General features: G+C 70.2%; 45 protein-coding genes and 1 tRNA gene (1 of these 46 running past the window's edge). 27 read left to right on the top strand and 19 right to left on the bottom strand.

The features are described from left to right. The 7 genes in view from metG to G3576_RS00765 are tightly spaced (at most 55 nt apart) and all read right to left on the bottom strand, a layout consistent with a single transcriptional unit that may run on beyond the window. Positions 1-426: the beginning of a methionine--tRNA ligase gene (gene metG / locus G3576_RS00795; RefSeq protein WP_164692420.1), read on the bottom strand. The gene continues 1,200 nt to the left of window position 1, outside the view; only the first 426 of its 1,626 coding nucleotides appear in the window; its start codon is at positions 424-426; its stop codon lies off the left edge, out of view. Between the two features lie 23 nt (positions 427-449). Next, on the bottom strand, positions 450-1,517 hold the full coding sequence (locus tag G3576_RS00790; RefSeq protein WP_164692419.1) for a DNA polymerase III subunit delta': 1,068 nt from the start codon (positions 1,515-1,517) through the stop codon (positions 450-452). Then, positions 1,514-2,140, bottom strand: a complete 627-nt coding sequence (gene tmk, locus G3576_RS00785) for a dTMP kinase (protein ID WP_164692418.1) — start codon at positions 2,138-2,140, stop codon at positions 1,514-1,516. The genes G3576_RS00790 and tmk overlap by 4 nt, the downstream gene beginning before the upstream one ends. A 43-nt stretch (positions 2,141-2,183) precedes the next feature. Continuing rightward, a complete protein-coding gene (locus G3576_RS00780; RefSeq protein ID WP_164692417.1) occupies positions 2,184-3,398 on the bottom strand; it encodes a D-alanyl-D-alanine carboxypeptidase family protein in 1,215 nt (404 codons plus the stop codon). A 33-nt stretch (positions 3,399-3,431) separates the two neighbouring features. Then, entirely contained in the window at positions 3,432-4,337 is a 906-nt protein-coding gene (locus G3576_RS00775; protein ID WP_207622594.1) for a septal ring lytic transglycosylase RlpA family protein, read from the bottom strand. A gap of 2 nt (positions 4,338-4,339) precedes the next feature. Further along, complete coding sequence (locus tag G3576_RS00770; RefSeq protein WP_164692416.1) at positions 4,340-5,311, bottom strand: lytic murein transglycosylase; 972 nt, start codon at positions 5,309-5,311, stop codon at positions 4,340-4,342. A gap of 55 nt (positions 5,312-5,366) precedes the next feature. Next, a complete protein-coding gene (locus tag G3576_RS00765) occupies positions 5,367-6,836 on the bottom strand; it encodes an amidohydrolase family protein (RefSeq protein WP_164692415.1) in 1,470 nt (489 codons plus the stop codon). Positions 6,837-7,005: 169 nt separating this feature from the next. Between G3576_RS00765 and G3576_RS00760 the strand changes: the two genes are divergently transcribed. From G3576_RS00760 to G3576_RS00745, 4 genes are all read left to right on the top strand, one after another. Continuing rightward, on the top strand, positions 7,006-7,356 hold the full coding sequence (locus G3576_RS00760; protein ID WP_164692414.1) for a hypothetical protein: 351 nt from the start codon (positions 7,006-7,008) through the stop codon (positions 7,354-7,356). Between the two features lie 21 nt (positions 7,357-7,377). Continuing rightward, a complete protein-coding gene (locus G3576_RS00755) occupies positions 7,378-8,259 on the top strand; it encodes a LysR family transcriptional regulator (protein ID WP_164692413.1) in 882 nt (293 codons plus the stop codon). Positions 8,260-8,323: 64 nt separating this feature from the next. Continuing rightward, on the top strand, positions 8,324-9,814 hold the full coding sequence (locus G3576_RS00750) for a lyase family protein (RefSeq protein WP_235951337.1): 1,491 nt from the start codon (positions 8,324-8,326) through the stop codon (positions 9,812-9,814). A gap of 158 nt (positions 9,815-9,972) precedes the next feature. Then, complete coding sequence (locus G3576_RS00745) at positions 9,973-10,854, top strand: SRPBCC family protein (protein WP_164692411.1); 882 nt, start codon at positions 9,973-9,975, stop codon at positions 10,852-10,854. Positions 10,855-10,884: 30 nt separating this feature from the next. Here the strand turns inward: G3576_RS00745 and G3576_RS00740 are convergent, their stop codons facing one another. Beyond that, positions 10,885-11,898, bottom strand: coding sequence for a lipid A deacylase LpxR family protein (locus G3576_RS00740; RefSeq protein ID WP_164692410.1), 1,014 nt, complete (start codon positions 11,896-11,898; stop codon positions 10,885-10,887). Positions 11,899-12,979: 1,081 nt separating this feature from the next. Here G3576_RS00740 and G3576_RS00735 point away from each other — a divergent pair. From G3576_RS00735 to G3576_RS00720, 4 genes are read left to right on the top strand one after another with little or no spacing between them, the layout of a single operon-like run. Continuing rightward, complete coding sequence (locus G3576_RS00735; protein ID WP_164692409.1) at positions 12,980-13,597, top strand: hypothetical protein; 618 nt, start codon at positions 12,980-12,982, stop codon at positions 13,595-13,597. A gap of 18 nt (positions 13,598-13,615) precedes the next feature. Beyond that, the gene (locus G3576_RS00730; RefSeq protein WP_164692408.1) at positions 13,616-14,446 is read left to right on the top strand and encodes a cellulose synthase operon protein YhjQ/BcsQ; all 831 of its coding nucleotides are present in this window, start codon (positions 13,616-13,618) and stop codon (positions 14,444-14,446) included. Next, entirely contained in the window at positions 14,443-19,107 is a 4,665-nt protein-coding gene (gene bcsA, locus G3576_RS32150) for a UDP-forming cellulose synthase catalytic subunit (RefSeq protein ID WP_164692407.1), read from the top strand. Before G3576_RS00730 ends, bcsA begins: the two co-directional genes overlap by 4 nt. 4 nt (positions 19,108-19,111) lie before the next feature. Continuing rightward, the gene (locus G3576_RS00720; RefSeq protein ID WP_164692406.1) at positions 19,112-22,837 is read left to right on the top strand and encodes a cellulose biosynthesis protein BcsC; all 3,726 of its coding nucleotides are present in this window, start codon (positions 19,112-19,114) and stop codon (positions 22,835-22,837) included. Positions 22,838-22,844: 7 nt separating this feature from the next. Here G3576_RS00720 and G3576_RS00715 read toward each other — a convergent pair whose 3' ends face one another. Further along, positions 22,845-23,831, bottom strand: coding sequence for a UDP-glucuronic acid decarboxylase family protein (locus tag G3576_RS00715; RefSeq protein ID WP_164692405.1), 987 nt, complete (start codon positions 23,829-23,831; stop codon positions 22,845-22,847). Between the two features lie 89 nt (positions 23,832-23,920). Further along, entirely contained in the window at positions 23,921-25,750 is a 1,830-nt protein-coding gene (locus tag G3576_RS00710; protein WP_164692404.1) for a hypothetical protein, read from the bottom strand. A 145-nt stretch (positions 25,751-25,895) separates the two neighbouring features. Here G3576_RS00710 and G3576_RS00705 point away from each other — a divergent pair, with 145 nt between their 5' ends. The 3 genes from G3576_RS00705 (at position 25,896) to G3576_RS00695 (ending at position 31,375) form a co-directional block, all read left to right on the top strand. Continuing rightward, a complete protein-coding gene (locus G3576_RS00705; protein WP_164692403.1) occupies positions 25,896-27,428 on the top strand; it encodes a hypothetical protein in 1,533 nt (510 codons plus the stop codon). Positions 27,429-27,665: 237 nt separating this feature from the next. After that, entirely contained in the window at positions 27,666-28,922 is a 1,257-nt protein-coding gene (locus G3576_RS00700) for a phage head spike fiber domain-containing protein (RefSeq protein WP_164692402.1), read from the top strand. Positions 28,923-29,212: 290 nt separating this feature from the next. Next, positions 29,213-31,375, top strand: a complete 2,163-nt coding sequence (locus tag G3576_RS00695; protein ID WP_164692401.1) for a hypothetical protein — start codon at positions 29,213-29,215, stop codon at positions 31,373-31,375. Here G3576_RS00695 and G3576_RS00690 read toward each other — a convergent pair. Continuing rightward, positions 31,372-31,572 carry a hypothetical protein gene (locus tag G3576_RS00690; protein WP_164692400.1) on the bottom strand — a complete coding sequence of 67 codons (201 nt, stop codon included), beginning with the start codon at positions 31,570-31,572 and terminating at the stop codon, positions 31,372-31,374. The two genes, G3576_RS00695 and G3576_RS00690, sit on opposite strands and share 4 nt — an antisense overlap. A 6-nt stretch (positions 31,573-31,578) precedes the next feature. Between G3576_RS00690 and G3576_RS32470 the strand changes: the two genes are divergently transcribed. Then, the gene (locus G3576_RS32470; protein ID WP_164692399.1) at positions 31,579-32,664 is read left to right on the top strand and encodes a tetratricopeptide repeat protein; all 1,086 of its coding nucleotides are present in this window, start codon (positions 31,579-31,581) and stop codon (positions 32,662-32,664) included. A 99-nt stretch (positions 32,665-32,763) separates the two neighbouring features. Here the strand turns inward: G3576_RS32470 and G3576_RS00680 are convergent, their stop codons facing one another. Together G3576_RS00680 and G3576_RS00675 are read right to left on the bottom strand one after the other, a co-directional pair. Next, complete coding sequence (locus G3576_RS00680; protein WP_164692398.1) at positions 32,764-34,290, bottom strand: N-acetylneuraminate synthase family protein; 1,527 nt, start codon at positions 34,288-34,290, stop codon at positions 32,764-32,766. Then, positions 34,217-34,936: an inositol monophosphatase family protein gene (locus G3576_RS00675; protein WP_164692397.1), complete on the bottom strand. Its 720-nt coding sequence runs from the start codon at positions 34,934-34,936 to the stop codon at positions 34,217-34,219. The genes G3576_RS00680 and G3576_RS00675 overlap by 74 nt, the downstream gene beginning before the upstream one ends. 248 nt (positions 34,937-35,184) lie before the next feature. Here G3576_RS00675 and G3576_RS00670 point away from each other — a divergent pair, with 248 nt between their 5' ends. Then, entirely contained in the window at positions 35,185-36,342 is a 1,158-nt protein-coding gene (locus G3576_RS00670) for a hypothetical protein (RefSeq protein WP_164692396.1), read from the top strand. Positions 36,343-36,404: 62 nt separating this feature from the next. Here the strand turns inward: G3576_RS00670 and G3576_RS00665 are convergent, their stop codons facing one another. Continuing rightward, a complete protein-coding gene (locus G3576_RS00665) occupies positions 36,405-37,250 on the bottom strand; it encodes an FkbM family methyltransferase (RefSeq protein WP_164692395.1) in 846 nt (281 codons plus the stop codon). Between the two features lie 73 nt (positions 37,251-37,323). Then, complete coding sequence (gene kdsB, locus G3576_RS00660) at positions 37,324-38,067, bottom strand: 3-deoxy-manno-octulosonate cytidylyltransferase (RefSeq protein WP_164692394.1); 744 nt, start codon at positions 38,065-38,067, stop codon at positions 37,324-37,326. 326 nt (positions 38,068-38,393) lie between these two features. Between kdsB and G3576_RS00655 the strand changes: the two genes are divergently transcribed. The 6 genes from G3576_RS00655 (at position 38,394) to G3576_RS00630 (ending at position 42,324) form a co-directional block, all read left to right on the top strand. After that, entirely contained in the window at positions 38,394-39,899 is a 1,506-nt protein-coding gene (locus G3576_RS00655) for a hypothetical protein (RefSeq protein ID WP_164692393.1), read from the top strand. Between the two features lie 68 nt (positions 39,900-39,967). After that, positions 39,968-40,057 (top strand) — tRNA-Ser (locus G3576_RS00650). A gap of 128 nt (positions 40,058-40,185) precedes the next feature. Beyond that, positions 40,186-40,353 carry a hypothetical protein gene (locus G3576_RS00645; protein ID WP_164692392.1) on the top strand — a complete coding sequence of 56 codons (168 nt, stop codon included), beginning with the start codon at positions 40,186-40,188 and terminating at the stop codon, positions 40,351-40,353. Between the two features lie 123 nt (positions 40,354-40,476). Then, positions 40,477-40,902, top strand: a complete 426-nt coding sequence (locus tag G3576_RS00640) for a globin family protein (RefSeq protein WP_164692391.1) — start codon at positions 40,477-40,479, stop codon at positions 40,900-40,902. Positions 40,903-40,944: 42 nt separating this feature from the next. After that, complete coding sequence (locus tag G3576_RS00635) at positions 40,945-41,604, top strand: DsbA family oxidoreductase (protein ID WP_328728201.1); 660 nt, start codon at positions 40,945-40,947, stop codon at positions 41,602-41,604. 42 nt (positions 41,605-41,646) lie between these two features. Further along, complete coding sequence (locus G3576_RS00630; RefSeq protein ID WP_164692390.1) at positions 41,647-42,324, top strand: sulfotransferase family 2 domain-containing protein; 678 nt, start codon at positions 41,647-41,649, stop codon at positions 42,322-42,324. A 33-nt stretch (positions 42,325-42,357) separates the two neighbouring features. Here the strand turns inward: G3576_RS00630 and mfd are convergent, their stop codons facing one another. Beyond that, positions 42,358-45,972 carry a transcription-repair coupling factor gene (mfd, locus tag G3576_RS00625; protein ID WP_164692389.1) on the bottom strand — a complete coding sequence of 1,205 codons (3,615 nt, stop codon included), beginning with the start codon at positions 45,970-45,972 and terminating at the stop codon, positions 42,358-42,360. Beyond that, entirely contained in the window at positions 45,969-46,301 is a 333-nt protein-coding gene (locus G3576_RS00620; protein ID WP_407926097.1) for an FAD assembly factor SdhE, read from the bottom strand. The genes mfd and G3576_RS00620 overlap by 4 nt, the downstream gene beginning before the upstream one ends. Positions 46,302-46,370: 69 nt before the next feature. Between G3576_RS00620 and recG the strand changes: the two genes are divergently transcribed. The 8 genes from recG to G3576_RS00580 all read left to right on the top strand — a co-directional run bounded on the left by recG (position 46,371) and on the right by G3576_RS00580 (position 56,737). Next, positions 46,371-48,503, top strand: coding sequence for an ATP-dependent DNA helicase RecG (recG, locus tag G3576_RS00615; RefSeq protein WP_328728196.1), 2,133 nt, complete (start codon positions 46,371-46,373; stop codon positions 48,501-48,503). 112 nt (positions 48,504-48,615) lie between these two features. Further along, complete coding sequence (locus tag G3576_RS00610; protein ID WP_164692388.1) at positions 48,616-49,347, top strand: ABC transporter ATP-binding protein; 732 nt, start codon at positions 48,616-48,618, stop codon at positions 49,345-49,347. Beyond that, a complete protein-coding gene (locus G3576_RS00605) occupies positions 49,347-50,078 on the top strand; it encodes an ABC transporter permease subunit (RefSeq protein ID WP_164692387.1) in 732 nt (243 codons plus the stop codon). The genes G3576_RS00610 and G3576_RS00605 overlap by 1 nt, the downstream gene beginning before the upstream one ends. A gap of 4 nt (positions 50,079-50,082) precedes the next feature. Further along, entirely contained in the window at positions 50,083-52,020 is a 1,938-nt protein-coding gene (locus G3576_RS00600; protein ID WP_164692386.1) for a GldG family protein, read from the top strand. After that, complete coding sequence (locus G3576_RS00595) at positions 52,017-53,060, top strand: DUF4340 domain-containing protein (protein WP_164692385.1); 1,044 nt, start codon at positions 52,017-52,019, stop codon at positions 53,058-53,060. The genes G3576_RS00600 and G3576_RS00595 overlap by 4 nt, the downstream gene beginning before the upstream one ends. Further along, complete coding sequence (locus tag G3576_RS00590; protein ID WP_164692384.1) at positions 53,057-53,518, top strand: NUDIX hydrolase; 462 nt, start codon at positions 53,057-53,059, stop codon at positions 53,516-53,518. The genes G3576_RS00595 and G3576_RS00590 overlap by 4 nt, the downstream gene beginning before the upstream one ends. A gap of 71 nt (positions 53,519-53,589) precedes the next feature. Further along, entirely contained in the window at positions 53,590-54,732 is a 1,143-nt protein-coding gene (locus G3576_RS00585; protein ID WP_164692383.1) for a class I SAM-dependent methyltransferase, read from the top strand. A gap of 241 nt (positions 54,733-54,973) precedes the next feature. After that, complete coding sequence (locus G3576_RS00580) at positions 54,974-56,737, top strand: hybrid sensor histidine kinase/response regulator (protein ID WP_164692382.1); 1,764 nt, start codon at positions 54,974-54,976, stop codon at positions 56,735-56,737. A 66-nt stretch (positions 56,738-56,803) separates the two neighbouring features. Here the strand turns inward: G3576_RS00580 and G3576_RS00575 are convergent, their stop codons facing one another. Both G3576_RS00575 and G3576_RS00570 read right to left on the bottom strand, forming a co-directional pair. Then, positions 56,804-57,442, bottom strand: coding sequence for an AAA family ATPase (locus G3576_RS00575; RefSeq protein WP_164692381.1), 639 nt, complete (start codon positions 57,440-57,442; stop codon positions 56,804-56,806). Next, positions 57,432-57,641, bottom strand: a complete 210-nt coding sequence (locus G3576_RS00570) for a hypothetical protein (RefSeq protein WP_164692380.1) — start codon at positions 57,639-57,641, stop codon at positions 57,432-57,434. Before G3576_RS00570 ends, G3576_RS00575 begins: the two co-directional genes overlap by 11 nt. Positions 57,642-57,671 lie beyond the last annotated feature (30 nt).

Genomic DNA, 57,671 nt, shown 5'->3' with positions numbered 1-57,671 from the left:
GCGTTCCGTCAGCTCGTCCGGGCCGTAGAAGGCCTCGTCGCGCACGGCGTACCAGCCCTCGTAATGGCCGAGATAGATCTCGCCATTCGCGGCCAGCTTCTCCCACAGCGCCTGGCAGGCACGCTTGTGGCGGGGCTCGGTGGTACGGATGAAGTCGGTGATGGAATAGCCCATGTCCTGCGACAGGGCGCGGAAGGTGCCGCTGACCTGGTCGGTGAAGGCCTGCGGGTCCATCCCCGCATCGGCGGCCGCCTTCTGCACCTTCTGGCCATGCTCATCGGTGCCGGTCAGGAAGAAGACCTCCTTCCCCTCCAGCCGGCGCCACCGCGCCAGGACATCGGCGGCCAGGGTGGAGTAGGCATGCCCGATATGCGGCTTGTCGTTGACGTAGTAGATCGGTGTCGTGATGTAGCTGGTTGATGTCACGGTCTGTCTTCCGGATATCGGCGTCAGCGCTTCGGGGTCAGCCAGCCCAGCGCCGTCAGCACCGCCTGCTTGCGGTCGAGGCTCAAGCCATCCGTCTCGCTCGCGAGGCGCCCGAGGCTATCCCACAGGGTCGACCACTCGGCAAGCGGACGCAAAGCCAGCCAGGGCGGCGGCGCCTGGCCGCGCGCGGCGGACCGCACGGCCGAGGAGATGGCCTGCCGCAGCAGCGCCACGAAGGTCGCGAAGCTGCTGCCATCCCGCTTCGCCGCGACGCCGTCGGCCAGCGCATGCCAGCGCCGGCGATCGCCCTGGGCCAGGCCGTTCAGTACCTCGTCCACCATGGCCTGGATCGCCAGCCCCTCGCCTTCCGCCAGCATCAGCGCACGGCCGGGGGACCCCTGCGCGATGCGCGCCAGCGCGTCGCGCTCGGTCGGGTTGAGGTCAGGCTGGAGGCGGCGGAGCAGCGTCTCCATCGCCGCATCGGGCAGCGGCGAGAGGTCGAGGCGCCGTACCCGGCTCAGGATGGTCGGCAGCAGCCGGTCCGGCGCCGCCGTGGTCAGCATCAGGACGGAGCGCGGCGGAGGTTCCTCCAGCGTCTTCAGCAGGGCATTGGCGGCCTGGGGCTGCAGGAGTTCGGCGCCATCCACGAGCACGAAGCGCCAGCCGCCCTCGGCCGGCGTCATGGCCATGAAGCGGATGGCCGCGCGGGCATCATCCACGCGGATCACCTTCTTCACGCCGCCATCGCCGGTGTTCGGGCGCAGCGCGCGAAGGTCCGCATGGGCGCCGGCGGCGATGCGGCGGAAGGTCGGATGCTCCTCCGGCAGGTGCAGCGAGGCGGCGCCCGGCACGGGATCGCGCTCCGCCATCCCCGCCATCAGCCAGCGCGCGAAGCGGTAGCCGAGCGTCGCCTTGCCGATGCCGGGCGGGCCGGCCGCCATCCAGGCATGCGGCAGGCGGCCGGACCGCGCGGCTTTCTCCAGCGTCGCGGCGGCGTGGTCGTGGCCGAGCAGGTCGGGGTTGGAGCGGACGGGAAGGTCGGGATCCTCCTCCACCTCCACCGCCTTGGTCGCGCGGGGGGCGCGACTCATGGCAGCAGGCGTTCCGCGACCACCGCCGCGACCGCGGTCGTCACGGCATCCACCGGCGCCGTCGCATCCACCACCGCGCAGCGATCGGCCTCGGCGCGCGCCAGCGCCAGGAAGCCCGCCCGCACCCGCGCATGGAAGGCGGCGTCGAGGCGTTCATACCGGTCCGCCGCCACGCCGCGCGCCATGGCGCGCCGCATGCCGATGGCTTCCGGCGCATCGAGGATCAGCGTCAGATCCGGCCGCAGCCCCTCCAGCGCCAGGGCCGCCAGCGTGTCGAAGGTGGCGCGGGGCATGCCGAGGCCGTGCACCTGGTAGGCCAGGGTGCTGTCCGCGAAGCGGTCGCAGACCACCCAGATGCCGGCCTCCAGCGCCGGTCGGATCGTCTGCACCGCGTGTTCGCGGCGCCCGGCGAAGAGCAGCATCGCCTCCGCCACCGGGTCCAGCCCCTGCCCGCCCAGCAGCACCTGGCGGATCGCCTCCGCCCCCGGCGCGCCGCCGGGCTCCCGAGTCACCAGCACGGGCAGGCCACGGGCGCAGAGATTCGCGGCGAGGCGCCGGGCCTGGGTGGACTTCCCCCCGCCCTCGCCGCCCTCGAAGGTGATGAATCGGCCGCGCGTGATCATGCCGCGCGGTGTCGCGCCTTAACGCCCGCGGCTCAAGCCCTCATCAGCTGCCGAACCAGCGCCCGATCACCGCCGGGATGCGCGGGAAGAGCCCGAGCTTGTCCACATCGGCGCCGGCGATCAGCGGCACCGTCATCTCCGGCACCCCCTGCCCGCCAATCAGCAACGTGCCGATCCCCTGCCCCTTGGTCACCGGCGCCGGCACCGGCGCATCGAAGCGCACCCGCACCTGCAGGTTCCGGCGCCACTGCCGCGGCAGGGTCAGCACCAGGTCCCGCCCCGCCACCAGCGGCACGGTGGGGCGCTCACCCAGATAGACCGGCACTTCCTCCACCGTATCGGCGGCGCGGAAGACGACGACATTCTCGAACTCCCGGAAGGCCCATTCGAACAGCCGCTCGCTCTCCTCCGCCCGCTGCCGCATGGAGCCGAGGCCGTTCACCACCAGGATCAGGCGCCGGTTGCCGCGCATGGCAGAGGCCGTGAGGCCATAGCCCGCCTCCTCCGTATGCCCGGTCTTGAGGCCGTCGGCGCCGGCCACGCGGCCGAGCGCGGGATTGCGGTTCTCCTGGCTGATGTCGTTCCAGCGGAAGCTGCGTTCGTTGTAGAAGCGGTAGTATTCCGGGAAGTCGGTGATGATCCGCCGGGCCAGCGTGGCCAGGTCGCGGCTGGTCATGCGGTGTTCGGGGTCGGGCCAGCCGGTCGCGTTGCGGAAAGTGCTGGACCGCAGGCCGATGCGCCGCGCCGTCTCGTTCATCAGCTCCGCGAATTGCGTCTCCGACCCGCTGATGCCCTCCGCCAGCACGATGCAGGCATCGTTGCCGGACTGCACGATGACGCCGCGGGCCAGGTTCTCCACGCTGACGGTCGTGCCGATCTGCACGAACATCTTGGACCCGCCCATCCGCCATGCGCGCTCGCTGACCGGCAGCTGCTGGTCGAGCCGGAGGCGACCCTGCTTCAGCAGGTCGAAGACGACATACATCGTCATGAGCTTCGACATGGAGGACGGCGGCATGCGGTCATCCGCCGCCTTCTCCAGCAGCACCGCGCCGGTGTCGAAATCGACGATCAATGCGTGACGCGCCACGGTATCGACGGGGCCGAGCGGCGTGTTGGCGGGGGTGGAGGGCGGCGGCGCGGGCTGGCGGGGCGGGCGCGCGGGCTGGGCCGCGGGGCGCTGCTGCGCGGCCGCATCCAGCGCGTGAAGCCCGGTGGCGAGGCCGGCGGCGGCCCCCATGATGTCTCGGCGGCGCATGGTTGGCGCGTCTTTCCTGTCCGACTCGCGGTCCTAGTCCACGAGGATGCGAGCCTCCGATACCCCCGCGCGCAGGCTTCCCTCAAGCGCCCTGTCGGCCTCGGCCACGGAGTTGAAGGGGCCCATCCGCACGCGGAACGTCTGCCGTCCGCGCGGGCCCTGCGCCTCCACCACCGGCCGCAGCCCGAAGAGCCGCGCCGCCTGGCGGTCCGCCATGTCGCGGCGGGAGAAGGTGGCGCCCTCCACATACAGCCGCCCCGGCATGGCCGCGACGCGCGTGACGCGTTCCGGCAGCCGGTCCGGCGCCGTGCTGACCGCCGCCTGCTCCGCCACGCCCGCGCGGCCATCGCCCGGCAGGCGCCTTGCCTCCCGCACCCTCGCGGCCTGTGTCGCGCCGCTGGGCGGGGCGAGATCCTCCCGCTGCACGGAGGCGACGGGCGCGGCGGCGATCTGCAATTGCGCGCCCTCCGTGCTTGGCAGCGCGGCGGAAAGGCCGCGGCTCTGCTCCCCCACCACCTCCACTCTTACCTGCGCCGTGCCGCCGGGGCGGATGCCGAGCAGTTCCGCTGCGCGGCGCGAGAGGTCGATGACCCGCCCGGCATTGGCGGGCCCGCGATCGTTCACGCGGACCTGCGTCTGCAACCCGTTCTCCAGGTTGGTGACGGTCACCACCGCCGGCATCTGCAGCGTGCGATGCGCCGCGACCATCGCCGTCGGGTCATGGATCTCCCCATTGGCCGTCCGCCTTCCCACCCGCTGGTCGGCGATGACGGCCGCAAGGCCCGTCTGGACCAGTGAAAAATCCTCGCGCGGGTAGGACCAGACGCCGCCGATCTGGTAGGGCTCGCCCACGACATAGCGGGGCTGCGCGGCCGGCAGGGGCGGCGTGCGCGCGCAGCCGGCCAGCGCCAGCAACGCCAGGAAGGCCAGCCCGCGCATGGTCAGGCCACGCGATCCGACAGCATGCCCACGGCGAGGGCGTAGAAGTTGGAGGGGTTGTAGCGCCGGATGACATTGAAGTTGTGGTAGACGGCGAAGGCCTGCCCGCCCGCGCCCCCCGGCGTGATGATCGCCGCTTCCATGTCGAGCGCCGGCAGGGAGGAACCATCCGGCCGCCGCACGCCCATCCGCACCCATTCCCGCAGCGGCTTGGTGTTCTCCCGCCGCGCCTCCTCGGGGTTGAAGCCGGGCGGCAGGATCACCTCCCGCCCCCACAGCTCCTCCTCCCGCCAGCCGGAACGGGCCAGGTAGTTGCCGATGGAGCCCAGCGCATCCGCGCGGTTGTCCCAGATGTCCCGCCGGCCATCGCCATCCATGTCCACGGCCAGGCGATCGAAATTGCTCGGCATGAACTGGGGATGGCCCATCGCGCCCGCCCAGCTGCCGCGCATGCGGTCGGCCGCGACATGCCCGGCATCGAGGATCTTGAGCGCCGCCATCAGCTCATTGCGGAAATAGGTCGCGCGGCGGCCATCCCAGGCCAGCGTCGCCAGGCTCTCCACCACGTTAAAGTTGCCGGTGAAGCCGCCGTAGTTCGTCTCCAGCCCCCAGATCGCGACGACCACGCGGGGCGAGACCTTGAACCGCCCCTGCACCGCTTCCAGCGTCGCGCGGTTGTCGGCGAAGGCGCGGCGCCCCGCATCGATCCGGGTCTGGGAGAGGCGGGCGTCGCGATACTGTTCCCAGGTCTGGGTGAATTCGGGCTGCCGCCGGTCCAGTTCCAGCACCCGGTCATTGGCGCGGATGCCGGTCAGCGCGCGGTTCAGCGTGGCGGCGGAAACGCCCTGCCGCCGCGCCTCGCTGCGCACCCCATCGAGGAAGGCCTCGAAACTCTGTGACGCCGCGCGCGCAGCGCCCGGGACCAGAAGGGCGGCCGAGGCCGCGGAAAGGATGACTCGCCGTGTCGGGACCATGCGGCGCTGCTTGCCACAGCCAGCGCCGCCAGGGCAACGCACGGTTGCGATGGTGTCAGCCGCGAGAGGCGGCGGCGGCCATCTCCTCCGCCCGGTCCTGCAGCCGGCGGAAGATCGCGGGCGCCCCCTCATCCACCAGCCGCCCGCCCTGCTTGCGGATGCGGCCATCGACGATGACGGTATCGATGTCCCCGGCGCTGGCCTGCAGCAGCACCAGGCCCGCGGGATCACTGAGTGGCGCGGTCAGCGGCTGGTCGGCCCGGACCAGCAGCAGGTCCGCCCGCTTGCCCGGCGTGATGCTGCCCGTGACGCGATCCAGGCCAAGGCCCTTCGCGCCGCCGATGGTCGCGAATTCCAGCATCTGCCGCGCCGTCACCGGCGGCGTCTGCGCCACCGTCCGCGTCGCCGCGATGGCGATCAGGTTCAGCCGGTGCAGCTCCGCCGCCATGGCGACGCGGAGCTGCGGCAGCAGCCCGCCGCCGACCATGGAGGGGATGTCCGTGCCGACGGACACCCGCATCCCCGCCGCGGCCGCCTTGAACATCGAGGGATGGCCATGGCCCATCCGCAGCTCGACCTCCGGGGTCGAGGCCAGCATGACGCCCTTGTCGGCCGCCAGCTTGTACTCGTCATCCTCGTGGTTGTTGGCGTGGACGATCTGCAGGCGATCGTTCAGCAGCCCCGCCGCATCCAGCTGCGCCAGCAGGCGCGGCTTGCGGTTGGCATAGATGCTGGCGCCGGTGTGGATCGCGATGGGCACGCCGATCTCCGCCAGGCGGCGCATATCGACCAGCGCCGGCTCCAGCGGCGTGAAATCCGGGCCCTGCAGGCAGGTCCAGAGCTGGATCAGCCCGTCGGACGCCGCCAGCTTCCCCGCCTTCAGCGCCTTGGCATGGTCCACCATCCGGCCATGGATCGCGGCCGCATCGGTGCCTTGCGGGATCGGCGGCGCGGTATAGGCCAGCACGGCGCGGATGCCGGCGGCCTCCAGCCCCTCGATCGCCGCATCGGCGTGGTCGGGGCTCATGGTCTCCCGCGACCAGTCCATCACCGTGGTGACGCCGGCGGCCATCTGCTCCAGCGCGCCGGCCTGGTCGGCCAGCTTCACATCGGCGGGCGTCATCCGGTTGGAATGGCGCAGCACGATGGTCTGGAAATAGCCGACGAAGGAATGCTCGGTGGACAGCCCCCGCTGCATGGTCTGCGCCAGGTGGATGTGGCCGTTCACCATGCCCGGCATGGCGATGCGCCCGGCGCCATCGATCACCTGCGCGCCCGCGGCCTCGATGTTGGGCGCCACGGCGCGGATGGTGCCGCGCTCGATCAGGATGTCGCCCAGCGGCAAGTCGCCGACCTGGCTGTCCATGGACAGCACATGGGCGCCACGGATCAGGAGGGGCCTGGCGGGGTCGGGGGCGGTCTGCGCCCGCGGCGCCGCCGGAACGGCCGAAAGAGTTGCGGCCCCGGCTGCCGCGGCGAAGATCGCGCGGCGGCCGAGGCCGTTGGCATCGGATACGTCATTCATTGTTCGTTAGGGCCCGTCTCTTCCCGCCGTTCCGCGTCGCGGCTCCGGCGACCATCTGTTACCAAGCAACCGATTGCATCGTCAAGCGCGTAACGCGGCGTTTCGGCAATGGACGTCGCGCCCCCCTGCCCCGCCCTTCATCCTCGCGCCCGCAACGGAAGGGGACAGGATGATGCGACAGCCCGGGATGCTGGTGCTGCTTTCGGCGGCGGATGAGGCGCTGTGGCGGCGCGATGCGGCCGTGCTGCGCCGCGCCGGCCACCTGCCGCTGGACGCCGCGGCGCTGGAGGCGGCATTGGCGGAAGGCGGCCCCGCCGCGCCGGTCGCCCGCCGCCTGGCGGAAGCGGCGGATGCCGCGCTACTGCCCGGCGCGCCGACGCTGAACGCCGTCTTCCGTGCGCTGCGCCGGCCGGTCTACGCTTCCCCCTGGCAATTGCCGGATGCCGACCGCGCCCCGGCCCCAGCCCGCTGGCCGCATGGCTGGGTGCTGGACGCGGCCCTCCGCTCCCTCGACCGCTGACCGAAGGCGCCGACCACCGCCATGCGCGACTTCTCCTGGGACGATGCCAAGGTCTTCGCCGCGGTGGTGGAGGCCGGGTCCTGGCGCAAGGGCGCGGCGAAGCTCGGCCTTTCCACCGCCACGGCCAGCCGCCGGGTGGAGGCCTTCGAAGCCTGGGCCGGGGAGCCGCTGCTGGAACGCCGCCCCGAAGGCCTGCGCCTGACCCGGCGCGGCGAGCGCATCATGGCGGCGCTCGGCCAGATGGGCAGCGGGGCCGACGCCATCCGCCGCGCGGCGGCGGCGCGGGAGACAGAGGTGGTGCGCATCACCGCGACGGCCTCCATGGGCCTGGTGCTGGTGGACCACATGGCGGCGCTGGCGGCGGCCACGCCCGGCATCGTCATCTCCCTGCTGCCATCGCGCGCCATCCTGTCGCTGGCCCGCCGCGAAGCGGAAATCGCCATCCGCATGCGGGACCCGCCGGAGGGTGGGCGCCTGGTGATGCGTCGCCTGGCCCGCGTCCGCGTCGCCCTCTACGCCGCGCGATCGCTGCTGGCGGAGGGCGTGGCGCCGGATGTCACCACCCTGCCCTTCATCGGCCTCGCGCGCCCGGCCGCGCAGTCCCGCACCGTCGCCGCGCTGCACGCGGTGGTGGGGGACCGCCCGCCGGTCGCGGTGCTGGACGACACGCCGATCCGGCTCCGCGCCTGCCTGGCCGGGCTCGGCATGGCGGTGCTGCCCTGCGCGCCGGCGGATGCGACCGGCGCACTGGTGCGCGTGGCGTCCTTCCCGCCGGAGACGGATGAGGATGCCTACCTGCTCATCCATGAGGACCTGGCCGATGTCCCCGCCATCCGCGCCGTCGCCGATGCGGTGGCCGCGCTGTTCCACCGCCAGAGAAGCGCGCTGATGGGCGGTGCTTGACGGCGCCGGCGGCGGCGCGCCCGATGCCCGGGAACGGGGAGGACCAGCGGGGATGAGGCATTTCATGACGGCAGCGATCATCGCGGGCGCGATGGCGACGGAGGCCCTGGCGCAACCCGCGCCGCGGCGGGACGAGTTCTACTGGATCGGCCAGACCAACAAGGCCAGCGTGGTCATCAACAGCGAGGAAGGGCTGCTCGACCCCGCCCTCGCCCCGCGCATCGCCCGCGGCCTGCAGACCGTGATCGATGCCGGCGGCCGCCCCGGCGGGCGCCGCCCCAACCTCGTCATCACCTTCGAGCCGCTGTTGATCGAGGCCGCGGGGGTCGAGGCCACGCTGATCCATGCCGGCCGCTCCTCCCAGGACATGCTGACGACGGTGCGGGCCGCCATGCTGCGGGAGGAGCTGCTGCGCGTCGCCGGCGCGCTGCATCGCGCGACGCAGACCATGATCGACAATGCGGAGCGGCATCGCGACACCATCGTGCCGAACTACACCAACGGCGTCGCCGCCCAGCCCAACAGCTATGGCCACTATCTGCTCGGCCATGTCGCGGGGCTGGAGCGCGACATGCAGCGCCTGCGCCAGGCCTATGCGCGGCTCGACCTCTCCCCCATGGGCACCACGGTGCTGAACGGCACCAGCTGGCCGCTGAACCGGGATCGCATGGGCGCCTATCTCGGCTTCCCCGCCACCATCGAGAATGCCTATGACGCCGCGCAGATCCTGGCCGCCGAGATCCCGGTCGAGCTCGGCGCCGTCTCGACGAGCATCGCGATCCATGTCGGCGCCTATATCGCCGATGTCATGACGCAGTATGCGCAGCCCCGCCCCTGGCTGCTGCTGGCGGAGGGCGATGGCAACACCTACGTCTCCTCCGCCATGCCGCAGAAGCGGAACCCCGGCCTGCTGAACGATGTGCGCCGCCAGGCGAGCATGGTGGTCACGCTCGCCACCGGCCGCACCATCGCCGCCCACAACATCCCGCCCGGAATGAACGACCCGAAGAGCGTGGCCGACAACGTCGCGCTGACCGCCGGCACCACACGGCTGCTGGAACAGTGGGACCGCGTGATGCGCGCCCTCGTCCTCAGCCGGGAGCGCGCGCTGGAGGAGCTGGACCTCGACTGGACCGCGTCGCAGGAGATCGCGGATGTGCTGATGCGGGAGCACCGCCTGCCCTTCCGCGTCGGCCACCACGTCGCCAGCGTCATCGTCGATGTCGCCAAGTCCCGCGACTATCGCCCGAGCGACTTCCCCTATGCGGAGGCGCAGCGGATCTATGGGGAGGTGCTGCATGAGATGGGCCTCCCGGAGGGCGAGTTGCCGATGACGGAGCAGGCCTTCCGCGCCGCGCTCGACCCCGCCGCCATCATCCGCGCCCGTGCCACGCCGGGCGGCCCGCAGCCCGCGGAGATGACGCGCATGCTGGCCGGCGCGCGCGCCCGCCTGGCGGAGCACCAGGCCTGGGCCACCGGCCAGCGCGCCCGCATCGATGCCGCCATCGCGCGGCTCGACGCCGATTTCGCCCAGGTCCTGGCCCGCGCCAACTGACGACGGTCCAGGAGGCTCTGCCTCCCAAATGTCCACTTCGGGCGGATGGGGTGTGGGGAAGGCAGCGCCTTCCCCACGGATCGGTGAAGCCCGCCCCGTCTGGCGCCCTGATGGTTAGTCGTTTACCTAAGTGTCTCTTCCCGTAAGGCGCCCCTCGCATGACCCCGCCCGCCCGCTTCACCACCCTCACCTTCGCCCGCGACGTCGCCGCCCCTGTCGCCACGCTGTGGCAGGCCTGGACGGCGCCCGCTGCCCGCGCGGTCTGGGCCGCGCCCTCCCCCGAGGTCACGGTCGAGTTCCTGGAGGCGGAGACGCGGCCGGGCGGGCGGGAGGTCTCGCTCTGCAAGGTTCAGGGCCAGCCCGACATACGCTGCGAGGTCGGCTGGCTCGACCTGGTGCCGCAGGCCCGCAGCGTGAATTCCGAGGTGATCTCTGAAGGCGGCGTCACGCAGTCGGCTGCGCTGGTCACGGCCGCGCTCTCCGGCGGAGGGGAGAGCAGCCGGATCGAGGTGACGGTCCAGCTCGCCTCCCTCGCCGCCGACATGGCCGCGGGCTACCGCCAGGGCTTCGAGGCCGGGCTTTCCAACCTGGCCGGCGTCGCCGCCCGGACGATGGTGCTGGAACGCGTGATCCGCGCGCCGCGCCGCCTGGTCTGGTCCTGCTGGATGAACCCGGAGACGCTGCCGCTGTGGTGGGGGCCGGAGGGCTTCAGCTGCCGCACCACCCGCATCGACCTGCGGGACGGTGGCGAATGGGTCTTCGACATGATCGGGCCGGACGGCACCGTCTATCCGAACCACCACCTCTACCGCGATGTCCGTCCGGAGACGCGGATCGCCTATACCCTGCTCTGGGGCGAGAACGGCCCGAAGCATGCCGATGCCTGGGCGAGCTTCGAGGAGGAAGGCGAGGCCACCCGCGTGACGCTCGCCATGGTGTTCAGCACGGAAGCCGAGTTCCAGGCGGCCAAGGGCTTTGGCGCGCCGGAACTGGGCCAGCAGACGCTGGGCAAGCTGGAACGCTTCGCGCTCGCCCGCTGAGCTTCAGAAACGCGCTGTGAGCGCGCGGCCTCAGAAACGCGCTGTGAGCGCGATGGACCCGAAGGACTGGGCGCCGCCGCGCTGGCCGTAGAACTCCTCCGTCCGCAGCACCTGGCTGTAGGCGAAGCGAAAGCCCTGCCAATGCACGACGAAGCCGGCGGAGAGGTCGCCGACGAAGGGGCGCTTGTCCACCGAGGGGCCGTCATTCCGCCAGGTGTTCCCGTCCAGGAACACATCCCGCAGCACCGCGCGGCCCTGGCCGCCCACGAAGGCGTACCAGCCGAATTCCTGCCGCGGCTGGAAGAAGGCGGAGCCCACCAGCGCCGGGCGGATGCGCGGCGCGCCGTAATCGGCCTCCAGCCCATTGCCGATGCGCAGCGTCGCCCCCGCCCCGGCATAGGTGCTGACGGTGCCAAGCGCGAGCGTCGCGGAGGGCAGCAGATCCATCTCGATGCCGCCGATGCGCAGCGCCGGCGTGCGGAAGGTGCGCTCGAACACCATGTTCAGCGCCGGCTCGTCCTTCAGCTGGCGGGACCAGCCATTGGCAGAGTAGTCGCGGATCAGGTCGTGCACGTTGTTCTGCACGAATTCGCCGAGCGCCGAGGGGCCCACCACGCCCGCCTGGAGCTCCAGCGTGGACAGCGCGAAGCCCTCATCCCGCTGCAGCACCAGCGCGCCGTAGAGATGCCCGGCATAGGGCCGGTCGGTCGGGTCCGGGATGGGGGAGAGCGTGTCGCGCGGCGTGTAGATGGCGTGGCCCAGGCCGAAGCCCCAGCGCACCTCCCCCGGGCCGAGCAGCGCATCGAGCTGGCCATCCAGGAAGCGGAGAAGCCCCGGCAGCTCGGTGGAGGGCGATCGCCAGGCGAACTGCACGCCGCTGGTGTAGTAGCGGTCGGTGCCGGCCAGCGTGTCGTTCTCGTAGTTGAAGGTGAAGCTGCCGCGAGGGTCTGGCACGGGCGGCGCGGGCGGCACCACCGCCACCGGCGGCGTCTGCGCCAGGGCAGGTGCGGCGAGGAGCAGGAGGGGGAGCAGGAGGTGGCGCATGCGGCGGGCGATCCGATCGGGGAGGCGAGCGCCGGCATAACCCAACCAGGCCGCGAAGGCTTCCCCGGCCCGATCGCCCTGTCGGGATCGTGAGGGCCAGAGTGGCGACCCCCGATTTCGCTGGCGCCTGCGTTCTGTTGCCACTATGTTCTGGCCGTCACCGGCACGCCTGCGTCCATCGCCATCCACCGCCGGTTCGGGGACGGCACCCGCGAAATCGGTGCTAAACGCGCATAAACGGCATAATCCGTAGTATCCCTGGTATTTTTAGGATCTACGAGGCGCCAACGGCTCATCGTCGCGGGACCGGAGGTCGAGCGCCAGCAAATCCGCGACGTCGTCGATGGTGGCAGCGGCCGCGGTGAGGGGCATATCGAGGCCGTGCCCCTGGCGCCAGCGGCCCTCCGATTCCGGCGGCTCATCGCCCCAGAGCGGGACGACGCACCGCGGTGGCGGCGGAGGATCATCCAGCCTGGCGCCAATGGGCCGGTCCTCCAGCGTGCTCATCGCCGCGAAGATTGGTCGCGTTCGGCGACGCTTTGGCGAACGCCCCGTCCCGGATCGGCGGCATTGTCTCAATTTCTGATGTTCACAAATTCGAGAGGACACGCCTATGGTGGCGTCGTAACCAACGGTGTACCCGGCAGCGATCCCACGCTCGCACGGTGATCACTGGCAGAGATTGGCAACCTCCGGTGGTCTGTTTTCAGCGCCACATCGCCATAGACGCGAAGGATCGAGAAATGGCGCCATGGATACCAGGATTTTTCCCGTTTCCCGGAATAGTCGCGCTGAATGGAAATTGCCGGCAGTCCGGACCGCGAAAGGCTCCATGACCGCACCATGCCAGGTGATCGCCGACGTGACGCAAGCGCGAGTCGCGTTGTGCAATCAGCAGCACGGGCGCGCCCACGGCCGGCTTCGCATCGCGACCCGGCCACGCCGCCACCCCCGCCCGGCGGGTTTCGAAGGCGCCTTTGCACGCGGAGGATGCAACGGCATCAGATGTTTGACGCTCTGCGTGGATTCACGGCAAAGAGAGTAGACGAGTCCCAGCGGTGTGCACCGCGCGGAGGTTGGGATGGAAAGCCACATCGAGCGCCTGACCGCCGCCTGCGGCCTGCGCCACTTCAGCTATCGGGCTTTCGCCGCACCGGAGATCGTCATCCTCCCGAAGGCGGTCGTCGCGGAGGCGGAGGAGGATCCGGCCAGCGAGCCGGAGATGCCGGCGGCTGTCGCCATGGCGCCGGAAAGCCCTCCCGCACCGGCCAGCACGCCCCTTCCCGCGCCGCCGCTGGCCCCGCTGCCGCCACTGCCTGCCCCGGCCTCCCCGCCGATCCGCCTGGCCCAGCCGCCGGAGGATCAGGCGCCCGCCTTCACCCTGCCGGCGCGCCGCGCGCCCGTGACGCTGCCGCCACCGGACGCACCCGTGATGGCGGCCGCCGCCCGGCCCACACGGCCGAGCGGGCGGCCGCCCGTCGTGCTGCCAGCCCCCGACAGCCTCGACCCCCTCATCGCCTTCCGGGGCCGTGAGCATCGCATGCCCCCCGATCGCCGCGCCGCGCCGCCGCCGCCCCCGAAGCGGGATGCGCCGCCGCGGCGCTTCGCCTTGCTCGACGAGATTGCCCCGCCCGCCGCCCGGCAACCCGGGGGTCAAGACCGCCGCGCCCCCACAACGCCACCCCACGGCCGATCCTGAAGCGAGTCCGAATTTTCCATGCCGCTCATCGCCTTCGTTTCGCCCAAGGGGGGTGTCGGCAAGACGACCCTGGCCGCCAGCGTTTCCGCCGTCCTCGCCGCGCGGGGGGCGGAGGTCATCGCCCTCGACCTCGATCCGCAGAATGCGCTCCGCCTCCATCTCGGCGTGCCGATCCATGAGGAATCGGGCTTCCTGGCGGGGCTGCCCGACGGGCTCCGCTGGCAGGAGGCGCTCCGCCAGACGCGCGCCGGCGTCGGCCTGCTGCCGCATGGCCATACCGAGCCCAAGGCCTCGCTCGATCTGACGCGGCTGCTGCTGGAACGCCCGGACCTGCTCGGCCAGCAGGTGCGGGAGATGGTGTCGGCCCCCGGCCGCGTCGTCATCGTCGATGCCGCGCCCGGCCCCTCCCCGGCCCTTTCGGCCGTGCTGCCGCTGGCGGATGTCATCTGCGTGGTGCTGCTGGCCGATAGCGGCTCGGCCTCCCTCATCCCCTCCGTCGCCAGCGGCCGCTTCCTCGGCCGCGGGACTTTGGCGTCGCGCGCCGCGCTGAAGGCGATGCTGGTGTTGAACCAGGTGGATCTCGGCGCGCCGCTGTCGGATGCGGTGCTGGAATTCGCGCAGCAGGCCATGGGGGAACGCCCCGTCAGCGCCGTGGCGCGCGACCCCGCGGTGGCGGAGGCGCTGGCCGATCGCCGCCTGCCGGTGGAAGGCGTCGGCCCGGGGTCGGAGGATATCGCGCTGCTGGCGGAAACGCTGGCCAAGCGCCTCGACCTCGGCGCGCCGCCGGTGGAGAAGGATCGCGGCCGGCCCAGCTTCTCGGCCCTCACCTCCTGGGGGCTGCGCCGTTGATCCGCGCTGCCACGGAAGGAACGCTGCCGCTGCCGGGGCGGCTGCTGCGGGGCGTCCTCATCGCCCTCGGCGCCATCGCCCTGCTGATCGTCATCACCGTGCCGCTCGCCGGCGAACAGCAGGCGGTGCTGACGCTGCTCGGCGCCGGCGCCTTCATCATCCTCAACCGCTTCCGCTCCCGCCGCGTCACCGTCTTCCTGGTGATGCTCTCGGTTGCCATCACCTCGCGCTACCTCTTCTGGCGCGTCACGCAGACGATCGAGTTCGAGAGCGTGCTCGGCGGCATGATGTCGATCGGCCTGCTGCTGGCGGAGGTCTATGCCGCGGCGCTGCTCTTCCTCTCCTACGTCCAGCTCACCTGGCCGCTCGACCGCAAGCCGGTGCCGCTGCCGGCCGATGTGAATGAATGGCCGACGGTCGATGTCTACGTGCCCTCCTACAACGAAAGCCTCGATATCGTGCGGCCGACGGTGCTGGCCGCGATGAACATCGACTGGCCGCGGGACAAGCTGAACGTCTACATCCTGGATGACGGTCGCCGGCCGGAGTTCCGGGACTTCGCGGAGCAGGTGGGCTGCGGCTACGTCATCCGGCCCGACAACAAGGGCGCCAAGGCCGGCAACATCAACCACGCGCTGAAGCACACCGATGGCGAATACATCGCCATCTTCGACTGCGACCACGCGCCGACGCGCGCCTTCCTGCAGATGACGGCGGGCTGGCTGGTGCGGGACAAGCGCATCGCCTGCGTGCAGACGCCGCACTACTTCTACTCGGCCGATCCCTTCGAGCGGAACCTGGCGCGTCGCCGCCGCGTGCCCAATGAAGGCCTTCTGTTCTACGGCGCCATCCAGCCGGGGAACGACCTCTGGAACGCCGCCTTCTTCTGCGGCAGCTGCGCGCTGATCCGCCGTTCCGCCCTGATGGAGGTCGGCGGCGTGCCGCACCAGACGGTGACGGAGGATTGCCACTGCTCCCTGCTGATGGCGAAGAAGGGCTGGCACAGCGCCTATATCCGCCTGCCGCTGGCCGCCGGCCTCGCGACGGAACGCCTTTCGATCCATATCGGCCAGCGCATGCGCTGGGCGCGGGGCATGATCCAGATCCTTCGGCAGGAAAACACGCCGATGATCAAGGAGCTGAGCATCACCCAGCGGCTCTGCTACTTCACCGCGGGCTTCAGCTTCCTCTTCGCCCTGCCGCGCATCGTCTTCCTCACCTCGCCGCTCGGCTTCCTGTTCCTGGGCGAGAACATCATCGCCGCCTCGCCCCTCGCCATCATCGCCTATGCCGGCAGCCACATGATCCATGCCTTCGGCACGGCCGCGCGGCTGAACGGCAACAACCGGCATTCCTTCTGGTCGGAGATCTACGAGGCCTCGCTCGCTGGCCCGCTCGTGCGCGTCACCATCGCCACGCTCTGGGACCCGCTGAAGGGCAAGTTCAACGTCACCGACAAGGGCGGCATGGTGGAGCACGGCTATCTCGACGTGCCGGCCGTGCTGCCGAACCTGGTGCTGCTCGGCCTGCTGCTGATGGGCGTCTCCATCGGCGTCTACGGCCTCTTCACCGCGCCGGTGGGGTCGCTGGAGTTCCAGGCCTATGCGCTGAACACGCTCTGGGCCACGCTCTGCCTGGTGCCGGTCTCCGCCGCCGTGGCGGTGGGGGTGGAGCGGGAGCAGATGCGGGAACGCGCGCGCATCCGCTCCGACATCCCCTCCGAGATCGTGTTGGAGGATGGGCGGCGCATGCCGGCCATCACCTCCGACATCTCGCTTTCCGGTGCCAGGCTGGTGCTGGAGCGGCCGCTCGGTGTGGCGGATGAGGCGACGTGCCGCATCGCCTTCCACAGCGGCGGCGAGGTGCAGGAAGTGCCCGCGACGCTGCTGCGGTGGGAGGACAATGAGGCCGTCGTGCGGTTCGAGATCAGCGACATGCGGGACGAGATGGCGCTGGTGCGCGTCTTCTTCGGCCGGCCGGATGCCTGGGTGGCCTGGGACCATTGGCCGAAGGACAAGCCGCTGCGCGCGCTGAAGGATGTGGTGGGCGCGACCCGGGACGCGGTGTTCCATCGCTACCGCTTCCAGATGCGCAAGCCGCCGAAGCGCCTGGCGCCGGCCGCCGCGGCGGCCGCGGCGGTGGAGCGCAAGTCGGATGTCGTGCGGCCCCGCCGCGCGGCGGAGCGCGCCAAGGACATGGCGGCCGGCGTGCTGCTGGCGCTGGCCCTCACGGCTCCCGCCCTGGCGCAGAACGCCCCGGCGACGGGCCAGGGCCAGCCGCCGAGCCGCCCTGCTACGCGCGCCCAGCCGGCCCCCGCCGCGCCGCCGCCCGTGCGCCTCGTGCCGCCTGCGGCCGCACCGGCGCTGGTCGCGCCGGCGGTGGAGGCGCAGCCCCTGCCGGAGCCCACGCCCCCACCGGTCCAGGCCGCGCCGCCCCCTTCCCTGCCGCCCGCGCCGCCGCCCGTGGCGGCCTCGCCCTTCGCCAGCGCCGCCATCGCCTCCGCGACGCGGGAAGCGCGGTTCACGCTGCGCGAACTCGGCCTGACGGGCCCGATGCAGTTCCGCGGCACGGCCGACCTGCAAGGCGTGCTTTTCGGCTTCTCCCGCGACGAGGTCGTGACGCAGGCGCGGCTCGTCGTGCAGGGCGGCTCCTCCGCCCAGCTCATCCCCTCCCTCTCCCAGATCGCGGTGACGCTGAACGAGCAGTTCGTTGGCAACATTCCGCTGGACCCCGCGCGGGGCGCCTTCGGGCCCGTGGGCTTCGACCTTGATCCGCTGGCCTTCGCGGAGCTGAACCGGCTGAACTTCCGCTTCACCGCGCGCTACACGCCGGAATGCAACGACCCGCTCTCGGGCCTGCTCAGCGCCAATGTCTCCGACCTCTCGACCCTGACGCTGACGATCGAGCGCCTGGTGCCGCAGCGGGACCTGGCGCGGCTGCCGGAGCCGCTGTTCGATCGGCGGAATCTGCGCCAGGCGCTGACGCTGCCCGTCGTCTTGGCGTCCGAATCCGGGCCCTCCGCGCTGCGGGCGGCGGCGATCGCCGCCAGCTACTTCGCGGTGGAGGCCGATTACCGCGGGGCGCGCTTCCCCGTCTCCCGCTCCGTGCCGCCCAGCGGCAATGCGGTGGTGCTGGCGGCGCAGCCTGATGCCATCCCGAACCTGACCCTGCCGCGCTTCGAGGGCCCGACCCTGGCGCTGATCGCCAACCCGACGGACCCCTATGGCACGCTGCTGGTGATCGGCGGGCGGTCGGAGACGGAACTCGCCCAGGCTGCCATCGCGCTGGCCGCCGGCGGCGATACTTTTGGCGGGGAGGCCGTGCGCCTCTCCGGCCCGCCCATCGTCGCACCGCGCCGGCCCTATGACGCGCCGCGCTGGGTGGCGCCCGACCGGCCGGAGGATTTCGGCAGCCGGATCGATCGCAACGACCTGCAGGCCTATGGCTATTCGCCCGGCACCATCCGCATGCCGCTCCGCACCGCGCCGGACCTGCTGACCTGGGCGGGGCGGGGCATTCCGGTCGATATCGAGTATCGCGCGCCAGGCGGGCCGATCCTGGATGTCGCGACCTCGCGCCTCGATGTCTCGATCTCCGGCGTCTTCCTGAAGTCGCTGCCGCTCGGCCCCGGCGATCGCTGGTGGCTGCCCGATTTCCTGGCGCCCTATGTCACGGGCACGGTGCTGCCGGATGCCGCGGTGCGGCGCGGGCGGGTGATGGTCCCGACCTACCTGCTGGCGGGGCAGGATGAGCTGCAGATGCGCTTCGACATGCGCCCCTTCGCGCGTGGCGATTGCGTCGGCGTGCCGGGCGATATCCGCGCCGCCATCGAGCCCACCTCCACCGTCGATGTCTCCCGCGCCTGGCGCTATGCGCGGATGCCCTCGCTCGGCTTCTTCGCCTCCTCCGGCTTTCCCTTCACGCGCATGGCGGACCTTTCCGCCACCACGGTGATCCTGCCGGAAGCGCCGAACACGGTGGAGACGGGCGCCTTCCTCGACCTGATCGGCTCCATGGCGGTGAAGGTCGGGCTGCCGGCGACGGGGGTGCAGGTGGCCTTCCCGACCGGCGCGGGCAGCCAGGGCAATCGCGACCTGATCCTGATGGGCACCTTCGGGCGCCAGCCGGCCGCGGCGACGCTGCTGCGCAACAGCCCGGTGCAGGTCTCCCAGGACCGGGTCAGCATCGCCGCCCCCGATGCGCTGGCCGATATCCGTGCGCTCTTCCTGGACCAGCCTGGGGGCGCGGAGCGTCGGCGCGCGGCGGCGGCGCTGACGGAAGTTGGTGAGTCGCTCGCGGTGATCGTCGGCACGGAGGCCCCGGAAGGCGGCGGCCGTTCCGTCGTGGCGCTGCTGGGCGCGACGCCGGCGGCGCTGGCCAATGCCGTCTCCACGCTGCGGGACCCCGCCACGGCGGGCCAGGTGCAGGGTGACCTCGCGGTGCTGAACGGCGTGCGCGTTACCACCTTCCGCACCAATGCCAGCTACACCACCGGCGATCCGCCCTTCTGGATGATGCCCTACCTGATGCTGGATGAATCGCCCTGGCGCGTCGGCCTGCTGATGCTGGCGGCGGCCCTGCTGCTGGCGCTACCCTCCGCCTGGATGCTGCGTCGACGCTCCGCCATGCGGCTGCGTGCGCGAACGCCGAAGGACCACTGAGACCATGCGGCCCAGCCTGCGCCTCGCCCTGCTGGCGACGACCCTGGCCCTCCCCGCCGCGGCGCAGGAGGCGGGGTCTCCCGCCATCGCCATCCTGGTCCGCCAGGCGGAACGCTGGCTGGCGCAGGACCGGGTGGACCTGGCGATGGCGCCTATCGAGCGCGCCCTGGCCGCCGAGCCCAACAACCCGCAGGCGCTCGCCGTCGCCGCGCGGATCGAGGTCGCGCGCGGCAACCGGGAGGCCGCGAATGCCTATCTCGCGCGCCTCGGCCAGTCCGGCGCCCGGACCCAGGTGCAGGAGGTGCAGGACGCCATCCGCGCCAGCAGCCTGGACCGCCAGGGGCTGGAGGAAGCGCGGCGCCTGGCCAGCGAAGGCCGCGCCGCCTCCGCCGTTCAGCGCTACCGCGCCGTCTTCGGCAATCAGCCGCCACCGGAGCCCTATGCGCTGGAATACGCGCAGGCGCTGTCCGGCGCCCCCGCCACGCGGCAGGAGGGGATCGAGGCGCTGTCCCGCCTGGCGTCGCGCCCCAACGCGACGGCGCGGGCACGGCTCGCCTATGCGCAGGCCCTGACCTTCGACCCGCCGACGCGCCTGCAGGGTATCCAGCAGCTGCAATCGCTCGCCAGCCTGCCGGATGTGGGCGGGGAGGCGCGTCGGGCCTGGGCCGCGGCCATCGGCTTCTCCGGCAACGATCCCGCCATGCTGCCCGCGGCCGAGGCCTTCCTGCAGCGCTACCCCGATGACCCGGAAATGCGGCGCCGGGCGGAGACGCTGCGCGCCGCCATCCGCTCGGCACCCGCACCGGACCCGGAAGCCGCAGGGCGGCAACTCGCCTTCCAGCGGCTGGAGGCCGGCGCCATCGGCGACAGCGCGCGGCGCTTCCAGGAATTGCTGGCGCGCGACCCCAACGATTCGGACAGCCTCGGCGGGCTCGGCATCATCCGGCTGCGGGAGGGCAACCTGGCGGAGGCGCGGGAGCTGCTCGGCCGCGCCATGGCGAACGACCCGCAGGGCGGCCGGCAGTGGCAGCGCGCCTTCGAGGGCGCGGCCTATGGCGACGAACTCGCCACCGCCCGCGCGCAACTCCGCCGCAACGACGTCGAGGCCGCGGAGATAACCGCCCGCCGCGCCGCGCTGCGGGAGGTGGATGACCGGTCGGACATAGAGACCCTGCTGGGCGACATCGCGCTCCGCCGCAACGACCCGGCGGCAGCCGAGGCGCGCTACCGTGCCGCCCTGTCGCGCCGCCCGGGCTTCCCGCCGGCCCAGACCGGCCTCGCCCAGGCACTCCGCGCGCAGGGCCGCGCGCCCGAGCCGCGCCTGGCGGGCGAGCCCCGCAGCACCCCAGCGCCCGAAGGCGAGGGGTTCCGGGCGGAGGGCGGCACGCCCCCCCTGCCCGCCAGCGCCGCCGCCTTCCGCGCGGAGGCCGCGCGCGTCGCGGACCCGGGCGCGGCCGCGGTGCTGCTGCGCAACGCCATGGCGGCGGCGCCCGACAATCCCTGGATCAGGCTCGACCTGGCGCGCGCGCTGCGGCGCCAGGGGCGCGGCTCCGAAGGGCGGGCGCTGGTGGAGGAACTCGCCTCCCGCACCAGCACGCCGGACAACATCTACGCCGCGGCGCTGCTGGCGGAGGAGGATGGCCGCACCGCCGATGCCGATGCGCTGCTGGCGCGCATCCCGCCGGGGCGCCGCACTGCCGATATGGGGCGGCTCGCCACCCGCATCCGGACGCAGCGGGAGGTGGTGGCCGCGGCCGCGATGATGGCGGCCTCGCCGCTCGACGGGCGGTCGCAGCTGCTGGCCCTGGCCGCGCGGCCCGACCCCACCGGCAGCACGGCCGGCGCCGTCATCCGCGCCTTCAGCGATGCCAATGACCGCGCCGGCGCGGCAGAGGCCGGGCGCGTCGCTTCCGTCGCCAACCGCAGCCAGACCCCGGCCCGCGTCGCCATCGCCGGCGCGCTGCTGGCCGCCGGGCTGGAGGCGGAGGCCACGGCGCTGGCGGCCGAGATCGAGGCCGGGAACCCGACCGCCGAGGTGCGCCGGGACCTCGCCGTGTTGCGTTCCGGCGCCGCCATTCGCGCCGCGGACCGGCTGAACGAGGCCGGCGACCAGGTGCAGGCCTTCGAACGGCTGCGCCCTGCCCTCGCCCAGCCCGAGAACCGCGACGCGCAACTGGCGCTCGCCCGCCTCTACCTCGGCGCCCGCCAGCCGGCGGAGGCGCTGCGCGTGGCGGAGGCGACGCTGATGCGGGACCCCCGCAACGTCGATGCCCGCCGCACCGCGATCGAGGCTGCCATCGCGACGGGCGACCGCGCCCGCGCCGCGCGGCTGCTGGCGGAGGGGCAGAGCGCCATGCCGTCGGACGCCCGCGTGCTCCTGCTGGAAGCGCGGGTCGCCCGAGACGCCGGGGACGGGCCCCGCGCGCGCCAGGCGCTGGAAGCGGCGCTGCGCCAGCGCCAGGCGGAACTCGGCAGCTTCACCCGCGGGCCGACGCCGGCCGGGCTGGTCGGCGCCAGCGCGCAGAACCCCTTCGGCCGCGCGGCCTCCACCGCCTCCGCCAATGCGCCGACGGACCGCGTGACGCGGGAGATCGAGCAGGAACTGGCAGCGCTGCGCGACGACATCGGGCCCAGCATGGCGGCCATCGTCGGCGGCCGCATGCGGTCGGGTGACAACGGCCTCGACAAGCTGGCGGAAGTCACGGCGCGGCTGGAGGCGGTGGTGACGGCGCCGATCGTGGGCGGGCGGCTGACCGTCTATGCGGAGCCGACGGCCATCGATTCAGGCTCGGTGGAGAACTCCACCCAGGCGCGGCGGCGTTTCGGCACGGCCGCGCTGTCCTCGCCGACCTCCCTGCCCCCGATTCCCAGCGGCTCCGCGGCCGGCGTCGGGCTTGGCGTGGCGTATCAGCGCGGCGATTGGGGGCGTGCCGATGTCGGTTCCACGCCCATCGGCTTCCCCACCTCCAACATCGTCGGCGGCGTGGAGATCTCGCCGCGCATCACCGATGACGGCGTGCGACTGCGGTTCACGGCGGAACGCCGGGCGATGAATGACAGCGTGCTCTCCTATGCCGGCGTGACCGATACGCGGACGGGTGCGAGCTGGGGTCCGGTGCTGCGGACCGGCGGGCGCGGCCAGGTGGAGATCCCGCTCGGCGCGGGCTACGGGTATGCCGGCGGCGGCTACTCCATCATCGATGGCAGCGGCGTGGTTTCCAACAGCCGGATCGAGGCGGGCGCGGGCGTTTCCATCCCCGTCTACCGCAGCGGCGATACGGAGATCCGCACGGGGCTCGACCTCGTCTATCTCGCCTACCAGAAGAACCTTCGGTACTTCACCCTCGGCCATGGCGGCTACTTCTCGCCCCAGCAATACACGGCGCTGAACCTGCCGGTGGATTACCGCGGCCGCAGCGGCGACCTGACCTACCGCGTGGGCGCGACGCTGGGCTACGCCGCCTGGCGGGAGGATTCGGCCCCCTATTTCCCGAACGACCCGGGCGCGCAGGCAACGCTGCAGGCGCAGGCCGATGCCACGGCCGGGACCAGCGAAGCGGTCTCGGCGACCTATCGTGGGCAGTCCCAGGCCGGTGCCGTGGGTGGCGTGCGGGCGGACCTCGACTATGCGCTGAACGACAGCCTCTCGATCGGGGCCGCGCTGCGCTACGACAAGGCGTCGAACTTCGACGAGACGCGGTTCCAGCTGCGGCTGCGCAACCGCTTCTGATGGCGGCTCAGGCGGCGCGGGGCGCCGCCTGCAGCATGGGGCCGATCTCATGCTGGGTTCGGAAATAGGCGATGGTGCGCCGCAGCCCTTCCTCCAGCCCCACTTCCGGCACCCAGCCCGCGAGCTGCCCGATGCGGGTGATGTCGGGGCGCCGCTGGCGGGGATCGTCCTGCGGCAGCGGCCGGGTTTCGAGGCGGGAGCGGGAGCCGGTCAGGCGGATCACCAGCGTCGCCAGGTCCAGCATGGTGAATTCGCCGGGATTGCCGATGTTGATCGGGCCGACCGCCGCGGGGCTGTCGGATTCCATCAGCGCGATCAGCGCGGTCACCATGTCGTCGACATAGCAGAAGGATCGGGTCTGGCTGCCGTCCCCGAAGATGGTCAGCGGCTGGCCCGTCAGCGCCTGCATGATGAAATTGGACACCACGCGGCCATCGTTCGGATGCATGCGGGGGCCGTAGGTGTTGAAGATCCGCGCCACGCGGATCGGCACGCCATGCTGCCGGTGGTAGTCGAAGAACAGCGTCTCCGCGCAGCGCTTGCCCTCGTCGTAGCAGGCGCGGGGGCCGATCGGGTTCACGTTGCCCCAATAGCCCTCGGGCTGCGGATGCACCTGCGGGTCGCCATAGACCTCGCTGGTCGAGGCCTGGAGGATGCGGACCTTGAGGCGCTTCGCCAGCCCTAGCATGTTGATGGCGCCCAGGACGCTGGTCTTGGTCGTCTGCACCGGGTCCTGCTGGTAGTGGATGGGTGATGCCGGGCAGGCCAAATTGTAGATCTCGTCCACCTCCACCGAGAGGGGGAAGGTCACGTCATGGCGCAGCAGCTCGAAATACGGGTTGGCCAGCAGCGCGGCCACATTCTCCCGCACGCCGGTGAAGAAGTTGTCCACGCAGATCACGTGGTGCCCGGCGCCGAGCAGCCTTTCGCAGAGGTGGGAGCCGATGAAACCTGCACCCCCCGTGACCAGCACGCGGCGGCGGAAATGACGCATGGCCGAAGGTCCCTGTCCCGGCGGCCATCCTGACTGCCGCGCGGCGAGTCTTCGCAGCAACAGGTGAATGGAACGCCAAGATGGACAGGTCAGGCGAGCGTCAACACGGCGCCGACGGAACTCTCCTGCAGGCGATCCGTGCCGATCTGGGTGGGGCCGGCCAGGTTGTCCCCGACAAGTGCATCCACGATCACGCCGCGCGACGGGCCATCGATGATGATCACAGGCCCACTGCTGCGATCTTCGCCCTCTCGCGTGTCGCGGGCGGTGACGTCACGCAGGATGGATCCGTGGCAGTCGCGGCCAAGCCGCACCGTCGGGAATGCCCGAGGGCGGCCGGCCGATCCATCGACGGACAACACGCCGCGGATCTGGGTGTTACGACAACCCGGCGTGACCAGCACCGTCTCCTGCTGCGCCGCGTTGCTTCGCAGGTCGAGGATGCGCAACCGATCGCAGCCATTCTGGGCGATCACGGCGCGGCCGACCTGGTCGACCGAAAAGCCCGCCACCTCGCAATCCGCCGCGCCACCCCGACCCCCGCCCACCGCCACCGCGGCGGCGCCAGGTCTGCCGCGGACGCTACCCCCGATGGTGACCCGCCGGGCGCCGAAGCCGATGGCGTAAGCGGGCCTGTCGGATGCCGTGCCGCCGCCGTCATGCGTGACGTCCAGGCGGATATCGCTCGCTCCGTTGACCTGGAGCGGGCTGTCGCAACGCCCGCCCTGCCATGAGACGTCGCGTACCGACGGTTCGGCGAAGAAGCCGCGCGCGAAGCTGTTGTCCACATGCGTATCCCGGATGCTGACATTCGTCGCGCTGGTCACGTGGATACCGATGCTGCCATCCGGCTTGCCGTTGATGATATGGACGCCATGAATGGCGACATTGCGCGTGGCACGCTTGATGCGGATCCCGGCCACGGTGTGCGTTGAGCCGGAGCAGTCGATCAAGCCATCGGCGATGGTGATGTCCCTGCACTCGCCGCCGCCGATATCGATTACTTCCCCGTTGCGGAACAGGCTGCAGCGACGGAAGGTGAAGCCTGACAGGTGAAAACTGCGGACGTTGTAGTTGAGATCGATGGCCTCGTCGCGCAGGTCATAGCCTTGGATATTGGTGGCGACGATGTCCTCCGCCAGGTCGTCAGGGCCCGCGCCCGCACCTATGATTGCCGTCCCGCCATACCCGATCACATCGGTGATACGCGCCTGCCGGCCCCGCTTGAACCAGATGCTGCGCCCCTCCCGGATGCGGAGACCCCGCGCCGCGAAGCCCTTCGCGTCGCCCAAGATGCGCGCTGGCCCGCAACGGCGGCCAAGCGAAAGCACGAGCTCGGCCATGGTGAAGTCGTCCGCGCCATCGACGTCGAACAGGCCTAAGCCGCCACGCGGGAAATCAGGCACCTCGATCGGCCGCGTTCCACGAACCACGATGCCGGGCGCTGCCGCGATCGGCGCGACAACGTGGATGGGCGGCCCGTGCGGCAGCACTACCTCCCCGCCAGCGGCCGCATTGTTGCGGCGGAGGTAGTCGATGGCCGCGGCGATGGCCTGTCCCGGATTCCGCCCTGATGTCTGGAACTGCGTGAAGGCAACCCGCTCCCGCAACTCCTCTTCGACCGTGCGCGGTCGCGCATCCTCCCCAGCCGCCTGGCGGAATGTCGGGATGACGTTGAGATAGGCGGCAGCGAGGTCGCCATGGGTGGCAAGCCGCCAGCGGCCAGCCTGCCAAGCCAGCGTGCCTTGCCGCGCCGCCCCGGCAGCGCCCTCCGCGACGAGGGAGGTCGCGGCCTCCAGCGGCCCTGAGGGCAGCGGCGTGACGGAACCGGCAGCCTCGCCTGCTGCGGCGGAAGCCACAGGGGCAGCAGCGAAGGGGAGCAGGAAGGCGGACCGGCGGCGTAGGCTGTCACTTGTCATGTCTGCGGTACTCCTGGCGAAAGCGGCCGCTTCTCGAACGCGCCCGATAAGGGGTGCCGGCACAGGCGGAGGCCGCCAAGGCAGCTTGGTGCGACACACCAGCGTCCCGGTGGACTTGCGACGCAGACCCACTAGAAACAAGAGCATGGGCACGCTTCCGATGCAGGATGAGGCAGTGACGCGGCTGGCCGAGGCGCTTGGCCTGGACCCAAGAGACATCCCACCGCCTGCTTCCGGCCGGCGCCACCAGGAAGGCACCGGAATACCCGCCATCCTTGCACAGACCTTCATCCTGAACCCGCTTGGCGGTGCCATCGTGGAGCATTGGCCCGATCAGGCCGCGGGACGACGGCTGATGGAACGGCACTACGGCAAGGCAAAGCAGGGATGGGACGCCAAGATCGGGGAGGTGAGCGAGCGCTTCCTGACCGGTGAACCGATCGAGTTCCTGTCGCCGCTGGACAATGTCTGCCTTCCGGTCGAGGCGGAACTGTTCGGGTCCCGCGTTCGCTGGCTGCAGTGGGTCGTGCTCCGCCACGCGCCGCTGCGCTTCCTGATACTCGAAGCGAACACGCCGGTGGCCATCTGGTACCCCGAGCGTAACACGCTGCTGGCGCTGCGCGACCGCACGGCGACCCTCACGCTGTCGCTCCGTCAATTGCTTGAAACGCTCTTCGGCCAGCCAGCGGCCTTTCTGGCCTGGCTGGACATGGCCGGGCGCCCGACCGCGCGGCGCTGCTTCATTCTCGGAGAGGCCCGCCCCTCCCATTTCATGGCGCAGACGCTGGGCTTCCTGGAACGGAACCTCGACCGCCTCGTATTGCCCTTCCTGAGGGAGGGCCACGTGCTAGCCATCCTGCGGGACCGCAGCTTCCTGGACCCGCTGCGAGTCTTCCCGGCGCTGCGGGATTTCGCCGTGCTGTCGGTCACCATCGAACAGGCGCCTCGTCTCCTGCGCGACCTGGGACTGAATTGCCGCCTCAACGACCGCCGGATCACCAATACGACCTATGGCTGGGTCGCGCGTCTGCGCAGGGAGGCGGAGCCTGATGCCTCGCGGCCTGTCTTCGGGGTTCTGATGTCCATTGATGCGGAGCGGATGCGCTTCGACAACCAGGTGGTCGCCTTCGCGGCCTGCCTGGAACGGCTGGCGCGGGAGGCCGCCGACGAGGGGGCGTCGCTGACGGTCTATTGGGATGGATGGACGATCCCTTCGGACCATGTGCCTGGGCAGCGCGACAGAACAGTCTGCGACCGCATCGCATCGATCGCTGCCAACATTCGCGCGGCCTGTGCCGCGCCCTTCGAGGAGGTCGCGCTTTACGGCCTTGCCATCGAGGACAAGATACGGCTCGCCAAGGATTGCCGCCTCGCCCTCGCCACTTACGGGACCGCGACCATCCTGCCGACCTGCGCCCTGGCGGTGCCGACCATCACCTACCATGTCGCCGCGGTCTGCAACCCCGCGATGCTGCGTTCCGCGCGCTACCTGGACCCTGACCACGCCGTCGCGTTGCCGCCGGAGGCCGTAACGCCCGTACTGCCGGTTGAAGAACAGGCGCATCGACAACGCTTTGCGGTCGACATACCCGTGCTGCTGAGCGTGCTCGACCAGGTACTGGCTGGGCCGAGCGAGGCCAGCAGGGCGGCGGCAGAGGAACGCGGTGAGGACACCTAGGCAGGGCACCGAAATAGGATTTTATACTTGATCCTTTGGCGTTTCTCACGCTAGAAGAACGGGCCAAGGCCGGAGGTCCGTCCGCCGCGCCCCGCACGTTGGCCGCCGTGGTCCCGACGGCAATCAAGCACAACCCCGACAAGCACCGCCACAACGCAGCCGCCAGGTCTGGCCCCTCGGCCGTCCCGGGTGGTTCGCGGTCGGCCGCGCGTATGTCGGCGTAAGGAGAAACCGCACATGCTCGTTGCCTTCCCCAGCCTGCTGGCCCCCCAGGGCGTTGGCGGCCGTCCCGTGCTTGCGACAGGCGTGCCGCGTCTGCCGCTCAGCCTGCAGCGTGCGCAGGTCAATACGCGGGCTACCTTCCAGGATGCCGATGGCATCGCCTGGTCGGAAGCCAACGCCAACCAGGCGCGCACCCACGGAAATCCCGCTCGCCTCCTTGTCGAGGGACAGCGGACCAACGTGATCCGCAACCCGCGATGCGAGGGGGCGGCGGCCGGCACGCCTGGCACGATGCCCACCTTCTGGTCACTCGGGGGCACGCAGGGCCTCTCGACCGCCGTCATCGGATCGGGGAGCGAGTCCGGTATCGGCTATGTCGATATCCGCTTCTTTGGGATGCCAAGCGCGACCGGCACGGTCCAGGTCAACCACGACAGTGCCGCCGCGGCCAGCGATGGACAGACTTGGGCCTATTCCCTTTTCAGCCGCCTCGTTGCCGGCAGCCTGGCCGGTGTTGGGAATGCCGTTCTGGTTCTCACGGCAGGCACCGCCTCGAGCAGTACCAGCTACACGCTGAACGCCGCGCCGCTCGGCACCACCCGTCGCACTACGCTTGTGACTGCCGCGGGGGGGGCGACTTCGGCCCTCGGCCGTTGGCGCCTGGCGGTGACGGCAGGTGTCGCCGTCGATATCACCGTTCGCCTGGGCGGGGCCCAAACCGAGCAGGGCCATGCGGCGTCCTCCCCCATCCTGCCCGTCACGGGGTCGCCCGCTGCCAGCACTCGCGGGGCAGACCTCGTGACGGCAGCACTGGCGGCGCTCGGTATCGGGTCGAACGGACGATCGACCATCGGCCTCTCAGGTGTGCTGCCCGCGCTTTCCGGCGTGGCGGGACAGACCCTGCTGCAGGTCGATGCGGTGGATGATAACAACAGGTTCACCATCGCAAATCCTGCCGGCAGTGCCATTCTCCGGCTTCAGCGGTTTACCGCCGGGGTCGCTGCCAGCGCCGACGCCGGCAGCCTGAGCGCCGGCGCGCCGTTCCGCATCGGCCTCAGCATCGATGGCAGTGGCCGGGCTGCCGTATCGCTGAATGGCGGCGCCGCGGCGGTGGTCACGGGTGGCCCTGCCAGCGCCCTCAGCCTGCTGCGGCTTGGGAACAACGCCGCAGGCCTGGCGCCGCTCTTCGGCGAGGTCCGGCATCTCCAGGTACTGCCTTTTGCGCTGATGGATGCATCGCTGCCGGGCTTCACCGCTGCGCTGCCAGGCTGAGCGGCATCATCGGCACTGGATCGTGGCAGGGGAAGGCGTCGATCGGGGTCAGCTGTCGTTCGTGCCTTTCGGCCAGCTCGCCCCGGCACGGGTGCTCAGGGCTGCGGTCCGTGGAGCTCAAGGCTTTCGCCAGCGCTGGCGGTACCTTAGACTATCCGCCAGAAATGCTGCCTCCCTCAGGAGTTCCGTTGCCTATGGAAGATGCCGGGCCATCCGATGGTTCCCTGACCCAGGGCGGAAACGCGCTCCCGGTCCCCGGGAAGCCGGCTCGGGAAACCCTAGTGCGGCAATTGGATAACCTGATCAGGCAGGGCCGCCCCGCTGAGCTTCTGGCTATCGTTGAGCCCTTGCCCAACGAGGCCAGGACGCGGCCCATCCGGCTCCGTCAGGTGATTGCGCTGCTGCTCCTGGCTCGGTTGCCCGAGGCCGAGGCGCTGCGCGAGCATCTCCTGTCAGGCGCTACGACCGATGAGGCCCAGCGCCTCGTCATCGAGTTCTGGCGCATCGCGCGTCGGTGCGCGGGCGCCGACCAGGTGGCGGAAGCCGCCTTCGCCGCCGGCTGCGCGGCCACGCTGCTGCACGGGCATGACGTACTGCCCTCGATGTCCGACCGCCACCTGCTGGACGGGTTGCTGGCCGATGCCGTGAGCGGCAAGGGCGAATTCGCGGTCTCGATCCTCGGCATGCTGCTTGATCGGGGCGTGGACCGCAGTTTCTTCATCAAGTTCGTCGGCAGCCTGGGTGGCTCCCGCCCTCACCTCGACGGCAAGCGGCCGCTCGACGTCATGGCCGACCGGGCGCGTGCCGTGGCGGCGGAGCCCGATGCGCCGAGCGCCAGGAAGGAAGGCGCCGCGCTGATCCTCTACGCCGCGCAGGATTTCCAGAATGCGCTGAAGGTCGCCACGGGCGCGCCACCCGGTGGCATCGCGGCGAAGGTGGCGGAGGATGCGCAGAAGCGCGTTGCCGTCAGCCAGCAGATGCGCAAGCGCGCCACCGCCTCGGCACGGCGTTCCTCGGCAGCGACGCGGCTGAACCCCCCCTTCATCGTCGTCCATCGTGGCGGCCAGGACTATTTTGCGCTCTGCGCGGCATCGCTCGCCATGCAGAACGGGGCTTCCAACGTGGTGCTGCTCGGCGACGCATCCACCGCCACCATCGGCATCGGCCGCTACGCCGCCATCAGCGACTATTTCGACGCCGCGGCCGCCTTCGCACCGAGCTACGTCCACCACTCCGTGAGCGAGCCGGTCTACGGCCTGTTCAGCTTCCAGCGCTGGCTCGTCGTGGAGGAATACTGCCGGAAGAACAGGATCGATCAGTGCGTCGTCATCGACAGCGATGCGCTGGCCTTCTCCTCCGCCAGCGAGATCATCGCCGCGATGCCGGAAGGCTACGGCATGAATGACTGGACCTGGACCACCACGGTCCGCGATCGCCTGGCCCTGTCGGGCCTGGCCGACTGCATGCGGAGCGTCTACGCGCGACCGCGCGAGGAGGTCGTGCCCTTCGTCAACAGGCTCGGGCGCTACATCGCAGGCCGGCCGGATCGAAGCTTCCAGGACATGCACATGTTCTACCACTACCGCGACAGCACGCGCGGCGTGGTGCTGAGCCAGTACAGCGTCCCCTTCCATGGCGGCCTCGACCAGGCATCCACCCTGAGCAACGGGCTCGAGACCGGATCGCCGGGCGAGTTGGCTCCGATCGTTCTCGGCAAGTCATTGAAGCGGCCCTACGTGGAGAACGGTCGCCTGCATTTCCGCGAGGAAGGCGGCGAAGGGCGTCTGATTCGCTATCACACGGTGCATTGCCAGGGGCCGGCCAAGGCGGTGCTACACCACTACGCCCAGCTCATGCTGTCAGAGGGCAAGGCATCGCTCGCCACCTGGGAAGGCGCGCCGGTGGCGGCACCCAAGGACGCCACGCCGCCGCCCGCCGAAGCCGTGTCGACGCCTGCCCCGGCTCGCCTGCCGGACAGCAGCCTCATCCGCATGCCGAACCTCCGCCACGCCGAGCATGCCGCGCTCAAGGAAAAGCTTCGCCAGCACGTCGCGCGGCTCGGTCCGCTCAACGTCGACATCAAGGTTCGGCTGCCCGAGGGCGCGACGGTGGAAGCAGGTGACGACCTGCCGGTGGAACTCCATGTGCACAATCCCGGCCAACGTGGCTTCGAGGATGGGTTCGAGGGATTCGCGGCACTGACGGCCGGCTTCCTCATCGCCCTCGACACGCCTGCCGGACCGGAAAAGGTTGCCGAGCCCCGGCTCCCGGTGCCCGCCGGCGGCTTCCCCGCAGGGACCACCACGGTGATCACCGGTTCCCTTCCCACGGCAAAGCTCCAGCCCGGCCGCTACGTTGTCTCGGCCGGTCTTGTCTTCGAGTACATCCGGTGGTTTGAACGGGATGTGGCGAAGCGGCCGACGGTGGCGTTCAACGTCGTGACGGGAGACTAGACGAGTGACCATGCTGCCCGGCGATCGATCGTCGCCGACCGTACCGTGAAGCGATCTTCCTGCTTCCGGAGAACAAGCCGGCCGACCGGGCCGTCGATGTTTGAGGAGCGGCGCACGCTGCGCGCCCAACGGCGATGACACTCATCTTCGAAAGTCCCGATGTCCGGGTCGTCCATGACGCCGGCGATGGGCGCCATGGTTGCGTGATCACCTTCTCCTCGCTGAATGTCCACGGCAACGGCTTCGGCGATGCCTTCTTCGCGAAGCACGGGGTGCCGGCCTACCATTTCATCGCCCAGTGGAATCACTGGTGGCAGCCGGCATCGGTCCGCGACGCGGTCGCCGCGGTCGATGAAGCGCTGGACAACTCCGGGCGCCCGCCGGTGATGACCTACGGCTCCAGCATGGGTGGCTATGGCGCCGCGATGCATGCGCGCGACCTCGGCGCGCGCTACGTGCTGATGCTGGCGCCACAATGGAGTGCCAACCCCGCCACGCCCCCGCATGAGGCGCGCTGGTCCGCAGAGGCGAGGCAGATCGATTTCATCCATGACGACATGGCCAGCCGCATCTGCGGCGATGCGCGGAAGTACATCGTCTTCGACCCCGCTGGGCCCGACGCCCGGCATGTCGACCTCTTCGCCACCATCCCGAATACGACGTTGCTGCGCTGCATCGATGGGGGCCATGTCATCGCCCACACCTTGCAACAGGCCGGCCTGCTGACCGACCTTGTCTTCAGCGCCATGGATGGCAGCCTGGACGTGGCACGGTGGCGCGCCCTGTGGTCCGGGAACAGGCGTCGCGCCGGGCGGTTCTGGTACGAGCTCGGCCACCGCGCGGCACGCCACCGCCGGCCTGCGCTTTCCCTCCACTGCCTCGAGCGTGCGGCGGAACTGCGGCCCTCCGAAGTCACGTTCCAGCTCGACTATGCCTACGCGCTCTTGAAGCGGCGGGCGGTGGATCGTGCGGTCGAGGTCTTCCGGAAGGCGACGGAGCTTGCGCCGAATCACCCCGCACCATGGCGAGGTCTGTCGATCGCGGCACGCGTTCAGCGCGACTTCCGGCAGGCCATCCGCGCTGCCGAGCAGGGGCTGGAACTGCGTCGGAACAGCGCCGATCTGCGCCGCGTCCTGGTCCAGGCGCTGATCGAAGCCGGCGAAGCCGGGCGCGCGGTGGACGTCATCCTGCCGGCCATCCAGGTTGAACCCGGCAATGCCGAGAACCGCAGGCTGCTAGACCGGGCCCGGGAAACGCTGCAGATCAGCATCGAGCGGGCCATCGCCTGAGGACCGCCCGGCCGCGGGCCCATCCGGCGGCGAGGCGTTCGGCATTCGAGGTTGAGGGCCCGCGGCATGCCGGGGCCCTCCCCCATTGCTTCGCCGCTGTCAGCTCGCCTTGCGGAAGTACTTGTGGTGCTCGCTGGCGTTGACCTGCTTCTCCTCGCGCCCGACGATCAGCTCGGCCTCCCGCACCGCATCGACATATTCCTTGAACTTGGGCGTGGTCAGGTCGACAGCGACCGCATCGAAATGCGCCCAGTCGGTGTTGCCGAACTTCACGTGCTTCTCGACCATCCGCGCGCCCGCGGCGACTGCCATGGCGGATGCCTTCCAGCCGAAATCATGGCTGGAATAGGCCGGCACGATGCGCGCATCGGATTGCGAGAGCCGGTGGTAGTGCCGAACCACGCCGACATTGCAGTCGCTGAGCGGCGTCGGATAGGCGGAGTTCGCCTGCATCAGGTACAGGCGGTCGCACTGCGTGAAGGTATCCAGCACCCATCGCTCATAGGCCTGGTCGGTCATGCCGGTGGAGAGCACGACACCATGGCGGTAGTTCCTGGCGACGAAGTCGAGGTAGTCGGTGTGCTCGGAGATGGTCGAGGGCAGTTTCACGAGCGTCGGCGAGAACTGCAGCATGAACTCGAAGGACGGCTTGTCGAGGATCGAGGTGAACCAGGCGATCCCGAGTTCCTTGCAGAGCTTGTCGACCAGCTCGAAATCGTCGCGCGAGAGTTCCAGGGCGCGGCGATAGTCACCGAAGGTCGGCCCAAAGGGCGACCGGTAGGGAGAAGCGAGCTGTTCCGCGGAATAGAAGCTCTCCACGTCACGCTTCTGCAGCTTGACGAAATCCGCGCCGGCCGCGGCGGAGGACCGGATCATGCGCTCCAGCCGGACGCGATCGCCGAAATGGTTGGTGGTGAGTTCCGCTACGACGCTGACGCGGTGGTGCGGCCGGTCAGGATTGGCGCCGATCCCGAGGATGGACCGCGTCAGTTCCTCCGGCGACAGCATGCTGAAGGCGCGGGAGCCCACATGCTTGACGACGAGTTCGGAGTTCTGGAGGAAGTAGAGCGTGTTGAGGAAGTAGAACTCCTGCAGCGAGATGCGGGCCTCGCGCTCATCGGTCGAATGCGGCGCGAAGTCGGTCCCGATGCGGGCGCTGAAGCCCTCGGACGGGGCGAAGTCGAAGCCCACCATGTAGACGGTCTGCGGCCGCCCGCGCTGCCGCGCGACGGTGCGCGCGACCTTCAGGGCGGAGAGGAAGAGGATGTCCTCGACCGCGAACTCCTCCGACATGAAGCGCTGCATCACCAGGTCCGAGGATTCCTGCGTGAGCGGGTAGTGCGGCACCCGCAGCGTCTTGCGGCCGGGCGGATCGAATTCGGTCGACGTCAGGTAGAGGCGCGACCGATAGCCGGACGCGGCGATGCCCTGCTTGACCCACTCGGCATGGAAGATGCTGATATCGACGGGCGCGATGCGTTCCGCATCGTTCAGGCCGATGGTCAGCGAGGAGGTGAAGACTTCCGGCCGGACGAGGTCTGCGGAGGGGCCCTTACCCAGGATGAAGATCGTATCGGTGCTGTACGTCGACGCGATATCGTCGATTAGGCTCGAGAAGCTGTCCATCAAAGCGGTCCCCATCGACTAGAATGTCACACCCCTGCTCGAGGGCAATCATCAGGCCCGGCAACAGATCCCAGGCATAGGCGCCCTTGGGGTTGCTGAACCGGCTGAACGCGCCGCGCGCGACATTGTAAAGATTGTAGACGGCGCATCCAAAGATACGGGACTCCCGCACCTCCGCGATACGCGCGCCGATCTCCGCATTGTAGGAGGAGGAGAAGCCCTGGATGCGGGATCGCTCATGCTGGATGCGATCGCCGGACATCAGTTGGTCGCCCAGTTCCGGCAGCATCAGCAGGCTGCCGAGATGCGCGCCATCGCGCCAGAGCCCCAGCGAAACGCCCCATTCCCGCAGGCCCGAACAGAAATTCTCCGTCCCGTCGATCGGATCCAGCAGCGCCAGGTGGCGGCCGCCGGAAGCCTGGCCGTCCTCGAAGCTTTCCTCCCCCACGAAGGTGAGGTCCGGGAGGCGCGCGGCGAGGAAGTCCCTGACCAGGCCTTCCACGAAGACGTCCGCGCTTGTCACCGGGCTGCCATCCGGCTTCCAGGTGATCTCGCGGCGGCCTGCCAGGATCCGCGGCAGATTCGTCATGACAAGGTCGGCGACCGACTGCAGCAGCGCGCGCGTTTCTGTCGTCGTCGGCGTCAAGCCTGGCATCAGCTGCTTCCGTACCTCGTCTGCCCGGCCCTTGCCCCAGCACGACAACGCGAATGGGTCGGCCGGCGGACAACCTGAAGGACCCAGGGCGATATACCCCGATTCCGGCAGCGCTGCCAGCAGCAGATACTCCCACCACGCCCCCCGCCGCCAGGCACAACAACACCTGCGGGAACGCTTTGCCCCGGTCATAATCGCAGCGATACTGCCTCCTCCGTCCCGCCGATCCGGAAGATGAGATGTCGCAGTCCGTTCTCGCCTCGCTGTCCCGTCAGCAACAGGATGCCCATGGGGTCTTCGTCGATTCCGGCGTCATCCGCGACAGCAGCGCCGTCGTCGTGGCCTATGCACGCCAATCCGCGGGTGCCGTCTTCATCGTCGCCCGCGGGATGGCCGGTGCTGAAGTCGGCCGCGTGGCGATGTCGCCGCTGCCGCTGACGCCAGAGGATGAACAACATCCGATGGCGGCCGGCCTTACGCGCCTCGAGGGCCGCCTGGATCTGGCGAGCCTTCCGCCGCCCATCATCCGGATTGAGGTGCTTGGGGAAGATGACGCCACATCGGTGCTGCTTGGCGTCGACTTCCAACTACGCGAACTCTGCTTCGAGGATCAGGCCGCCTTCAAGTCAGCCACCATCGCGCGTCGGCAGAGAGACCGCCCGCGCGACACCGAGACGCAGTTGTTCCTGGCGCGACAGATTGCCCGTCATCTGCCTTCCGTTCACAAGGACCGCCTGACGGAAGTCGCGCTGACCATGACCGCGACGCAGGCCTATCGCGCTAGCGAACTCATGCGGCCTGACGTCGCAGCGACGGCCATCGAGACGGTCGATGAGATGCTCAATATCATCGACGGGCTGCCGGACTACAGCACCAACAGCTACGCGCGTATCTCGCTGCTGACAGCAAAATGGCACGCCGCCGTTGCACTCGACGATCCCGCTGTGTTCGACGAGTGCCTGTCCGACCTCGCATCCCGCGCAAAAGAGCTCACCAAGCACAAGCTCGCCTTCACCCTGCACTACAATGCGGTGCGCTCGCTGCTTGCGCTGGCGGGCTACCGCCTGGCCCAGGGAAGGGTCGCGGAGGCGGACGAACTATTCGCATCCATCATCGCCGTCATGGCCGCTGGCGGATCCCGCTTCACCGATCATCCCGCGCATATTCGTGAATTCGCTCGGACCTGCACCTTGATCCAGCCGATAGCCTACCTGCGTAGAGCGATGACGCAGAATTCGCCGCTTCGCCTGGAGGAGAGGCCAATCAAGGAGCTGCGCCGCACTCTTGGCGCTGCCACACGCGACATCCTGCTGGTCGGCGCCTTCCGGACATCCAATGCCGAGGCGGGCGCCGATGCAATCCTCTCCTGGGTGAAGCTGCAGGCACTATGCCCGTAGAATGACGCGAAAGCCCAGCGTCGCGCGAGCCTCACGAGCCGAAGTTCGCCACCTTCACACACTCAGAAGACGGCGCCGCGCACTGCCAGGGCGTCACGCAGGCCTCTAATGAAGGCATAGCCGTTTTCCGCGGCCCATGCCTTCCACTCCTTCCAATGGTCATCAGGTAGCTTGTCGTACTCGAAATTGATGATTGCAGGCCTGATCCGGCCGATCGTCTTGAGCACCATCCAGTCATAACCCTCGCAATCGATTTGCAGCAGGTCTACGCCTTCAGGCAGATGCTTCTCCGCAAGGGCTTCGAGCGTCACACAAGGCACGACAGCCTTCTGAATGACGCGGTCCACCTCCTCGGCGGGAATTCCAGTCGCGGCGACCAGGCGATCGGCAACGTGGGCACGATCGAAGGAGCCGAGACGTGATGCGCTGAACTTCCGCTTCTGCTGGTAAACCGCATCGATTTCGGGCGTTGGGAAGTACATCGTCAGTTCGCCGCCCGGCCCGACTGCGACGTTCTCGATAATCGCCTCGCCGGCGAAGCCTTCATAGCTCCGTGCCAAGGCGGGGATCAGTTGCGGTTGCGGTTCGATCAGCACGACCTTGGAGAAATAGCGGTGGACGAGGGCATGGATGGGATCCTCGCTCTTGCCGTCATTCGCGCCGGCCTGCAGCGCCGTCATCGATCTGCCGGGCTTCGCTGCGGCGAATGCCGAGACCGCCACCACGAGATCCGACGCCGAGAAGGCACGGTAGGCGTTGCCACGCAGCGTCTTCTGCAGGCGGTTCGCTTCTCTGATCGTCAGACCACGTTTGGCGGCTGCCTCCTCGAGCGGCGTGGCGCTGTCAGCGTGCAACTCCATGGCCAGCTTCGCTTGCCGCAGCGGATTAGAGGGGATTCGTGCCATCATGTTCCTCCAGGAGCATTCGTTTCCGGCGCCACAACGCGCCTCATGCAAGGCCGCGAACCCCTACTGCGTCGGATCAGGGCGCCTGCAGCTTCCGTTCACGCACGATCTCGCGCACCCGCTCCAAGTCCTTCGGCGTGTCCACCGAAAGAGCCTCGCTCGGCTCGACTACCACCATCTTTAGACCGACGCCATTCTCAACGAAGCGCAGCTCGTTGATGTCCTCGGCCTGCTCGATCGCCCCCTTCCGCGTCGTAGCGAAGAAGTTCAGCGCGGCCTTGTTGTAGATCAGCACTCCGATGTGCTTGTAGTAGTCGAAGCTCAGGCTGGACTTCGGGAACGGGATGGGGCTGCGGGAGAAGAACACCGCCCTATGGTTGGCATCCCAGACCACCTTGATGTTCGTCGGGTCCATCACCTCGGCCGGCTTGCTGATCTTGCACGTCAGGTTGGCCACGTAGATCTCCTCGGCCGGCAATTCGGCGGGGATGATCGCCTCGAGCCGGCGATGATCGATCAGGGGCTCGTCGCCGTTGACGCAGAGATAGAGGTCGGCAGGGAAACGGGCGGCCACCTCGTTGAGCCTCTCGGTGCTCGTTTCATGGGCGCTCGAGGTCATGACATAGTTCAGTCCGCGGGCCTCGCAGACCTTGGCGATCCGCTCATCGTCGGTCGCCACCACGACGTCTGCCAGAAGCGTCGAACGCCGAACGGCCTGGTAGACCCAGGCAATCATCGGCGCACCGGCGATGTCGGCAAGTGGCTTCCCCTCGAAGCGGGAGGAGCCGTAACGAGCCGGAATCACCGCGACCACACGCATGCGCATTTTCCCTTTTCCATGGGCCCGCCATCCGGCGGCGTTCGGTCGGCCGCCCGCAGGGCAAGCCCGCTTCCTTCGCAAACTATCAAGCTGTCCAGAGCGCTGCCAGGGGCCTTGTCCCAAACCCCGGATCCTTGCCAGCCGGCCGCGCAGCACCCTCGACGGCTGCGGTGCCGGCCCTGGCTATTGCTGCCAGTCGGGTGGCGTGTTTAAGCATGACCGGCCGCGTCGCCAGCCCGATGCCCTGCGGTCCTGGCCCCGCTCGCCCTGACCTGGCCTCTGGCCGCCACCGGCCGACCGCCAGGATCAAGACCTCGGAGTAGCGCATGCTGGAGCGTCCCTCGAAGCCCGATGCCGACAGCGAGGCCATCGCGCGTCTCAGCGACCTCACCGGCATCGACATCGCCCATTTCCGTGCGAAGCGAACCATACGCGACCCGGCGACGCATGGCGCCGTCGCACTGCGCAATCTCGTCCGCATCGTGAACCCCTTCGCAGACGAGCCGATCGAAGGTGTCGCCGATCGGGGTGCCCTCTCGGCCGCCGTCGCGACGCATTACGGGAAGGACCCCGCTGGCTGGGAGGCCACCCTCGGCTCGATCGTTGACCACTTCTTCGCCGCACGGCCCCTGTCGCTCTTCTCCCCCCTGGATGGCGAAGCCCTTCCGCTGCGTGCCGAGGTTCTTGGCACGCGCACGCGCTGGATGCAGTGGATCGTGCTGGGCAAGCGCCGTCTGCGCATCCTGGCGCTGGAAGCCAACACGCCAGTTGGCATCTGGTATCCCGAGCGGAACGAATTCCTGCTGGTTCGCACCGGCATTCCCAAGCCGGAGGAATTCGTCCGGCACATGGTCTATGCGGTAGTGGAGCGGCCGGCTGCCTTCCTCCGCTGGCTCGAAGCCGCGAGCCACAGGCGCGCGCGGCGCGCCTTCATCGTGGGCGAAGCCAGGCCATCCCATTTCATGGCGCAGACGCTCGGCTTCCTGCACCGGCACATGCAGGACCGCATCCTGCCCTTCCTCGAGGAAGGGCACCTGCTTGTCATCCTGAGCGACCGCAGCTTCATCCAGCCCCTGACCGTCTTCCCGGAACTGCGCAACCGCGCGACGCTGATGGTTTCGGTGCAGGAGGCCCCAGCCCTGCTCGCCGGTCTTGGACTTCATTGCCGCCTGAATGATCGCCGCATCGGCAACACCGATTACGGCTGGACCGCCCGCCTCGGCGGCCGCACCGCCGAGGCCGATGAATACGGCGTCTGGGTCGGCATCGACGCGGAGCGCATGCGGTTCGACAATCAGGTCGAAGGTTTCGCCGCTTGCCTGCGGCGACTTGCCGATGTGGCCAAGGGCGAAGGCCGGCGCCTCAAGGTTTACTGGGACGGCTGGACCCTCGCCGCTGGCAACCGGCCGCGCGAACGCGACCTTGAGGTCATCGGCCGCATTGATGAGATCGCGGCCCGCATCAAGGCGATGCTCCCGCAGGACGTGGCCGAGGAGCGCCTGCAAGGCCGTTCCGCCGAGGAGAAGATCGGCCTGGCATCGGGCTGCCGGATCGCCATCGCGACCTTCGGCACGGCGACGATCCTGCCGACCTGCGCTCTCGGCATCCCGACCGTGACCTATCACGCCCCGGCCATGTTCGACGCCATCCCGATCGCGTCCGGCAAGTATTGCGACCCCGCCCACACCCTCCCTGTGCCGCCGGAAGCGATCACCCTGGTAGGCGGCATGGCGGCCGAGCCCCACAAGCAGGTCTTCGCCGTCGCCGTGCCGGCCCTCCTGGCAACGCTGGAGCAGGCCATCACCGCGTCGCCGGCAACCGCCGCCAACTGAAGCGAGACGCCCCCTCTCGCCATCGGCCATGGCCCGATGGCAAGATGGGGTGCCGCTTCGACGGCGCTGGATGGGTGGCCGAGTGGTTTAAGGCAGCGGTCTTGAAAACCGCCGTAGGTGCAAGCCTACCGTGGGTTCGAATCCCACCCCATCCGCCAGACGCGCCTGGCGCGACACTCTCCAGCCTGTCCGCACCGGGCGTCGAACTTCGCACACCTCGGGTGTATTTAGGGCGAGAGGACAACTTAGGGTAGACGTTCCGCAGCCGATTCTCTAGAGAGACTGCATGGTTGAACGCCCGGTATCACGGCGGCGGCGCGTCGCGCGGACGGCCATCGTCGCCGTCGCCATCTTCTGCCTCGTCGTCATGGCGCTGGGGATGGGCGATGTCGTTCGCGCAGCGTTCGAGGCGCCGCCGCCCGTGAAACCCTACGATCCCATGCCGCGGTGGTAGCGGCGCCGCCGCGCAACAGGGTTACTGTCCCGCGACACACAGGCTGGGCGGTGGCGACACAGGGCGGCATCAGGCTGAAACCTGCCATCGCCTAGAAGGGCGGCACCCCGAAAGGACCGCCCCATGACCCCCACCCAGATCGCCGCCATCGAAGCCAGCTTCCGCCTCGTGGCCCCCATCGCCGAACCTGCCGCGGCGATCTTCTATGAACGGCTCTTCACGCTCGACCCCATGCTGAGGCCGCTATTCGCCCGGACCGACATTCGCGACCAGGGGCGGAAACTGATGCAGGCCATCGGCTTCGTCGTCGCCCATCTCCGCCGGCCGGATGCGATGCTGCCGGCCGTGGCTGCGCTCGGCGCCCGGCATGCGGCCTATGGCGTCAATCCTGCCCATTACGACACGGTCGGCCAGGCGCTGCTGGACACGCTGGCCGAAGGGCTCGGCCCGCATTTCACGGAAGAGGTTCGGGATGCCTGGGCCGGCGCCTACGCACTGATCGCGGGCCACATGATCGAAGCGGCCGGCGAAGCGCGCAGGGCCGCCTGAACCCGACTGCACCCGGCGCGCGGGCGGTGCTATCGTGGCTTCGTGAACATTCTCGCCCCGCCCCGCGCCAGGTTGCAGATCGACGTCGTGTTCGACCTGGTCTGCCCCTGGTGTTTCCTCGGCACGCGTCGCCTCCGCCGCACCCTGCGCGCCCGCCCGGACATCGCCGCCGACATCACCTGGCGCCCCTTCCTGCTGAACCCGGACATCGCGCCAGGCGGGGTGCCCCGGCAGGACTACATCGTCCGGAAGTTCGGCGGCGAGGACAGGGCTCGGCGGCTGCACGCCACCATCGCCGAACTTGGCCGCTCCGAGGGCCTGATCTTCAACTTCGACCTTATCCGTCGCATTCCCGCGTCGCTCGATGCCCATCGACTGGTGCGGCTCGCCGACCGGCACGGGGTCGCGGCCGATGCGGTGGATGCGCTGTTCCAGGCCTATTTCTGCGAGGGGCAGGATATCGGCGACCAGGGCATCCTCGCCTCCATCGGCGCCACGCTCGGCATGGATGAAGGTGCGACGCGCCGCCTTCTCGCCGGCCCGGCAGAGGTCGAGGCCGTGCATGCGGACAATCTTCGCGCCCATCGCCTCGGCATCAACGGCGTCCCGTGCTTCGTCGTGCAGGGCCGCCACGCCATCGCGGGCGCGCAGGAGCCCGAGGTGATCGAGCGGTTGCTGGACGTGGCAGTGGTGGAGGGCTGAGCGCATGCGCCGCCTCGGACCCATGCCGCCGGTGGCTTCTCCGTGCTCCTGAGCCATCGCTACCGCTTCATCTACCTGAAGATCCGGAAGACTGCCGGCACATCGGTCGAGGTCTATCTCGAGCCCTTCTGCTGCACGCCGTCGCTCTACCCCGGCCCGGCGATGAAGCGGGAAGCGCTGGTGACGGGGGACGGCATCATCGGACGGCGGATGAACGAGCCGCATCCGCCCGACGCATTCTACAACCACATGCCGGCCGAGGAGGTGCGCGCCAGGGTGGGCAGCGCCGTGTGGGACCAATACCAAAAGGTCTCCGTCGTCCGGAATCCCTTCGACAGGGCGGTGTCCTGGCTGTGGCACGGCCTGGCGCCGAAGGACCGGGCCAGGCTCGCCGCCGCGCCCTTTGACGCCGTGCTCGACGCCTTCGCCCGGCGCCTGGAGAATCCCGGCAAGATCCTTCGGGACGCCGCCGTCTTCAGCATCGATGGGCGCTGTATCCTGGATTCCTGGATCCGCTACGAATCGCTGCACGCCGACCTCGACGCTCTGTCGCAGCGTCTCGGCTTGCCGCCCGCGCCCTACCCGCTGGGAGAGTATCGACGCGACGCACGGGTACGACCGGAGCCGTGGCAGGCCTATGTCGAGAGGCCCGACATCCGGCGCCGCATCGTGGACATGCTGCGCCTGGAGTTCGAGGCTTTCGGCTACCCGACGGATTGATCGCCGGCAGGGCCGTCGGCGCCCGCGTCCTGGTTACCTCTTCCAGCGCCCTGGGAAGGGGATGGGTTTTGTCGCGGCGCCCTTCGGCGCCGGCGGCACCACCGGCGCCCTGAAGACGTTCTTCTTCGCCGGCATCGGCGCCTTCACGGGCGCGGGCGCGGGCTTGGCCGGCGGCGGCGCGGCGGATTTCGGCACCCTGCCCTGCACCACCTCCGCCAGCGCGGACAGCAACTCCCGCGCCGACCGGATGCGCGCCTCGTAGGGCATCTCCTGCGCGAGCGCGAGCTTGTGGTCCGGCCGCAGCTTCACCGCGCCATGCTGGCCCGCGACCCATTCGATCAGCCCGCCCGGATTGGCGAAGCGGTTGCCACGGAAGGCCAGCACGATGCCCTTCGGCCCGACATCCAGCTTCTCCACCCCGACCTGGCGGCAGAGCGCCTTCAGCCACACCACTTGCAGCAGCGTCTCCGCCTCCGCCGGCATCGGCCCGAAGCGGTCGGCGAGTTCCGCTGCCATCGCCTCGATCTCGGCCTCGCTCTGCAAGGCGCCGATGCGGCGATAGAGGCCGAGGCGCACGGGCAGGTCGCGCACATAGGCCTCCGGAAGCATGACCGGCAGGCCGAGATTGATCTGCGGCGTCCAGTCGCGGCTGTCGGCATCGTCGCGCGTCTTGTCGACCCCGGACTTCAGGTTCTGCACGGCGTCTTCCAGCATCTGCTGGTAGAGCTCGATGCCGACCTCCCGGATCTGGCCGGACTGCTCCTCGCCCAGCAAATTGCCAGCACCGCGGATGTCGAGGTCGTGGGAAGCCAGGGTGAAGCCGGCGCCGAGATTGTCCAGCGTCTGCATCACCTCCAGCCGCTTCTCGGCGGCGGCGGAAAGGCGGTGCGTCTGCGGCCAAGTGAGGTAGGCATAGCCGCGCTGCTTGCCCCGGCCGACGCGGCCGCGCAGCTGGTAGAGCTGCGCCAGCCCGAACATGTCCGCGCGGTGGATGATCAGCGTGTTCACCGCGGGCATGTCCAGCCCGCTTTCCACGATGTTGGTGGAGAGCAGGATGTCGTATTTCTGGTCGCCGAACTCGGTCATGACGCGCTCGAGCTCGGTCGGCGCCAGCCGCCCATGCGCCTCGGCGATGCGCGCATCGGGGATGATCTCGGCCAGGCGCGTGCGCAGCTTCGGGAGATCCTCCAGCCGCGGACAGACGCAGAAGACCTGGCCGCCGCGGAAGCGCTCCCGCAGGATCGCCTCCCGCAGTACCACGCCATCCCAGGGCATGATGAAGGTGCGCACGGCGAGCCGGTCCACCGGCGGCGTCGCGATCACGCTCATCTCCCGCACACCGGTCAGCGCCAACTGCAACGTGCGCGGGATCGGCGTCGCGGTCAGGGTCAGGACGTGGACATCGGCCTTGAACTGCTTCAGGCGTTCCTTGTGGGCGACGCCGAAATGCTGCTCCTCATCCACGATGACCATGCCGAGGTCGGCGAACTCGATCCCCTTGGCCAGCAGCGCATGGGTGCCGACGACGATGTTGATCGTGCCGTCCTTCACCCCTTCCCGCACCAGCGCCGCATCCTTCGGCGTCACCATGCGCGACAGCTGCGCGACCTTGATGGGCAGCCCCTCGAAGCGGCTGGAGAAGACGCGGAAATGCTGGCGGGACAGCAGCGTCGTCGGCACCACCACCGCGACCTGCGCGCCGGACATGGCCACCGCGAAGGCGGCGCGCAGCGCGACTTCCGTCTTGCCGAAGCCGACATCGCCGCAGATGAGGCGGTCCATCGGCCGCCCGGCCGCCAGGTCTTCCAGCACATCGGCGATGGCGCGCTGCTGGTCCTCGGTCTCCGCGAAGGGGAAGCGGGCGCAGAACTCGTCCCAGGCGCCTTCGGGCGGGATGGCGGAGACGGCTTCGCGCGTCTGGCGCTCGGCGGCGATGCGGATCAGCGCGCCGGCCATGTCGGCAATGCGGTTCTTGGCCTTCGCCTTGCGTGCCTGCCAGGTTGAGCCGCCGAGCTTGTCGAGCGCGACACCCGCGGCATCGCTGCCGAAGCGCGACAGCACCTCGATGTTCTCGACCGGCAGGAAGAGCTTGTCCCCGCCATCATAGATCAGGCGCAGGCATTCATGCGGCGCGGAGCCCACGCCGATCGTCTCCAGCCCGTCATATCGGCCGATGCCGTGGTCCTGGTGCACCACCAGGTCGCCCTCTGCGATCTCGGTGGCATCCGCGATGAACTGGTCGGCGCGCTTGCGCTTGCGCGGCGGCCGCGCGATGCGCTCACCCAGCAGGTCCTGCTCGCCGACCAGCGCGATGCCGGGCTGGCCTTCCTGCGCCGGGGCGACGAAGCCGCGCTCGACGCCCAGGATCGCAAGGCCGACGACGCCCTTCGGCAGCTTCTGGACGCCGGCGAAATCGTCCACCGGCTCGCAGGCGACGTTGTTCTCCCGCAGCAGGTTCGACAGGCGTTCGCGGGACCCGCGCGTCCAGGCCGCCAGCACGGCGCGCTGGCCGCGCTTTTCCAGCGCCGCGGCATGCTCGCCATAGGCGGTGAAGACGTTGCGGCCCTCGGCGCGGACATCGCTGAACAGCCGGCCCGGGCGCCCGCCGGCATCGATGCCGGGCGCGTGCTCCGACTGCTCGAAGGGCACGAAGCGGAAGACGCGGCTGTCCTCCAGCATGTGGATCCAGGCGTCGTGGTCGAGGTAGAGGCGATCCGGCGGCGCGGGACGGTAGGGCACCTCCCCCTCCCGCACCGGCATGCGCCGCGCCTCGTAGTGGTCCACCACCATCTCGAGCCGCGCCGCCAGCGCATCCTCGGCCTGGTTGTCGAGGGAGACGGAGGTCCCCTCCCCCAGATGGTCGAGCAGCGTCTCCATGCTCTCATGGAACAGCCCGGCCCAATGCTCCATGCCCGGGTGCCGCCGCCCGGCGGAGACGCTGACATAGAGCGGATCCTCCGCCGCCGCCGCGCCGAACAATTCGCGGTAGGCGGTGCGGAAGCGGCTGATGGAGGGCGCGTCGAGGAACATCTCCCCCACCGGCCGCAGGGTCAGGCCATCGATGCGCTCCCCGCTGCGCTGGGTGCCGGTGTCGAAGCGGCGGATATCCTCGATCTCGTCGCCGAAGAGGTCCAGCCGGACAGGGTCGGATTCGCCGGCCGGGAAGAGGTCCACGATGCCGCCGCGGATGGCGTATTCGCCGTGTTCCATGACGGTGCCGGTGCGGTGGTAGCCATTGGCTTCCAGGAATTCCGCCAGCTTCTGCGGATCCGCCCGCCCGCGGCGCTTCAGGCTGAGCGTCGCGCCGCTGAAGGCCGCGCGGGGCGGCACCTTCTGCACCAGCGCATTCACCGTCGTCAGCAGGATGCGCGGCGCGGAACCGGGCTCGGCGAGGCGCGTCAGCGTCGCGATACGCTCGGAGACGATCTCGGGATTGGGGGAGACGCGGTCATAGGGCAGGCAGTCCCAGGCGGGAAAGCGCAGCACCTCCGTATGCGGGGTGAAGAAGGCCAGCGCCTCCGCCATCCGGGCCATGCGGGCGTCGTCGCGGCAGACATGCAGGATGGGCCCGCGCGATTCCGCCCGGCGGCGCGCCAGCAGCAGGGCGTCATACCCCTCCGGCGCGCCATGGACCGTGATGAAGCTCATGCCGGGTCCAGCCCGAGTCCGGCCCGTATTTCCGGCGTCGCGCCCGCGGCGCGGCCGGCGCATTCCGCGGCCATGCGGGCCAGCATGGGGCTCTGCACCTCCGGCGGGATGGGGCGGCGGCCGGAGAGCCAATCGGCCAGGTCCACGTCCAGCAGTTCCAGCACCTGCTCGAGGTCGTCCAGCTCCGCCTCCGTGAAGGTGGCGATGTGGCGGGCGACGAAGGCGCCGACCATCAGGTCCGTCTCCTTCGTCCCGCGGTGCCAGGCGCGGAACTGCAGGCGGCGCCGCCGGGGGGAGAGGTCTTCGGGGGAGGATGCGGGGTCTGACATCGTCATCATGCTCGGTGCTGGCATATAGAGGCGCATGGGAATCCTGTCAGCCCGAAGCGCCGTGATCTCGTGACAACGCCCGATCCCTCCCCGGCGCTCCCTTCCGCGCTCCCTGGCCACCCCGATCTCCTGGCCCCCCTCCTGGCCCCCTTGCGGGAGTTGCCGGGGGTGGGGGAGACGCTGGCGCGGCTGCTGGCGGAGGCGACGGGCGGCGACCGGGTGCTGGACCTGCTGCTCCACCTGCCCGAGCGCGTGATCATCCGCCGCCGCGTTCCCTCCCCCGCCGAGGCGCCGCCCGACCAGGATTGCATCCTGGAGGCGGAGGTCGTGTCGCTGCGCGCCGCGCGGTCCGGCCGCACGGGCCGGCCCTATGTGGAGGTGAAGGCGACGTCCGGCGGCAAGCCGCTGACGCTACGCTTCATGAATGGCCGCCTGCCCTGGATCCAGAAGCTGCTGCCGCCGGGCAGCTTCCGCTTCCTGTCGGGCCGCGTGCTGACGGAGGCCGGCGGCGGCTTCGCGCTCATGAATCCCCTGGTGGCGGAGCGGGAGGACCAGCTTCCCCTGATCGAGCCGGTCTGGCCCATGGTGCGGGACCTGACGCCGAAGCGCATCGCCATGGCGATGGGCGCCGCGCTCGGCCGGCTGGCGCCGCTGCCGGAATGGGCGGACGCCGCCCTGCTGAAGCGGGAGGGCTGGCCCGCTTTCGATGACGCCATCCGCAGCCTGCAACGCCCGACCGCGCTGCCGACGCTCGAGGCGAGGCGGCGACTCGCCTATGACGAGCTGCTGGCCGGCCAGGTGGCCATCGCCCTGGTGCGTCGCCGCCAGCGCGGCCGTCCGGGACGCGCCCTGCCCGGCACGGGCGAACTTCAGGCCAAGGCACTTGCCGCCTTCGGCCACCCGCCGACCCCAGGCCAGGAAGCGGCGCTGGCCGACATCGCCGCCGACATGGCCGCGCCCCGCCGGATGCTCCGCCTGGTGCAGGGCGATGTCGGCGCGGGCAAGACGCTGGTGGCGGTGCTGGCCATGCTCCAGGCGGTGGAGTCGGGCGCCCAGGCCGCGCTGATGGCCCCGACCGAGCTTCTGGCCCGCCAACATCTGCGGACCCTGGCAAAACTCTGCCTGCCGGCCGGCGTGCATGTCGAGCTGCTGACCGGCAGCGTGAAGGGGGCGGAGCGGAAGCGCGTGCTGCGCGGCTTGGCTGACGGCTCCGTGCAGATCGTCGTCGGCACCCATGCCCTGTTCCAGGAGGCCGTGGCCTTCCGGGACCTCGGCCTGTCCGTGGTCGATGAACAGCACCGCTTCGGCGTCGGCCAGCGCCTGATGCTGGCCAACAAGGGCCGGGACGCGGACATGCTGGTGATGACCGCGACCCCCATCCCCCGCACCCTGCTGCTGACGCAATGGGGCGAGATGGCCGTCAGCCGGCTGGAGGGGAAGCCCGCCGGCCGCCAGCCCATCGCGACGCGCATTGCCAGCCAGGACCGCCTGCCGGAGATCGTGGATCGACTGAAGGAGGCAATCGGCCGTGGCGAGCGCGCCTACTGGGTCGTCCGCGCCATCACGGGGGGCGAGCGCGACGACAGCGTGGCGGCGGAGGACCGCTTCGTCGAACTCCAGGGCCACTTCCCCGGCCTTGTCGGCATGGCGCATGGCATGCAGGACCTCGCGGTGCGGGAGAAGGCGCTGGCCGATTTCGCCGCCGGCACCACGCGCCTGCTGGTCGCGACCACGGTCATCGAGGTCGGCGTCGATGTGCCGGAGGCCACCATCATGCTGATCGAGCAGGCGGAGCGCTTCGGCCTCGCCGCCCTGCACCAGCTTCGCGGCCGCGTCGGGCGGGGCTCCAAGCCTTCCTCCTGCCTGCTCGTCCATTCCGTCGCCCTGGGGGAGGCCGAGAAGCGCCGCCTGCTGGTGCTGCGGGATACCGAGGACGGCTTCCGCATCGCGGAGGAGGACCTGCTGACCCGCGGCGGCGGCGATGCGCTGGGCGCCCGGCAATCCGGCCTGCCCGGCGCCCGGCTGCTCGACCCGCGGGAGGATGCGGAGGAATGCGCCCGCCTGACCCATATCGCCAACCGGGATGCAACCGTGCTGCTGGACCGCGATCCGCGGCTGGAAGGCGCGCGCGGCCAGGCGGCGCTGGCGCTGCTGGCCCTGTTCGACCATGACCCGACGCTGGCGCGGCTGGATGCGGGCTAGGTCGGAAAGGAACGAACCAGGATCGCAGCGTCCCCACCCCACCCCGGGGGGGGCTTGCATCGGGCCCCCCGCCTCCTTAATCGCTGCGCCGGGGAATCCTGGGGGCTGAGCCTTGACCGCGCTGATCGAGATCGAGCGCCTGACCAAGCGCTTCGGCGCCTTCACGGCCGTGGACGATGTGAGTTTCAGCGTCGCCAAGGGGGAAGTCGTCGGCTTCCTCGGGCCGAATGGCGCCGGCAAATCCACCACCATGCGCATGCTGGCGGGCTTCATGACGCCGACATCCGGCACCGCGCGCATCTGCGGCGATGATGTCGTGGACAGGCCCGTGGCGGCCAAGCGCCACCTCGGCTTCCTGCCGGAAGGCGCGCCGACCTACCCGGAGATGACAGTCACCGGCTTCCTCCAGTTCTGCGGCCGGGCGCGGGGCTTCCATGGCGGCGAACTCGCGGATCGCGTGGCCAAGGCCATGGCGCTGACGCAGCTCGAAGGCGTGCGGCTGCAGCCGGTGGAGACACTGTCGAAGGGCTTCAAGCGCCGCGTCGGCCTCGCGGCCGCGCTGCTGCACGACCCCGCCGTGCTGGTGCTGGACGAGCCGACGGATGGCCTCGACCCCAACCAGAAGCACGATGTCCGCAACCTGATCCTGGCCATGGCGCCGGAGAAGGCGATCGTCATCTCCACGCATATCCTGGAGGAGGTGGGCGCCGTCTGCTCCCGCGCCGTGGTCATCGCCCGCGGTCGCGTGGTGGCGGATGAGACGCCGGCGCAGCTTGCCGCGCGCGGGCCGAGCATGGATGCGGTGTTCCGAACGCTGACACTGGGCAAGCAGGAGGCCGCGTGATGGGTGGCGCGATCACGGTCTTCCGGCGCGAGCTCGCCGGCTATTTCGCGACGCCCGTCGCCTATGTGTTCATCGTCATCTTCCTGGTGATGGCGGGGGCGCTGACCTTCACGGTCGGCAATTTCTTCGCCCGCGGCCAGGCGGACCTGACGCCCTTCTTCACCTTCGTGCCCTGGCTCTTCCTGTTCCTGGTGCCCGCGCTGACGATGCGGCTCTGGGCGGAGGAACGGCGCCTCGGCACCATCGAGCTGCTGCTGACGCTGCCGATCGCGCAGTGGCAGGCGGTGCTGGGCAAGTTTCTCGCCGCCTGGGCCTTCTGCGGCATCGCGCTGGCGCTCACCTTCCCGCTCGTCATCACCGTCAACGTGCTCGGCAACCCCGACAATGGCGTGATCCTGACGGGCTATCTCGGCTGCATGATGGTGGCGGGCGCCTTCCTCGCGGTCGGTGCCGCGATTTCCGCCATGACCAAGAACCAGGTCATCGCCTTCGTCCTGGCCGTCGCCGCCTGCTTCTTCCTGACGGCGGCGGGCAGCCCGGTGGTGACGGAGTTCCTGTCGAAGCGCATCCCGCTGCTGGCGGACCTCGCGCGCGCCATCAGCATCACGGACCGGCTGAACGGCTTCACCCGTGGCGTGATCGCGGCGCGTGACTTCGTCTTCTTCGCCTCCTTCATGGCCTTCTTCCTCTTCGCGAACACCATCGCGATCGACCAGCGGAAGGCGGACTGAGCCCATGAGCACGACCCTTCCGGAAGCCAAGAAGCAGGGCAAGCGCGGCGTCTCCGCCCTCGTGGCGCTGGGCCTCGGCGCCGTCCTGGCCGTCGGCGTCAACATGCTGTCGGACCGGCTGCTGGCGCGCGCGCGCATCGACCTGACGGAGAACCGCCTCTACACGCTCTCCGACGGCACGCGGCAGGTGCTGCAGGGGCTGCAGGACCCCGTCACCTTCCGGGTGTACTATTCCCGCCGCCTCGGCGCCGCGATCCCGGTCTATGGCGCCTATGCGGAACGCGTCCGCGCCATGCTGGACGAATACGTCGCCGTCAGCGGCGGCAGGGTGCGGCTGGAGGTCTTCGACCCCGAGCCCTTCAGCGAGATCGAGGATCGCGCCGTCGCCCTCGGCCTGCAGGGCGTGCCCGTCGACCAGTCCGGGGAGCAGGTCTATTTCGGCCTCTCCGGCGTGAACCTGCTCGACGACGAGCGGACCATCCCCTTCTTCCAGCCGGATCGCGAGCGGTTCCTGGAGTACGACCTGACGCGGATGGTGTGGGAACTCTCGAATCCCCGCCGGCCGGTGATGGGTGTGATCTCCTCGCTCCCGCTCAACGGCGATCCGCGCGCGATGATGATGCGCCAGCCCGGCGTCGGGCAGCCCTTCGTCGCCATGAACCAGCTGCGCCAGTTCTACACGGTGCGCGACGTCGCCGCCGATGCGCAGGTGATCGAGCCCGACGTGCAGGTGCTGATGGTCGCGCATGCGCAGAACCTCAGCGAGCAGACGCTCTACGCCATCGACCAGTTCGTCATGCGCGGCGGCCGCCTGATTGCGCTGACGGACCCGCACAGCGAAAGCCAGGCCTCCCGCCCCTCCCCGGGCCAGCGGCCGCCGAGCGACACCTCCTCCTCCCTCTCGCGCCTGCTGAATGCCTGGGGCGTGGAGGCACCGTCGGACAAGGTGGTGCTGGACCTCCGCGGCGCCTGGCGCGTGCGCGCCGATCCGCGGGACCGCGTGCAGGCGGTGGACTACCTCGCCTGGTACAACGTCCCCGCCGCCGGGCTGAACCGGAGCGAGATCGCGACGGCGGAGCTGCAGCAGGTGACCGTCGCCTCGGCGGGCGAGGTGCGCCGGCGCGAGGGTGCGACCATCGAGTTCACGCCGCTGGTGCAGACCAGCGAACGCTCGATGCTGGTGGACAGCGCGGCGGTCCGCCAGGATCCCTCCCCCGCCCGGCTGCTGGCGGATTTCCGCCCCGACAACCAGGTGCGTACCATCGTGGCGCGTCTGCGCGGCCCGGTGACCTCGGCCTTCGAGGCTCCGCCCGCGCCGGCCGAGGGCGCGGAACGCCCGGCCGATTTCCCCGCCCATCGCGCCCGCAGCGAAGGCCCCGCCAACCTGATCGTCGGCAACGACGCCGATATCCTGGAGGACCGCTTCTGGGTCCGCGTGCAGGATTTCTTCGGCCAGCAGGTCACGACGCCCTTCAGCGACAACGGCAACTTCATCATCAACCTCGCCGACTCCATGGCGGGCGGCGAGGCGCTGGTCTCGCTGCGCTCCCGCGGTGAGTCGCTGCGCCCCTTCGAGCTGGTGGAGGACATCCGCCGCACGGCGGAGGCGCAGTTCCGCCAGACCGAGCGCGGCCTGACCGAACGCCTTGAAGCCACGGAGCGCCGCCTGCGCGAACTACGCCAGGGCCCGGGTCAGGGCCAGGCCCCCGCGAATGCCGTGATCACCCCGGAGCAGCGCGCCGAGATCGACGCGGCGCGGGAGGAGATCCGGCGCACCCGCGGCGAGCTGCGCCAGGTGCAGCTGGAACTGCGGCGGGACATCGAGGGGCTGGAGACGCTGCTCCGCATCCTCAACATCGCGACCGTGCCCGTGCTGCTCACCATCTTCGCCATCGGCCTCGCCGTGGTGCGGGCGCGGCGGCGGGCGGAGGCGCGGGCATGAACCGCCGCAACCTGCTGCTGCTGGGCGGCGCTGCCGTCGCCGCCGTGGGCGGTGCCCTGCTGCTGACGCCGGAGACGCCGACGGCGCCGCCGCCCTCGGAAACCGCGCTGGCCTTCCCCGGCCTGGCGCAGCGCCTGGCCAATGCCGCGACCATCGAGGTGCGGCGCAACGACGGCACGCTGGTGGTGCGGAAGGCGGGCGAGGCCTGGGTGCTGCCGGCCAAGGCCGATCATCCCGTGCGGCCGGAGAAGGTGCGCGAACTGTTGGTGGGCCTCACGGAGCTTCGCCTGGCGGAGCCGCGCACGGCGAATCCCGAGATGCTGGAACGCCTCGGCCTGAACGACCCCGGCCAGCCCGGCTCCACCGCCAGCCACCTGCGGGTGCTGGACGCGCAAGGCGCGGTGATCGCCGAACTCGTCATCGGCCGCCGCCGCGTCCGCGTGCAGGGCAACGTGCCCGAAAGCGTCTATGTCCGCCGCGCCAATGAGAACCAGGCCTGGCTTGGCGAGGGCCGCCTGCCGCTGGATGGCGACCCCAACCTCTGGATCGACCGCGACCTCGCCAACATCGCCCGTGAACGCGTGCTGGCGCTGACCGTGACGCGGGAGGGCGAGGCGCCGCTGGTCGTCCGCAAGGACCGCGACGCCGATGGCAAGCTGGCCGTCGTGACGCCCTCCGAGGCCGGCGAGATGGATGAGATCAGCCTGGACGAGATCAGCCGGGCCTTCGAATTCCTCACCTTCCTCGATGTCCGCAAGGCCGCCGAGATTCCGGGCGAGCGGCTCGGCATCGGGGCCTTCGAGCTGACGGACAACCTCCGCATCACCGCCACCGTCAACAAGGATGGCGAGACGATCTGGGTGATGCTGGCGGCCGAGGGCGATGAGGAGGCGACGCGCTTCAACAACCGCTGGCGCGGCTGGGCCTACCAGGTCGGGCAGTGGAAGGAGAAGGCCTTCGTGCCGCGGCTGGAGGACCTTCGGAAGCAGCCGCCCGCTGCCAGCGCGGAGCCTGCCGCCGAGCCGCCCGCGCCGCAGTGAGCGACCCCGCCGCCGCCCCCGTCAACCGGCGCGAATATCCCGACCGCCCCTGGGTCGGCATCGGGGTGGTGGCGCTGCGGGACGGCCATGTGCTCCTGATCCGCCGCGGCCGCCCGCCCCGCCAGGGCGAATGGTCCCTGCCCGGCGGCGGCCAGCGCCTCGGCGAACCGGCGGAGGCCTGCGCCCGGCGCGAATTGCTGGAGGAGACGGGGATCGAGGTCGGCCCGCTCAGCCTGCTGGCCGTCGTCGATGCCATCACCCCCGGCGAACCCGGTTGCGGCCCGCGCTTCCACTACACCATCATCGATTTCCAGGCCCGCTGGGCCGCCGGCGAAGCCAGGCCGGGGGGCGACGTCACGGAAGTCGCCTGGGTGCCGCTCGATGGGCTGGAACCCTATGGCCTCTGGCCGGAAGCGCGCCGCGTCATCGCGCTTGCCCGAGAGCAGGCCGGCGCCTGAGGATCGGCGGGTGAGCACCCAGCCCCCGATCGATGTCCGTGCCCTGATGGCCGCCTTCGACCCCCAGGAGCATGTGGCGCGGGCGGACGCCTATTTCGCCGGGCTCGACCCCGACAGCGCCCTGTTCCGCAAGCCCTTCCACAACCCGGCCACCACCATCACGGCCATGGGCAACCTGTTCTCCCTGTTCAGCGCGCTGCAGGCGGTGCCGGGCCAGGCGGTGCTGGAAACTCGGCTGCGGCACGGGCTGGCTGGTCCGCATCCTGGCGCGGCTTGGCCTGCAGGCGCATGGCTGCGACGTCTCCGCCGTGGTGCTGCGACTGGCGGAGGATTTCGCCCGCCGCCACGAGCCGGACCTGCTGCGCCGGCTGACCTGGCTGCATTCGCCGGATGGGGTCGCGATCCCGCTCGCCGATGGCAGCATGGACCGGGCCGTGATGTACGGCGCCTTCCACCATGTGCATGACCAGGCCGGCACGCTGCGCGAGCTCGGCCGCGTTCTGGGCTCCACGGGGCGCGCCGTCTTCATCGAGCCCGGCCCCGAGCACTCCCGCACCGCGGCCAGCCAGGCCGAGATGCGCAACCACGGCGTGATCGAGAACGACGTCCGTCTGGAAGAGATCTGGCCGCTGGCCCAGGCCGCGGGGTTCACGGAGATGGAGGTGGCGGTCGGCACGGCGCGGGTGCCCTTCGTGCCGGTGGCGGAGTTCCTGCCGCTGGCGGCGCGACGGCGCGCCCGGCAGCCGCTGGACTCCAACGACCTCGCCCCCGTCATCGGCCAGGTGAACCCCTTCCTCGACAACACGCGGCACTTCGTCCTCATCAAATCGTCCGGCCGGGCGGATACGCGGGAGGCCCGGAACGCGGCGCTGCGGAGCGCCGCCCCGCTCGGCGCCATCCTCATCCGCGAGGTCAGGGCGCAGGAGCCCGGGCTGGCCGTGCAGGTGGAGCTTCGCAACACCGGGGCGCTGGAATGGCGCGCCTCCGGCGGCGACCGGGGGGCGGTGAATCTGGGCGTGCAGCTGATGCAGGGCGACACGCTGGTGAAGAGGGACTTCCGCCGCGTGCCGGTGGCGAAGGCTCCGACGGAGCCGGGCGGCCATCGCGTGCTGGACTTCACCTTGCCCGCGCCCGGCCCGGGGCTTCGCTACCGGCTGGACCTCGTCGCCGAGCATGTCTGCTGGTTCGAGGCACCGGCCGACCTGCCGGGGTAACGTTAGCTTCTAAAATCCACTCATCCACTTTAGCCGATTATGCCGTTTATGCACCTTTAGCACCGACTTTCGGGGGCAGCGGTGCCGGACACGGAGGCGCGGTTGGTCGAAGGAACATAGAAGGAACATCCGACAGCCGCCAGCACTTTCGACCGGGTCCTCGCCCGCGGTTCCCTTCGGGCCACCGCCTGTCGGTAAAGTGTGTATGCGATGTTCCGTATCTGTCCCATAACCCCGCGGAATGCAGAGCGCCCTCAGCCTAGACCCGACCCTGGCGCCTCGCCCCGGCCCGAAGCGTCGCGCAAGGCTTCCCCGAGGCTTCGGGCTGCTCTGGGTTGCGGCGGTGCTGGTGCCGGCGCTCGGCGTGCTGGGCGCCGGGGTCATGGCCTGGGTGGATGTGCGGCAGGAAGCCGGCGCCCGGCTTGACCGCACCGTGGAAATGCTGCGCCAGCACGCGCTGCGCAGCTTCGGGGCGCAGGACGCGATCCTGACGGCGACCGCACGCGCCACGGACAGGATGGCGTGGGAGGAACTGCGCAACAGCCCGGCCCTGCACGGGCTGCTGGCGGAACTCACGCAATCCATGCAGCCGCTGGTGCGGTCCGTCATGGTGGCGGATGGCGCGGGCCGCGTGGTCCTGGCCTCCTGGGAATACCCGGCGAGGCCCGTCAGCGTCACCGACCGCGACTTCTTCGCGGCACTCCGCGCCGGAGAGCGGGAGGCGGTGGGCGAGGTGATTGCCGCGCGGCCCATGGGCTGGACCATCTTCCCCGTGGCGCGCCACGCGCCGCTGCGCCCCGGCGAGGACCAGCCGGGCATCATCGCCGCGGCCTTCAACCCCGACCCGCTGGCGGCCTTCTATGCCTCGGTTTCCGAGACGGCGCGGGACACGGTGCTGCTGATGCGCCTCGATGGCGCGGTGCTGGCCCGGCATCCCCCCCTGCCCGACCCCGCCGCCGAGCCCGCGCAGCGCCCCGCGCGCCAGGCCCGGCTGGCGGAGGCGCTGGCGCATCCCGCGGGCGAGACCCCCGCCGTGACTGCCAGCGTCGGCGATGGCCGCCCCCGGCTCTTCGTCGCGCGGCAGGTGGGGGACTGGCCCGTCGCGGTCGCCTATGGGCTGAGCACGGAAGCGCTGAACCGTGCCTGGCGCCAGCGCATGGTGGCCCCGGCGCTGGGCGGGCTGGTGGCGGCAGGGCTGCTGCTGGCGCTGACCGCCATGGCGATCAACGGCGCGGAGCGGCAGCAACTGGCCGCCCTGCGCCGGATCGAGGCGGAGACCCAGCTGGCGCGCGCCGGCCGGGCGGCGGCGATCGGGCTGCTGGCGGCCGGGCTGGCGCATGACGTGAAGAACCTGGTGCAGGCCGTGCGCAGCGGCGCCCGGTTGATGGAGCGCCGCGCCGAAGATCCTGCGGAGGTGCGGCGATGCGCCGGGCTGCTGGGCGATGCGGCGGAACGCGGGCGGCGGCTGGTGGAGGCGATGCTCGATTTCGCCCGCGGCGGCGGCGGCGAGGCGGAGGGCCAGGGCGTGCCCCTGGAAGCGGGCCAGGCCCTGCTGGACCTGGCGGAGCTGCTGAACCGCACGCTCGGCAGCGGCTGGCGGGTGAAGGTGGTGGTGCCGCCGGGGCTGCCGCCGGCGCGGGGCGACCGGGCGGGGTTCGAGGCTGCGGTGGTGAACCTCGCCGCCAATGCGCGGGACGCCATGCCGCGTGGCGGGACCGTGACCATCGCCGCCTGGGTGGAAGACTTGCCGGAGTCGCGGGACGATATCGGCCTGAAGGCCGGGCGCTACGTGGTGGCGGCGGTCAGCGACACCGGCGCGGGCATGGATGCGGCGACCCTGGCGCGCGTCGGAGAGCCCTTCTTCACCACCAAGGGGCCGGGGCGTGGCACGGGGCTGGGCCTGGCGACCGTTCGGGGCTTCTGCACGCGGTCAGGCGGCGCGCTGCTGCTGGATAGCGAGGCCGGGCGCGGGACGACGGCAGCGATGTGGCTGCCGGTTGCCTGAACGGGCGGTCGGGGAATCGCGGGCGGATGTCCGTGTTTGGGTGAACTGGCGGTCAGGAAATGCTGGTCACCGCGATGGGACGTCGTCGAACAGGGCGCAGGCGGGGATGGCGAGCGCCTCCGCGACTGATGCAGCCAAACGCCGGTGCAGGGTGACTGCTTCCTGGAGGTGCCTGAACACCACGGCATGCGCCTCGATTCGAACCAGCAAATGCGGGCCGTCGCGACTGTTGTCGAAGAGCATGGCGGCGTCGCAGAGTCTGATCGCCTCCGGCAATTGCCGAAAAGCGGTCTCGTAGCGGCGTCGGATCGCCTCCTCCGGGATCGCATGCCCGCCTCGGGCCACCCGCTCCGCCACCCGAACGACGGCGAGATCGGCGCTGCGTAACGTGACGAAGGCGACGCTGATTTCGTAGCCAGCCTGCCTCGCCCTTCGCATGGCCGCGATGGATTGGCGGCTGGAAAGCGTGGTCTCCCACGCAAAGGAATCGCCAGCACTTATCGCATCGGCAAGGTCTGTCAGGATCTCTCGCCCGGCCCTGATCGTCGCCGCTTCCGGCCGGCCTGGGTCGAGGGCTGCGGCGACGGTATCCGCGTTGAGGAATCGGCCGGGCGGTGCCAGCCTAGCATGCAGTGTAGACTTGCCGGAGCCGTTCGGACCGCAGAGGACGGTGAAGACCGGCCTGCTTGGGCTCTCAGCCGGCACGAGGCGGAATGGCCTGGACTCGTCCGTCCCGCAAGAGGCGTTCGCGCCGCCCATCCGGATACTCCCGGATGATGTCGTCGCCATAGCCTTCTTCCATGTAGGAGATGGTCGTGCCTGTCCTGCGCGCCTCGGCCCGCACCTGCTCCCCGATTTTCGCGATGGCCTCGGCCTTCCGGGCGTAGAGGTCGAACAACGTCAAGGCGGAAGACTCCTCTCGCGGCAGCAGCCT

It is taken from the genome of Falsiroseomonas algicola, assembly GCF_011040385.1.
GTDB lineage: Bacteria > Pseudomonadota > Alphaproteobacteria > Acetobacterales > Acetobacteraceae > Falsiroseomonas > Falsiroseomonas algicola.
The sequence above is the reverse complement of the archived record's forward strand: the minus strand, read 5'-3'. Positions and strand labels throughout refer to the sequence as shown.

Bases quoted from the DNA above. Each gene is read 5' to 3' on its own strand.
- G3576_RS00790 (WP_164692419.1), bottom strand. From the start codon at position 1,517: ATGAGTCGCGCCCCCCGCGCGACCAAGGCGGTGGAGGTGGAGGAGGAT.
- tmk (WP_164692418.1), bottom strand. From the start codon at position 2,140: ATGATCACGCGCGGCCGATTCATCACCTTCGAGGGCGGCGAGGGCGGG.
- G3576_RS00780 (WP_164692417.1), bottom strand. From the start codon at position 3,398: ATGCGCCGCCGAGACATCATGGGGGCCGCCGCCGGCCTCGCCACCGGG.
- G3576_RS00775 (WP_207622594.1), bottom strand. From the start codon at position 4,337: ATGCGCGGGCTGGCCTTCCTGGCGTTGCTGGCGCTGGCCGGCTGCGCG.
- G3576_RS00770 (WP_164692416.1), bottom strand. From the start codon at position 5,311: ATGGTCCCGACACGGCGAGTCATCCTTTCCGCGGCCTCGGCCGCCCTT.
- G3576_RS00765 (WP_164692415.1), bottom strand. From the start codon at position 6,836: ATGAATGACGTATCCGATGCCAACGGCCTCGGCCGCCGCGCGATCTTC.
- G3576_RS00760 (WP_164692414.1), top strand. From the start codon at position 7,006: ATGATGCGACAGCCCGGGATGCTGGTGCTGCTTTCGGCGGCGGATGAG.
- G3576_RS00755 (WP_164692413.1), top strand. From the start codon at position 7,378: ATGCGCGACTTCTCCTGGGACGATGCCAAGGTCTTCGCCGCGGTGGTG.
- G3576_RS00750 (WP_235951337.1), top strand. From the start codon at position 8,324: ATGACGGCAGCGATCATCGCGGGCGCGATGGCGACGGAGGCCCTGGCG.
- G3576_RS00745 (WP_164692411.1), top strand. From the start codon at position 9,973: ATGACCCCGCCCGCCCGCTTCACCACCCTCACCTTCGCCCGCGACGTC.
- G3576_RS00740 (WP_164692410.1), bottom strand. From the start codon at position 11,898: ATGCGCCACCTCCTGCTCCCCCTCCTGCTCCTCGCCGCACCTGCCCTG.
- G3576_RS00735 (WP_164692409.1), top strand. From the start codon at position 12,980: ATGGAAAGCCACATCGAGCGCCTGACCGCCGCCTGCGGCCTGCGCCAC.
- G3576_RS00730 (WP_164692408.1), top strand. From the start codon at position 13,616: ATGCCGCTCATCGCCTTCGTTTCGCCCAAGGGGGGTGTCGGCAAGACG.
- G3576_RS00720 (WP_164692406.1), top strand. From the start codon at position 19,112: ATGCGGCCCAGCCTGCGCCTCGCCCTGCTGGCGACGACCCTGGCCCTC.
- G3576_RS00715 (WP_164692405.1), bottom strand. From the start codon at position 23,831: ATGCGTCATTTCCGCCGCCGCGTGCTGGTCACGGGGGGTGCAGGTTTC.
- G3576_RS00710 (WP_164692404.1), bottom strand. From the start codon at position 25,750: ATGACAAGTGACAGCCTACGCCGCCGGTCCGCCTTCCTGCTCCCCTTC.
- G3576_RS00705 (WP_164692403.1), top strand. From the start codon at position 25,896: ATGGGCACGCTTCCGATGCAGGATGAGGCAGTGACGCGGCTGGCCGAG.
- G3576_RS00700 (WP_164692402.1), top strand. From the start codon at position 27,666: ATGCTCGTTGCCTTCCCCAGCCTGCTGGCCCCCCAGGGCGTTGGCGGC.
- G3576_RS00690 (WP_164692400.1), bottom strand. From the start codon at position 31,572: ATGGCGCCCATCGCCGGCGTCATGGACGACCCGGACATCGGGACTTTC.
- G3576_RS00680 (WP_164692398.1), bottom strand. From the start codon at position 34,290: ATGGACAGCTTCTCGAGCCTAATCGACGATATCGCGTCGACGTACAGC.
- G3576_RS00670 (WP_164692396.1), top strand. From the start codon at position 35,185: ATGTCGCAGTCCGTTCTCGCCTCGCTGTCCCGTCAGCAACAGGATGCC.
- G3576_RS00665 (WP_164692395.1), bottom strand. From the start codon at position 37,250: ATGATGGCACGAATCCCCTCTAATCCGCTGCGGCAAGCGAAGCTGGCC.
- kdsB (WP_164692394.1), bottom strand. From the start codon at position 38,067: ATGCGTGTGGTCGCGGTGATTCCGGCTCGTTACGGCTCCTCCCGCTTC.
- G3576_RS00655 (WP_164692393.1), top strand. From the start codon at position 38,394: ATGCTGGAGCGTCCCTCGAAGCCCGATGCCGACAGCGAGGCCATCGCG.
- G3576_RS00645 (WP_164692392.1), top strand. From the start codon at position 40,186: ATGGTTGAACGCCCGGTATCACGGCGGCGGCGCGTCGCGCGGACGGCC.
- G3576_RS00640 (WP_164692391.1), top strand. From the start codon at position 40,477: ATGACCCCCACCCAGATCGCCGCCATCGAAGCCAGCTTCCGCCTCGTG.
- mfd (WP_164692389.1), bottom strand. From the start codon at position 45,972: ATGAGCTTCATCACGGTCCATGGCGCGCCGGAGGGGTATGACGCCCTG.
- G3576_RS00620 (WP_407926097.1), bottom strand. From the start codon at position 46,301: ATGTCAGACCCCGCATCCTCCCCCGAAGACCTCTCCCCCCGGCGGCGC.
- G3576_RS00605 (WP_164692387.1), top strand. From the start codon at position 49,347: ATGGGTGGCGCGATCACGGTCTTCCGGCGCGAGCTCGCCGGCTATTTC.
- G3576_RS00600 (WP_164692386.1), top strand. From the start codon at position 50,083: ATGAGCACGACCCTTCCGGAAGCCAAGAAGCAGGGCAAGCGCGGCGTC.
- G3576_RS00595 (WP_164692385.1), top strand. From the start codon at position 52,017: ATGAACCGCCGCAACCTGCTGCTGCTGGGCGGCGCTGCCGTCGCCGCC.
- G3576_RS00585 (WP_164692383.1), top strand. From the start codon at position 53,590: ATGTGGCGCGGGCGGACGCCTATTTCGCCGGGCTCGACCCCGACAGCG.
- G3576_RS00580 (WP_164692382.1), top strand. From the start codon at position 54,974: ATGCAGAGCGCCCTCAGCCTAGACCCGACCCTGGCGCCTCGCCCCGGC.